General features: G+C 28.6%; 55 protein-coding genes (2 of these 55 only partly in view). 26 read left to right on the forward strand and 29 right to left on the reverse strand.

Translation table 11 applies throughout. From position 1 onward, the window contains the following. From thrS to ACSIGC_RS06325, 5 genes are all read left to right on the forward strand, one after another. Window positions 1-1,712, forward strand: partial view of a threonine--tRNA ligase gene (gene thrS, locus ACSIGC_RS06305; RefSeq protein ID WP_442267292.1) — the 3' portion only. 241 nt of this gene lie to the left of the window's left edge; 1,712 of the gene's 1,953 nt are visible here — the last part of the coding sequence; its start codon lies beyond the left edge, outside the window; the stop codon is at window positions 1,710-1,712. Window positions 1,713-1,780: 68 nt separating this feature from the next. Further along, window positions 1,781-2,299, forward strand: a complete 519-nt coding sequence (gene infC / locus ACSIGC_RS06310) for a translation initiation factor IF-3 (RefSeq protein ID WP_442267747.1) — start codon at window positions 1,781-1,783, stop codon at window positions 2,297-2,299. A 61-nt stretch (window positions 2,300-2,360) separates the two neighbouring features. Beyond that, window positions 2,361-2,558, forward strand: coding sequence for a 50S ribosomal protein L35 (gene rpmI / locus ACSIGC_RS06315; protein WP_075341031.1), 198 nt, complete (start codon window positions 2,361-2,363; stop codon window positions 2,556-2,558). Window positions 2,559-2,652: 94 nt separating this feature from the next. Beyond that, a complete protein-coding gene (gene rplT, locus ACSIGC_RS06320) occupies window positions 2,653-2,997 on the forward strand; it encodes a 50S ribosomal protein L20 (RefSeq protein WP_095070111.1) in 345 nt (114 codons plus the stop codon). An 82-nt stretch (window positions 2,998-3,079) separates the two neighbouring features. After that, on the forward strand, window positions 3,080-3,676 hold the full coding sequence (locus tag ACSIGC_RS06325; RefSeq protein WP_442267293.1) for a hypothetical protein: 597 nt from the start codon (window positions 3,080-3,082) through the stop codon (window positions 3,674-3,676). Between the two features lie 16 nt (window positions 3,677-3,692). Here ACSIGC_RS06325 and ACSIGC_RS06330 read toward each other — a convergent pair whose 3' ends face one another. Beyond that, complete coding sequence (locus ACSIGC_RS06330; RefSeq protein ID WP_442267294.1) at window positions 3,693-4,319, reverse strand: hypothetical protein; 627 nt, start codon at window positions 4,317-4,319, stop codon at window positions 3,693-3,695. Window positions 4,320-4,561: 242 nt separating this feature from the next. On the opposite strand from ACSIGC_RS06330, the gene secDF reads away from it, so the two are divergent. From secDF to obgE, 3 genes are all read left to right on the forward strand, one after another. Further along, entirely contained in the window at window positions 4,562-7,543 is a 2,982-nt protein-coding gene (gene secDF / locus ACSIGC_RS06335; RefSeq protein WP_442267295.1) for a protein translocase subunit SecDF, read from the forward strand. Between the two features lie 93 nt (window positions 7,544-7,636). Next, a complete protein-coding gene (locus ACSIGC_RS06340; protein ID WP_442267296.1) occupies window positions 7,637-8,755 on the forward strand; it encodes an adenylate kinase in 1,119 nt (372 codons plus the stop codon). Window positions 8,756-8,794: 39 nt separating this feature from the next. Next, a complete protein-coding gene (gene obgE, locus ACSIGC_RS06345; protein ID WP_442267297.1) occupies window positions 8,795-9,784 on the forward strand; it encodes a GTPase ObgE in 990 nt (329 codons plus the stop codon). On the opposite strand, the gene ACSIGC_RS06350 is transcribed toward obgE, so the two are convergent. The 7 genes from ACSIGC_RS06350 to surE form a co-directional block, all read right to left on the reverse strand. Then, window positions 9,781-10,263 (reverse strand): C40 family peptidase, encoded by a 483-nt coding sequence (locus ACSIGC_RS06350; RefSeq protein ID WP_442267298.1) that lies wholly within the window; start codon window positions 10,261-10,263, stop codon window positions 9,781-9,783. The two genes, obgE and ACSIGC_RS06350, sit on opposite strands and share 4 nt — an antisense overlap. 58 nt (window positions 10,264-10,321) lie before the next feature. Next, the gene (locus ACSIGC_RS06355; protein WP_442267299.1) at window positions 10,322-11,986 is read right to left on the reverse strand and encodes a hypothetical protein; all 1,665 of its coding nucleotides are present in this window, start codon (window positions 11,984-11,986) and stop codon (window positions 10,322-10,324) included. Continuing rightward, entirely contained in the window at window positions 11,970-13,535 is a 1,566-nt protein-coding gene (locus ACSIGC_RS06360; RefSeq protein WP_442267300.1) for a fibronectin type III domain-containing protein, read from the reverse strand. The genes ACSIGC_RS06355 and ACSIGC_RS06360 overlap by 17 nt, the downstream gene beginning before the upstream one ends. Window positions 13,536-13,596: 61 nt before the next feature. Beyond that, window positions 13,597-14,103 (reverse strand): C40 family peptidase, encoded by a 507-nt coding sequence (locus tag ACSIGC_RS06365; RefSeq protein ID WP_442267301.1) that lies wholly within the window; start codon window positions 14,101-14,103, stop codon window positions 13,597-13,599. A gap of 37 nt (window positions 14,104-14,140) precedes the next feature. Then, window positions 14,141-15,250: a lipid-A-disaccharide synthase gene (lpxB, locus tag ACSIGC_RS06370; protein WP_442267302.1), complete on the reverse strand. Its 1,110-nt coding sequence runs from the start codon at window positions 15,248-15,250 to the stop codon at window positions 14,141-14,143. A gap of 4 nt (window positions 15,251-15,254) precedes the next feature. Beyond that, a complete protein-coding gene (locus ACSIGC_RS06375; protein ID WP_442267303.1) occupies window positions 15,255-15,542 on the reverse strand; it encodes a hypothetical protein in 288 nt (95 codons plus the stop codon). Then, window positions 15,530-16,300, reverse strand: a complete 771-nt coding sequence (gene surE, locus ACSIGC_RS06380; RefSeq protein WP_442267304.1) for a 5'/3'-nucleotidase SurE — start codon at window positions 16,298-16,300, stop codon at window positions 15,530-15,532. The genes ACSIGC_RS06375 and surE overlap by 13 nt, the downstream gene beginning before the upstream one ends. A gap of 192 nt (window positions 16,301-16,492) precedes the next feature. On the opposite strand from surE, the gene ACSIGC_RS06385 reads away from it, so the two are divergent. Further along, window positions 16,493-16,942, forward strand: coding sequence for a hypothetical protein (locus ACSIGC_RS06385; protein ID WP_442267305.1), 450 nt, complete (start codon window positions 16,493-16,495; stop codon window positions 16,940-16,942). Window positions 16,943-17,013: 71 nt separating this feature from the next. Beyond that, complete coding sequence (locus ACSIGC_RS06390; RefSeq protein ID WP_442267306.1) at window positions 17,014-19,134, forward strand: carboxy terminal-processing peptidase; 2,121 nt, start codon at window positions 17,014-17,016, stop codon at window positions 19,132-19,134. Window positions 19,135-19,199: 65 nt separating this feature from the next. Here ACSIGC_RS06390 and ACSIGC_RS06395 read toward each other — a convergent pair whose 3' ends face one another. Then, window positions 19,200-19,997, reverse strand: coding sequence for a DUF2797 domain-containing protein (locus ACSIGC_RS06395; RefSeq protein WP_442267307.1), 798 nt, complete (start codon window positions 19,995-19,997; stop codon window positions 19,200-19,202). A gap of 55 nt (window positions 19,998-20,052) precedes the next feature. Here ACSIGC_RS06395 and ACSIGC_RS06400 point away from each other — a divergent pair, with 55 nt between their 5' ends. From ACSIGC_RS06400 to ACSIGC_RS06415, 4 genes are read left to right on the forward strand one after another with little or no spacing between them, the layout of a single operon-like run. Next, window positions 20,053-21,564, forward strand: a complete 1,512-nt coding sequence (locus ACSIGC_RS06400; RefSeq protein WP_442267308.1) for a GH3 auxin-responsive promoter family protein — start codon at window positions 20,053-20,055, stop codon at window positions 21,562-21,564. 2 nt (window positions 21,565-21,566) lie between these two features. Further along, a complete protein-coding gene (locus tag ACSIGC_RS06405) occupies window positions 21,567-22,124 on the forward strand; it encodes a Crp/Fnr family transcriptional regulator (protein ID WP_442267309.1) in 558 nt (185 codons plus the stop codon). Window positions 22,125-22,150: 26 nt separating this feature from the next. Further along, window positions 22,151-22,888, forward strand: a complete 738-nt coding sequence (locus ACSIGC_RS06410; protein ID WP_442267310.1) for a DUF6882 domain-containing protein — start codon at window positions 22,151-22,153, stop codon at window positions 22,886-22,888. Window positions 22,889-22,903: 15 nt separating this feature from the next. Further along, window positions 22,904-23,797: an ATP-grasp domain-containing protein gene (locus ACSIGC_RS06415; protein ID WP_442267311.1), complete on the forward strand. Its 894-nt coding sequence runs from the start codon at window positions 22,904-22,906 to the stop codon at window positions 23,795-23,797. On the opposite strand, the gene ACSIGC_RS06420 is transcribed toward ACSIGC_RS06415, so the two are convergent. Together ACSIGC_RS06420 and ACSIGC_RS06425 are read right to left on the reverse strand one after the other, a co-directional pair. Next, window positions 23,798-24,274 (reverse strand): hypothetical protein, encoded by a 477-nt coding sequence (locus tag ACSIGC_RS06420; protein WP_442267312.1) that lies wholly within the window; start codon window positions 24,272-24,274, stop codon window positions 23,798-23,800. It lies immediately after the preceding gene. A 489-nt stretch (window positions 24,275-24,763) separates the two neighbouring features. Then, window positions 24,764-25,207, reverse strand: coding sequence for a hypothetical protein (locus tag ACSIGC_RS06425; RefSeq protein ID WP_442267313.1), 444 nt, complete (start codon window positions 25,205-25,207; stop codon window positions 24,764-24,766). Window positions 25,208-25,369: 162 nt separating this feature from the next. Between ACSIGC_RS06425 and ACSIGC_RS06430 the strand changes: the two genes are divergently transcribed. Beyond that, window positions 25,370-26,569, forward strand: a complete 1,200-nt coding sequence (locus ACSIGC_RS06430; RefSeq protein WP_442267314.1) for a hypothetical protein — start codon at window positions 25,370-25,372, stop codon at window positions 26,567-26,569. Window positions 26,570-26,660: 91 nt separating this feature from the next. Here the strand turns inward: ACSIGC_RS06430 and ACSIGC_RS06435 are convergent, their stop codons facing one another. Next, complete coding sequence (locus ACSIGC_RS06435; protein ID WP_442267315.1) at window positions 26,661-27,443, reverse strand: hypothetical protein; 783 nt, start codon at window positions 27,441-27,443, stop codon at window positions 26,661-26,663. A 159-nt stretch (window positions 27,444-27,602) separates the two neighbouring features. On the opposite strand from ACSIGC_RS06435, the gene ACSIGC_RS06440 reads away from it, so the two are divergent. Continuing rightward, a complete protein-coding gene (locus ACSIGC_RS06440) occupies window positions 27,603-28,145 on the forward strand; it encodes a hypothetical protein (protein WP_442267316.1) in 543 nt (180 codons plus the stop codon). Here ACSIGC_RS06440 and ACSIGC_RS06445 read toward each other — a convergent pair. The 7 genes from ACSIGC_RS06445 to ACSIGC_RS06475 all read right to left on the reverse strand — a co-directional run bounded on the left by ACSIGC_RS06445 (window position 28,142) and on the right by ACSIGC_RS06475 (window position 34,770). Continuing rightward, window positions 28,142-29,617, reverse strand: coding sequence for an SH3 domain-containing protein (locus ACSIGC_RS06445; protein WP_442267317.1), 1,476 nt, complete (start codon window positions 29,615-29,617; stop codon window positions 28,142-28,144). The two genes, ACSIGC_RS06440 and ACSIGC_RS06445, sit on opposite strands and share 4 nt — an antisense overlap. A gap of 110 nt (window positions 29,618-29,727) precedes the next feature. Next, window positions 29,728-30,201: a hypothetical protein gene (locus ACSIGC_RS06450; protein WP_442267318.1), complete on the reverse strand. Its 474-nt coding sequence runs from the start codon at window positions 30,199-30,201 to the stop codon at window positions 29,728-29,730. A gap of 37 nt (window positions 30,202-30,238) precedes the next feature. Beyond that, window positions 30,239-31,492, reverse strand: a complete 1,254-nt coding sequence (locus ACSIGC_RS06455) for a tetratricopeptide repeat protein (protein ID WP_442267319.1) — start codon at window positions 31,490-31,492, stop codon at window positions 30,239-30,241. Between the two features lie 34 nt (window positions 31,493-31,526). Next, window positions 31,527-32,414 carry a hypothetical protein gene (locus ACSIGC_RS06460; protein ID WP_442267320.1) on the reverse strand — a complete coding sequence of 296 codons (888 nt, stop codon included), beginning with the start codon at window positions 32,412-32,414 and terminating at the stop codon, window positions 31,527-31,529. 7 nt (window positions 32,415-32,421) lie between these two features. Beyond that, the gene (locus tag ACSIGC_RS06465; RefSeq protein ID WP_442267321.1) at window positions 32,422-33,930 is read right to left on the reverse strand and encodes a M56 family metallopeptidase; all 1,509 of its coding nucleotides are present in this window, start codon (window positions 33,928-33,930) and stop codon (window positions 32,422-32,424) included. 2 nt (window positions 33,931-33,932) lie between these two features. Then, window positions 33,933-34,301 (reverse strand): BlaI/MecI/CopY family transcriptional regulator, encoded by a 369-nt coding sequence (locus ACSIGC_RS06470; RefSeq protein ID WP_442267322.1) that lies wholly within the window; start codon window positions 34,299-34,301, stop codon window positions 33,933-33,935. Beyond that, window positions 34,294-34,770 carry a hypothetical protein gene (locus ACSIGC_RS06475; RefSeq protein WP_442267323.1) on the reverse strand — a complete coding sequence of 159 codons (477 nt, stop codon included), beginning with the start codon at window positions 34,768-34,770 and terminating at the stop codon, window positions 34,294-34,296. The genes ACSIGC_RS06470 and ACSIGC_RS06475 overlap by 8 nt, the downstream gene beginning before the upstream one ends. 104 nt (window positions 34,771-34,874) lie before the next feature. Here ACSIGC_RS06475 and ACSIGC_RS06480 point away from each other — a divergent pair, with 104 nt between their 5' ends. The 4 genes from ACSIGC_RS06480 to ACSIGC_RS06495 all read left to right on the forward strand — a co-directional run bounded on the left by ACSIGC_RS06480 (window position 34,875) and on the right by ACSIGC_RS06495 (window position 40,808). After that, on the forward strand, window positions 34,875-35,381 hold the full coding sequence (locus ACSIGC_RS06480) for a DUF456 domain-containing protein (protein ID WP_442267748.1): 507 nt from the start codon (window positions 34,875-34,877) through the stop codon (window positions 35,379-35,381). A gap of 247 nt (window positions 35,382-35,628) precedes the next feature. After that, a complete protein-coding gene (gene lysS, locus ACSIGC_RS06485) occupies window positions 35,629-37,323 on the forward strand; it encodes a lysine--tRNA ligase (RefSeq protein ID WP_442267324.1) in 1,695 nt (564 codons plus the stop codon). A 191-nt stretch (window positions 37,324-37,514) separates the two neighbouring features. Continuing rightward, the gene (locus tag ACSIGC_RS06490; RefSeq protein ID WP_442267325.1) at window positions 37,515-38,597 is read left to right on the forward strand and encodes an energy transducer TonB; all 1,083 of its coding nucleotides are present in this window, start codon (window positions 37,515-37,517) and stop codon (window positions 38,595-38,597) included. Between the two features lie 210 nt (window positions 38,598-38,807). Then, a complete protein-coding gene (locus ACSIGC_RS06495) occupies window positions 38,808-40,808 on the forward strand; it encodes a ComEC/Rec2 family competence protein (RefSeq protein ID WP_442267749.1) in 2,001 nt (666 codons plus the stop codon). Between the two features lie 9 nt (window positions 40,809-40,817). On the opposite strand, the gene ACSIGC_RS06500 is transcribed toward ACSIGC_RS06495, so the two are convergent. The 4 genes from ACSIGC_RS06500 to ACSIGC_RS06515 form a co-directional block, all read right to left on the reverse strand. Further along, the gene (locus tag ACSIGC_RS06500) at window positions 40,818-41,333 is read right to left on the reverse strand and encodes a thioredoxin family protein (protein ID WP_442267326.1); all 516 of its coding nucleotides are present in this window, start codon (window positions 41,331-41,333) and stop codon (window positions 40,818-40,820) included. A gap of 94 nt (window positions 41,334-41,427) precedes the next feature. Further along, window positions 41,428-43,005, reverse strand: coding sequence for a peptide MFS transporter (locus tag ACSIGC_RS06505; protein WP_442267327.1), 1,578 nt, complete (start codon window positions 43,003-43,005; stop codon window positions 41,428-41,430). Between the two features lie 23 nt (window positions 43,006-43,028). Then, window positions 43,029-44,549: a peptide MFS transporter gene (locus tag ACSIGC_RS06510; RefSeq protein WP_442267328.1), complete on the reverse strand. Its 1,521-nt coding sequence runs from the start codon at window positions 44,547-44,549 to the stop codon at window positions 43,029-43,031. Between the two features lie 16 nt (window positions 44,550-44,565). Then, on the reverse strand, window positions 44,566-46,740 hold the full coding sequence (locus ACSIGC_RS06515; protein ID WP_442267329.1) for a S9 family peptidase: 2,175 nt from the start codon (window positions 46,738-46,740) through the stop codon (window positions 44,566-44,568). Between the two features lie 150 nt (window positions 46,741-46,890). On the opposite strand from ACSIGC_RS06515, the gene ACSIGC_RS06520 reads away from it, so the two are divergent. From ACSIGC_RS06520 to ACSIGC_RS06530, 3 genes are all read left to right on the forward strand, one after another. Further along, window positions 46,891-48,624, forward strand: coding sequence for a hydroxymethylglutaryl-CoA reductase, degradative (locus ACSIGC_RS06520; RefSeq protein ID WP_442267330.1), 1,734 nt, complete (start codon window positions 46,891-46,893; stop codon window positions 48,622-48,624). Between the two features lie 498 nt (window positions 48,625-49,122). Further along, window positions 49,123-50,052 (forward strand): GYDIA family GHMP kinase, encoded by a 930-nt coding sequence (locus tag ACSIGC_RS06525; RefSeq protein WP_442267331.1) that lies wholly within the window; start codon window positions 49,123-49,125, stop codon window positions 50,050-50,052. After that, window positions 50,049-51,257 carry an NAD(P)/FAD-dependent oxidoreductase gene (locus ACSIGC_RS06530; RefSeq protein WP_442267332.1) on the forward strand — a complete coding sequence of 403 codons (1,209 nt, stop codon included), beginning with the start codon at window positions 50,049-50,051 and terminating at the stop codon, window positions 51,255-51,257. Before ACSIGC_RS06525 ends, ACSIGC_RS06530 begins: the two co-directional genes overlap by 4 nt. Before the next feature lie 55 nt (window positions 51,258-51,312). Here the strand turns inward: ACSIGC_RS06530 and ACSIGC_RS06535 are convergent, their stop codons facing one another. Both ACSIGC_RS06535 and ACSIGC_RS06540 read right to left on the reverse strand, forming a co-directional pair. Further along, window positions 51,313-51,603 carry a hypothetical protein gene (locus ACSIGC_RS06535; RefSeq protein ID WP_442267333.1) on the reverse strand — a complete coding sequence of 97 codons (291 nt, stop codon included), beginning with the start codon at window positions 51,601-51,603 and terminating at the stop codon, window positions 51,313-51,315. A gap of 20 nt (window positions 51,604-51,623) precedes the next feature. Further along, window positions 51,624-52,208 carry a hypothetical protein gene (locus tag ACSIGC_RS06540; protein ID WP_442267334.1) on the reverse strand — a complete coding sequence of 195 codons (585 nt, stop codon included), beginning with the start codon at window positions 52,206-52,208 and terminating at the stop codon, window positions 51,624-51,626. Window positions 52,209-52,350: 142 nt separating this feature from the next. Between ACSIGC_RS06540 and ACSIGC_RS06545 the strand changes: the two genes are divergently transcribed. After that, complete coding sequence (locus tag ACSIGC_RS06545; protein WP_442267335.1) at window positions 52,351-53,121, forward strand: sterol desaturase family protein; 771 nt, start codon at window positions 52,351-52,353, stop codon at window positions 53,119-53,121. Here ACSIGC_RS06545 and ACSIGC_RS06550 read toward each other — a convergent pair. The 4 genes from ACSIGC_RS06550 to ACSIGC_RS06565 form a co-directional block, all read right to left on the reverse strand. Next, window positions 53,118-53,351, reverse strand: a complete 234-nt coding sequence (locus ACSIGC_RS06550) for a hypothetical protein (protein ID WP_299673669.1) — start codon at window positions 53,349-53,351, stop codon at window positions 53,118-53,120. The two genes, ACSIGC_RS06545 and ACSIGC_RS06550, sit on opposite strands and share 4 nt — an antisense overlap. Window positions 53,352-53,413: 62 nt before the next feature. Continuing rightward, window positions 53,414-54,286 (reverse strand): DUF6624 domain-containing protein, encoded by an 873-nt coding sequence (locus ACSIGC_RS06555; protein WP_442267336.1) that lies wholly within the window; start codon window positions 54,284-54,286, stop codon window positions 53,414-53,416. A gap of 35 nt (window positions 54,287-54,321) precedes the next feature. Next, the gene (locus ACSIGC_RS06560) at window positions 54,322-55,653 is read right to left on the reverse strand and encodes a serine hydrolase domain-containing protein (RefSeq protein WP_442267337.1); all 1,332 of its coding nucleotides are present in this window, start codon (window positions 55,651-55,653) and stop codon (window positions 54,322-54,324) included. Between the two features lie 33 nt (window positions 55,654-55,686). After that, entirely contained in the window at window positions 55,687-56,067 is a 381-nt protein-coding gene (locus tag ACSIGC_RS06565) for a MotA/TolQ/ExbB proton channel family protein (RefSeq protein ID WP_442267338.1), read from the reverse strand. Between the two features lie 198 nt (window positions 56,068-56,265). On the opposite strand from ACSIGC_RS06565, the gene ACSIGC_RS06570 reads away from it, so the two are divergent. After that, the gene (locus ACSIGC_RS06570; RefSeq protein ID WP_442267339.1) at window positions 56,266-57,327 is read left to right on the forward strand and encodes a sensor histidine kinase; all 1,062 of its coding nucleotides are present in this window, start codon (window positions 56,266-56,268) and stop codon (window positions 57,325-57,327) included. Then, on the forward strand, window positions 57,320-57,671 hold the beginning of the coding sequence (locus tag ACSIGC_RS06575) for a LytR/AlgR family response regulator transcription factor (RefSeq protein ID WP_442267340.1). The gene runs 356 nt beyond the window's last position; the window shows 352 of its 708 coding nt (coding positions 1-352); its start codon is at window positions 57,320-57,322; its stop codon lies off the right edge, out of view. Before ACSIGC_RS06570 ends, ACSIGC_RS06575 begins: the two co-directional genes overlap by 8 nt.

Consider the following 57,671-nt stretch of genomic DNA (forward strand, 5'->3'; position numbering starts at 1 on the left):
AGACAATCTTAGATTTTCACCCAAACGCTAAACTTACTATAGGACCTGCTATTGACACTGGATTTTATTATGATGTTGATTTTGGTGACGAAACAATATCTGAAAAAGATTTTGCTTCAATAGAAAAGAAGTTTTTAGAAAGAGCTCGTGAAAAAGCAGAGTTCAAAATGCGTTCAGTTACCAAAGCAGAAGCTTTATCTTATTATAAAGAAAGAAACAATTCATACAAAGTAGAGTTAATAGAAGGTTTAGAAGACGGTGATATTACATTCTGTGATCATAGTGACTTTACTGACTTATGTCGTGGAGGACATATTCCTAATACAGGAATAATTAAAGCCATTAAAATAATGAACGTTGCCGGAGCTTACTGGCGCGGAGATGAAAAAAACAATCAATTAACTCGTATTTATGGTATTTCTTTCCCTAAGCAAAAAATGCTTACTGAATATTTAGAGTTATTAGAGGAAGCTAAAAAAAGAGATCATAGAAAACTAGGCAAAGAACTTGAATTATTTACTTTTTCAGAAAAGGTAGGACAAGGTTTACCTCTGTGGTTACCTAAAGGCGCTGCTTTAAGAGGTAGACTTGAAGATTTTTTAAAAGCTGCACAAAAGAAAGCAGGTTATGAAATGGTAATGACTCCTCACATTGGTCAAAAAGAATTATACGTTACTTCTGGACATTATGCTAAATATGGTGAAGATAGTTTTCAACCTATAAATACTCCAAAAGACAATGAAGAGTTTTTATTAAAACCCATGAACTGTCCTCACCATTGCGAAGTGTATAATTACAAACCATATTCATACAAAGATTTACCAAAGCGATTTGCTGAATTTGGAACAGTTTATAGATATGAACAAAGTGGAGAATTACATGGATTAACTAGAGTTAGAGGTTTTACTCAAGATGATGCTCATATTTTCTGTACTCCAGAGCAATTAGATTCAGAATTTAAAAACGTTATAGATCTTGTTTTATATGTTTTTGGATCTTTAGGTTTCGAAAATTTCACAGCTCAAGTTTCTGTTAGAGACTTAGACAAACCAGAAAAGTACATCGGTGATGTTGAAAATTGGGAAAAAGCAGAACAAGCAATTATAAATGCTGCAAAAGATAAAGGCTTAAATTATGTAATTGAGTCTGGAGAAGCTGCTTTCTATGGTCCTAAATTAGATTTCATGGTTAAGGATGCTTTAGGTAGAAGTTGGCAACTTGGTACCATTCAAGTTGATTACAATTTACCTGAACGTTTTGATCTAAGTTATAAAGGCAGCGATAATCAACTACATAGGCCTGTAATGATTCACAGAGCTCCTTTCGGATCAATGGAAAGATTTATCGCAGTTTTACTAGAACACACAGGAGGTAACTTCCCTCTTTGGCTAACTCCTGAGCAGGTTATTATATTGCCAATCAGTGAGAAATATGAAAAATATACCGAAAAAGTTTTACTTTTGTTAGAAAATTCCGAAATTCGCGCCCTCGTAGACGATAGAAATGAGAAGACTGGTCGTAAAATTAGAGACGCAGAAGTAAACAAGATCCCTTTCATGATTATTGTTGGAGAGAAGGAAGAACAAGATGGCACAGTATCTGTAAGGAAACATGGTGAAGGTGATATAGGAACATTTACCATAGAAGAATTCATTCAGATAATACAGAAAGAAGTTCAGAAAACGTTAGTAACGTTTAACACAAATAATTAAAATAACAATTTAAAAACGCATAAGCCATAGCAATAAGAAGAAAACGTGGTCGCAGACCCGCGAGAGTAATTAAAGAAGATCAACATAGAATTAATGATAAAATTAAATATGTTGATGAAGTTCGCTTAGTAGGCGAAAATGTTGAAGTAGGTGTGTATTCACTTGCAAAAGCTAAAGCAATAGCTCAAGAACAAGAGTTAGATTTAGTTGAAATATCTCCTAAAGCAGTCCCTCCTGTTTGTAAAGTTATAGATTATAAAAAGTTTCTTTACGAACAAAAGAAACGTGAAAAAGCCTTAAAGGCAAAAGCGACAAAAGTGGTTGTTAAGGAAATTCGTTTCGGCCCTCAGACAGATGAGCATGATTACGAATTTAAGAAGAAGCATGCAATTAAGTTCCTTCAAGATGGAGCTAAATTAAAAGCATACGTTTTCTTCAAAGGACGTTCTATTATATTTAAAGAACAAGGGCAAATTTTATTGTTAAAATTAGCTCAAGAATTAGAAGAATACGGTAAGGTGGAGCAAATGCCAAAATTAGAGGGTAAACGAATGATTATGTTTATTGCTCCTAAGAAAATAAAATAAAACATTATATTCTTTTTTGAAGAGTAAAAATATATAAGCAAGATAAAAACGATAGCAGAAGATGCCTAAAATGAAAACTAAATCTAGTGCCAAGAAACGTTTTAAGTTAACTGGTTCTGGAAAGATTAAAAGAAAGCACGCGTTTAAGAGTCATATCTTAACAAAGAAGTCTAAGAAACGTAAGCTTGCATTAACACACTCTACGTTAGTTCACAAATCTGATGAGAGTAATATTAAGCAACAATTATTATTAAAATAATAATTTGCTAGGTAGTAAAATAAATTATTAACCATGGAGTTAGGCTCAATAAAGAACTATTTAATTAGTCGCCTACTACAAAAACAAGAAAATTATGCCAAGATCAGTAAATTCTGTGGCTTCAAGAAATAGAAGAAAAAAAATCTTGAAGCAAGCTAAAGGTTACTTCGGACGTAGAAAAAACGTTTATACAGTAGCTAAAAACGCGGTTGAGAAAGGATTACAATATGCTTACCGTGACCGTAAAAACAAGAAAAGAAACTTCCGTTCATTATGGATTCAACGTATTAACGCTGGAGCTCGTCAGTACGGAATGTCTTACTCACAGTTTATGGGTAAAGTAAAAGCTAACAACATCGAATTAAACCGTAAGGTTTTAGCAGATTTAGCTATGAACAACCCAGAGGCTTTTAAGGCAATTGTAGATAAAGTAAAATAAGTTTAATAACCTTGCTTATACTAAAAACCCAAACTTTTTCGTTTGGGTTTTTTTAAATCAACTCGAAATCTAAATATATCTAATGAAAACTATTAACTTTTTATTTGTATTGTTTTTTTCAACTTCATTATTAGCACAAGTAAAATTGACTAAAAAAGAAGTTAAAGAATTACCAAATACTATAGAAAATGAATTTAAAAAAGCGTACGAGTTATCGAATACTTGGAAAGAGTATAAAATGATACCTAGAAATGAATTTTTAGTTTTCCAAAAAAATGTACTTGATAGTGTTGCTATTTTAAGAAAAGAAATAGTTGCTCGACAAAACATAGTAGATTCTCAAAAGAAAGAAATAGCTTCTTTGAATGAAAAGATTAATAAAGTTTCTAATAATCTAACTAGTTCACAAGACAAAGAAAATCAGATTAATGTTTTAGGAATTGCTACAAACAAGACTACTTATAATATGTTTACTTGGTCTCTTATTGGAGTATTATTGCTAGCTTTAATTTTCTTCTTTTCTAAATTTAAAAGCAGTAATATTTTAACTAAAAAAGCAAAAAGTAATTTAGTTGAAATAGAACATGAATTTGAATCTTTCAGAAAAAAATCTTTAGAAAAGGAACAAAAACTGAGAAGACAACTACAAGACGAAATTAACAAACAAAGAGGAGTTTAAAAACTTCTCTTTGTTTTTATAATCTATTATATAGTTCAATAGTTTCTTTTTTTCGCTTTAATAATTCTTTAATTTCTCTTTCAGTGTTTAGTTGTGATAAATGATTATAAAAACCATATTTGTAACTCATGTAGTTAATAGACAAACTTACTTCATCTATTAAAAAAATATAATTTTCATTTACATCTTTAATACAATAATCTATTAAATCATCACTAATATTAAGCTCTTTCAAATATTTTTCTGCAATCATATTCTTTAACCTTGTTTTATCTAATTCATTTCTAAACACATATTTAAAACACACTAATTTTTGTTTAAAAAAATGCATTTCAATAATAAATTTATAACCTAGCATTTTTACTTCAGTAAACAAAATAACGATAGATTTTAACTCATTAACTACTCTGTAAGAATTTCTAAGTTTAGCTTTTACCTTATGTAAATTTGCACCAAACCCTATTCCCTCTAGAAAAGAAATATTCACTTCAGTTTCTAAAGTTTTATTAAATGAATTAAGAGAAGTATATAATTTTAAATAAGCCTCAGGATACTTATACTTATTTATAGTTCTTTTATAATAAGAAGTATAATACTTTCTTGAAGAAAAAAAATTAAATAATGTTTTTCGGAATAATAACATAACATTTCTATTAGCGGTCTCTAACTTTCTCCCCGAATTGCATTATGACATAAATATACAGAAAATCGTTGAAAAATATCAAACTATTCAATTTAAAAAAGTGAAGAATTCGTTATGAATACAATAATTTTTAAAGATTATAACAAACCTAACTCGTAAAAATTAGGGTTTTCTTTTTTCTTCTACTTATGTTATACTATATTTGCACGTTTTAAAAAAGAAGTCAGTCTAAATTATTGAAAATGCAAAACAAAGGTCTAATCAGATTATTTGCAATCCTTTTCGGATTAGTAAGCTTATACCAATTATCATTTACGTTTTTTGGAAACAAGGTTGAAAACGAAGCAAAAACATATGCTGAAGCCAATCTTGGAGAAAATAAAACAGGTAAAGAATTAGCTAGACTTGAGAGAAAATATCTTGATAGTGTTGCAAATAAAGAAGTAGTATTAGGAAACACCTACAATGACATTAAAGACAAAGAAATGAATCTTGGTCTTGATTTAAAAGGTGGTATTAATGCTATTTTACAAGTATCAGTAAAGGATATCTTAATAGGATTATCTAACGAATCTAAAAATGAAACTTTCTTAACAGCTTTAGCTAATGCTGATGAAGCTCAAAAAGATTCTCAAGATGATTATATCGATTTATTCTATACAGAATTTGAAAAAGCTAGTAAGGGAGCAATAAAATTAAGCGACCCAAAAATCTTTGGTAATAAGTTATTACGAGAGAAAATTGACTTCAATAAAACCAACAGCGAAGTAAAAACTGTTTTATTACAAGAAATAAACAGCTCTATAGGAACTGCTTTTCAAGTATTAAGAAGCCGTATTGACAAGTTTGGAGTTGTTCAACCTAATATTCAAAGAATTGGAACTTCTGGTAGAATTCAAGTTGAATTGCCAGGTGCTAAAGATGTTGAGCGTGTAAAGAAGTTATTAGTAAGCACTGCTAAATTACAATTCTGGGAAGTGTATGCTAACACCGAAGTTTTACCATTTTTATCTCAAGCTAATTTAAAATCAATTGATTTATTAAAGAAATCTGTTGAAAAAGAAGTTTCAGAAAAGAAAGATAGTACAGAGAAAAGTAATATTAATGATTTATTAAATGATAGCAGTGACTCTACTTCTGTAGCTGATTCAAAAATGTTATTTAACTATTTAATCCCAAATCAACAGCAATACAATTCGATTGTAGGATATTCTAAAATTCAAGATACAGCAAAAGTAATGAGCTTATTAAGAGATAAGCAAATTACTGCTTTATTACCAGCTAATTTAAGAAACACTAAGTTTTTATGGGATTACAAATCTGATAATCAAAACACTGAATCAGGGAACGACTTAGAAAGTTATATTCGTTTGTACGCTATTAAATCTAATAGAGATGGAATAGCAAATATTGAAGGAGATGTTATTGCAGATGCATCTCAACAGTTTGATCAGTTAGGTAAACCTGAAGTAAGCATGACTATGAATACTAAAGGAACTAAATTATGGAGTAGCTTAACAGAAAAAAACATTAATAAATATGTTGCTATTGTGTTAGACGATTACGTGTACTCTGCTCCTATTATCAAACAAAAATTAGGAAGTACATCTTCAATTTCTGGAGGTGCTATGACTGTAGAGGAAGCTCAAGACATTGCAACTGTATTAAAAGCAGGTAAATTACCTGCTCCTGCAAGAATTATTGAATCTGAAGTAGTTGGGCCATCATTAGGTAAAGAAGCAATTAATGCAAGTATTTGGTCTTTTGCTTTAGCTATCTTACTAGTATTAGTTTGGATGGTATTATATTACGGAAAAGCTGGTTTATATGCTAACATTGCATTATTAGTGAACATCTTATTCATTTTTGGAGTATTAGCATCTTTTAATTCTGTATTAACATTACCAGGTATTGCAGGTATCATATTAACTATCGGTATGTCCGTAGATGCCAATGTAATTATTTTCGAAAGAATTAAAGAAGCCTTAAATTCAGGAAAGAGTTTATTCGAATCAGTTAATGAAGGATTTAGTTTTAAAGGAGCTTTATCTGCTATCTTTGATGCTAATATTACTACATTCTTAACTGGTGTTATCTTATACGTTTTCGGTACAGGTCCAATTAAAGGGTTTGCATTAACGTTAATGATTGGTATTGCTACATCTTTATTTACAGCAATTTTCATAACTCGTTTATTTGTTGATGGAGCTGTAACTAAAGGAAGTAATTTAACATTCAATACAAATATTTCTAAAAACTGGTTTAAAAACATCAGTATTGAATTCTTAAGAAAGCGTAAGATCGCTTATATCATTTCTGGTGGGTTAATCATTATCGGTTTAGCTTCGATTTCTACAATTGGTTTAAAACAAGGTGTAGATTTTAAAGGAGGTAGGTCTTTTGTCGTTCGTTTTGATAAAGACATGAAAGCTAATGAAGTTGCTAATTCTTTAAAAGAAGTTTTTGGAACGGCTCCTGAAGTTAAAACTTACGGTGCTTCTAATCAATTAAAGATTACAACTGTTTTCAAAATAGAAGAAAAGAGTAAAGAAGTAGACGAATTAGTTCAAAATACTTTATACAATGGTTTAAAAACATATTTAACAGATTTAAGTTACGAAAACTTTAAACCTGGTTTTGATAAAGGTGAAAATGCACAAGGTATTATGAGTGCAAGAAAAGTTGATCCAACTATTGCAGATGATATCAAGCAAGCAGCTATTTGGGCCGTATTCGGATCTTTACTTGTTGTTTTCTTATACATCTTGTTACGATTCAGAAAAGTTTCTTATTCTATTGGTGCAGTTGCAGCTGTATTCCACGATGTTTTAATCGTATTAGGAATCTTCTCTATCTTATATAAATTCATGCCATTTGATATGGAAATCGGACAATCATTTATAGCAGCAATTTTAACTGTAGTTGGTTACTCACTGAATGATACCGTAGTAATATTCGATAGAATTAGAGAATATGCAGAAAATAGTAGTTCTTTTACTGCTAATTTAGTTGACAAAGCTTTAAGTAGTACTTTAGGAAGAACAATAAATACATCTTTAACAACATTATTAGTAATGTTAGCTATCTTCTTCTTTGGAGGAGATAGTATTAAAGGATTCATGTTTGCATTAATCGTAGGTGTCGTTGTTGGTACATACTCATCTTTATTCGTAGCTACACCGATTATGTTTGATGTTACCAAGAATAAAGAAACTCAAAAATAAATTCATTAGAATACTATAAAACTACCGTTTTGTTCCTGCTGATACATCAGTTAAACAAGACGGTTTTTTTATTTAATTAGTATATTTACCTATATGAAAATAAAACAGCTTCACGATTTATATTTTAAAGAATTAATTAAAAAAGAAGAAATTTCTAATATAGTTAAACAACTCGCTAAAAAAGTAAAAGATGATTTACCACAAGGCGAGGTTCCTTTATTTATAGGGATATTAAATGGATGTTTTGTTTTTGCCTCTGATTTTGTCAGAGAATTTGATCAAGATTGCGAAATTTCCTTCGTGAAATTGGCTTCATATGAAGGTACTACCTCTGGTGAATCTGTAAAAAAATTAATTGGTATTAATGAAGATATTTCTGGTAGAACAGTTATTATACTAGAAGATATTATTGATACAGGTAATACATTACAAGAGATTTACGAAATCTTTAGAAATAAAAATATTAAAGAACTTAAAATAGCAACCTTATTTTTTAAACCTGATGTGTACAGAAAGGAATTACATATTAACTATATTGGAAAAAATTTAGAAGATAAATTTATTGTAGGATATGGTTTAGATTATAATGGTTTAGGTAGAAACTTACCTGCTATTTATCAATTAACAACACAACCTAAAATGAAAAACATAGTATTATTTGGACCTCCTGGTGCTGGTAAAGGAACACAAGCTGAATTGCTTAAAGAAAAGTATAACTTAGTACATATTTCTACTGGTGATGTTTTTAGATTCAATATTAAAAACGAAACTGACTTAGGAATACTAGCTAAAAAATATATCGATGAAGGTGAGTTAGTTCCAGATGAAGTTACTATTAATATGCTAAAAGCTGAAGTTAATAAAAATACAGAAGCTAATGGTTTTATTTTTGACGGATTCCCAAGAACAGAAGATCAAGCTAAAGCTTTAGATGAATTCTTAGCTGAAAAGAACGAAAGAATTAATGGAATGGTAGCTTTAGAAGTTCCAGAAGATTTGTTAGTTGAGCGTATTTTAGAAAGAGGAAAAACTAGTGGGCGTTCTGATGATACTGATGAAGAAAAAATCAGAAATCGATTTAACGAATACAATACCAAAACAGCCATTTTAAAAGATTATTACAATGCACAAGGTAATTTCTATGGTGTTGATGGTGTTGGATCTATTGAAGATATTACAAAACGTTTAGCAGACGTTTTTGATACATTATAAAATCATTCCCGCTTAGGCGGGAATATTAATTTTTAAGAAATGACTGAAGGAAATTTTGTTGACTATATAAAAATATATGCTTCTTCTGGTAAAGGAGGACGTGGATCTGCACATTTGCATCGTGAAAAATATATTGCTAAAGGTGGACCAGATGGTGGTGATGGAGGTCGTGGCGGACACGTGATCTTCAAAGGAGATAAAAATATGTGGACATTATTTCACTTAAAGTTTAAACGTCATTTTAGAGCAGAAGGTGGTGGTGATGGAGGTTCTAGTAGAAGTACCGGTAAAGACGGTACGGATATTATAGTTCCTGTTCCTTTAGGTACCATAATTAGAGATGCTGATACGGATGAAATTCTATATGAAATTACTGATGATCAACAAGAGGTAATTATTCTTGAAGGTGGTAAAGGAGGACGAGGAAACTGGCATTTTAAATCACCTACTAATCAAACTCCAAGATACGCTCAACCAGGAATTGATGGTAAAGAAGCTTGGTTTAGAATAGAATTAAAAATTCTTGCAGATGTCGGTTTAGTAGGGTTTCCTAATGCAGGAAAATCAACTCTTTTATCTGTTTTAACAGCTGCTAAACCAAAAATTGCCGATTATGCTTTTACAACTTTAAAACCTAACTTAGGTATTGTAGAATATCGTAATCACCAAAGTTTTGTAATGGCAGATATACCTGGTATTATTGAAGGAGCTGCTGAAGGAAAAGGATTAGGACATTATTTTTTAAGACATATAGAAAGAAACTCTTTATTATTGTTCTTAATTCCTGCAGACAGTGATAATATCAAAAAGGAATATGAAATTCTTTTAAATGAATTAAAACAACACAACCCAGAATTATTAGACAAAGATCGTTTATTAGCTATTTCTAAATCTGATATGTTAGATGATGAATTAAAAAACGAAATAAAACAAGAATTACCTGAAGGTATAGAAACTTTATTTATTTCTTCTGTTGCACAGATGGGATTAATGGAATTAAAAGATAAACTTTGGTCTAAACTTAATTAATAATCAACATTAATTCGCTTTGCAAAAGCAAAAGCATCTTTCCAATAAGATTCATTCATTGAAGTAATTACAACTCCTTTTGATGTACTTGAATGAATGAATTTTATTTCTTCTGAAGTAACTGAGGTTACTAATCCAACATGGTTTATATCTCCTTTTAATCTTGCGATATCAAAAAATAAAAGATCTCCTTTTTTTATTTCTTTGTAATTCACTTTTTTTCCAACCGAACTCATAGAGCTAGATGAACGTGGTAAAGTAATCTTTAATTCATCTTTAAAAACAGTATACACTAAGCCTGAGCAATCCATTCCTTTTGAAGTTGTTCCTCCAAATTTATATGGTGTACCCAAATATATTAATGCTTTGTCTACCGTTTTAACTTCTTCCGTTTTATACTTTTCGTTTTTATTAACCTTAAAAAAAATAAAACTTAAAAGAAATATTAAAATTACAAGGGTAAATTTATTATTCTGCACTTCTATAAATTATAAGTTATTTTAATTACTAATTTATAGATATAATATTAATTCTATCTTATTGTGAGCAGTTTCCGTTTATTAAGTTTTGTTTTGTAGGATTAAATAAATTATCAATAATTGTAAAATAACCAAATTCTTCACCTTCTTTTGCTAGTTTTGTTATTCCGCATAAATCATTTAACAATGCATTATCCTCTACCAATAACCTTCCTTTAACAAACCAAAAATTAGCTAAAGCATCTAAATTTTCAAGTTTTTTATTATTAATAATAATTAACTCATGATCGTAGCTATCCCTTATATTTCTAATATTTTCTAATCCGGAAAGATTTACAAGATTCTCGTTATCTCTAATCGTTAAATAAATATTTTTCTCTAAAGTTTCTAATCCTTTCAAACTTGTTATCTTATCGTTATTTCTAATTACTAAATTATTAATATTAGATACTGTAAGTGCTTCTAAGTCTTCTAATGATTTGTTATCTCCTATAACTAAAAGTTTTGCTTCTTTAAAATTCTCAAGACCATTAAGGTTAACTAAACTATCGTTGTCTGTTATTGTAAATTGTCCGAATCCATCAAAGACACTTTTAAGGTTTTCTAAACCATTCAAATTCTCTAACGATTCGTTATTTGTTATAGTTAAAGAGTTAAAACTTTCAAAATTACTTAAACCACTCAAAGATGTAAGTGATTCGTTTAAAACTAAATTTAATTGTGATAAATATTTTATTTTTTTAAAACCATCAATAGATTTCATTTTTGAATTTCCCGCTACATATGCGTAAGTAACATAGTCTACAGAAAAAAACTCATTAATATGCTCTAATTCTTCATTATCTGTAATTTCTATTCTTACAAACCTTCTAGAAGCTTTCGCATTTTCTAATCCTTTTAATGATTCACATATCGTATTCTGAATTCTAATATGTTCTCCTTTTATTTCTCTAACAGATTTGAATCCTGATATATCTTTAATATCAGTAGCTATTCCAGAACTATTTCCTATAAATAGGCTTCCATCAATTATATTATAGCCTCCTTTAATAAATTCATTAACATCAGATTGACTAGAAATACTTAATGTATTATCGTAAACCTTTAAATTAGTAGTAAAACTAAAAGTTCTTGTTATTGTAAATCCTTGTGAATTCTTGGCTACTACTTTACCACTATAACCTTGCAACCCTTTTAATTCAGGGAAATAAAAATAAAGTTCTGATCTATTTTCTTCCAATAATTCATTACCTAAATAAATATCATATAAAATTTCATCATTTGATGAATTATCCGAAGAAGCTGTCCATTCTATTTTAGAAAAATAAGCATCTTTTTCTACTACTGATACATTAAAATTAGAAGGTAAAGGTTTATCTCCCGTTGTAAAATCAAATTGTTTTGAAACAGTATTTCCATCTGGATCAGATGCTATGATTTCTCCTTTATAGTTTTTATTGTATTCCAAATCATTAAAAACATATTCTAAAACTTGTTTATTGTCAAAAATTTTAGATTCGTTTAAAAATAGATCATAAAAAACTGCTTGCCCATCATTATCTTTTGATTCTGTCCAAAAAACTTTAACCGAATTTAAAGTTATATTCTCTGTTTGAACAGTAAAATTTGATGGTTTTGAGTTTATTTCTTCTTCATTTGTACATCCTATACATATTAATAATACTAATGTATAGATTGAAAGTAATTTAGTTTTTGCAATCATTATTTAAAATTTCTTCCATAGTTGGGTTAAACATATTTCCTCTTATTGTATAGTAATTTTCATCATAAGATTGAAGTGCTAACTTTAAAGCACAAAAATCATTCAACTTTTCGTTATTACTAACTGAAAATCTATTCCCTATACTTTTTAAATTATTTAAGCCTTCTAAACTTTCTAAACTTTTATTTCCTCCTATAGACAAATCACTATACCTTATCTCTTCTAAAGCACTAAAACCAATTAAATTTTTAATATTTGGTAAATTTGAAATAGATAAACTTCCTTTTACAACTTTTAATTTTGTCATATTGAAAAGCTCATTAGCCTTAATATCACTTAGTGTTAAATTATTTACAGATTCAAGATTGGTAAAACCTTCAATATAACTTAGTTCTGTATTATCGTTAATTCTCAAGGATTCTTCCATTTTTTTCAACTTATGAAATCCTATCAAACTTTCTAAATACCAATTATTTCTTATATAAATATGATTAACAACTTCTAAATTTTTAAATGCTTCAATAGTTTTTACACCATTATTAGCTATAGTAAGAATTCTACCTATTTGTGTTAAATTATCAAAAGGAATAAAGGTTTTTAATCTAACATTTTCTTTGATTATTAAATCTCCGTAAATATGTTTAACCTTTTCTAGCCCTTCTATGGATTCAAAGAAGTGGTTGTTTTCTACAATTAAGCTCCCTCTAACCTCCTCTATTTCTATACCTTTTAAAGTCAACAAATCTCTAGTTAGCCTAACTATAAAATTTCCGCGAATCTTTTTTAAACTTTTTATTGCAGTAAGATCTGTAATTCGATCACTAGGACTAGTTCCATCTGTGATAGTTAAACTTCCATCAACTTCAATATATCCTTTTGATCCAAAAGCATCTAAAGAAGCTTGTGTATTAAATTCTATTGAATCTTTAAAAACCCCATCTTTTGTAGAAAAAGTTAACTCATCATAAGTTTCGTTCCCTAAACTATCGAATGCAACAACCTTAACTTCATAAGAAGTGTTTGGTGTTAAGTTTTCAATTTTACAATATGTAGTTTCTAAATTTTGAAAAACAATAGCATCGTTTATAAAAACATTATATTTAACTTGATCATTATCTGGGTCTGTTGCTCTTTGCCAATAAAGCGCTACTGATATATTTTCAGGATTTGCATTTTCAATTTTAAATGATCTTGGTGCTTGATTTGATAAAGTCGAAATTTTTTCAGTAATCTCTTTAAAATTTTCTTCTTCATCAAAAGCCACAATTTTTAACTTATACTCATTATTGGAATTTAAATCGGTTAAAATTATTCTTCTTTCCTGTGTTTTTTCTTTTAATAAATTTGAATCTAAATAAACTGAATAAAAAACATTTTCTCCTTTAGAATGAAAAGATTCGCTCCATTTCAATTCTATAGAATTAGAAGTTGTAGAAAGAATTGTAATTTCAAAATCGGATAAATTAGTTTCAACAACTGTACTCTCTGTAGAACAAGCTACTAAAAATAATGTTAATAGTAGAAAAGTTGATTTCTCTAGTAATTTCATATTAATTTTTTTGGCAAAAATAATATTTAATTCTAAAGTTCACTACAGTAAAAAAAGAATTTTACAATACTCTTTTAGCTTTAGCAAAATTCCTTTTATAATATTTTTGAGACATATTATTTACAGTTACTCCTCTTTTTGTAGAAGCGTGTATAAAATAAATTACCCCGTTTTTTATTGAAGTTACTAAACCTACATGACTAATCTTTCGAGGTTTTCTTGGGTTTGTTTTAAAGAATAACAAATCTCCTTTTCTAACATCTTTTAAAGAGATTTGTTTTCCTTGATTAGACATATCTTGTGATGTTCTAGGTAATGAGACACCATTATTTTTAAATGAAGTCATAATTAAACCTGAACAATCCATTCCTCTTCTTGTTACTCCTCCATATTTATAACGTGTTCCTTTATATGAATATGCTGTAGCAATTATTTTATCTACTACCTTAGAAACGTCTTTAACTCTTATTGATCTTTTATTAGTAACTACTCTTTTTTTAGATTTATAGTGTTTTGATGTACTAACGTTTTTAGATGAAGAACATCCATACACTAAAAATAAAATCAATATTATTTGGGGTATTTTTTTTATCACTGATGTACTTTTACATTAGACTTTCTATGATAGAAGTTGCTACTTTTTTTGATGCACCTTTTCCTCCTAACTTCTCTTCTAATTCGAAATAATCTAGAAAGAGTGTTTTCCTCTTATCTTCATTTAGTAACAATTGTAATTCTTGCTCTAAATTAGTTTCATTAAACTCATTTTGAATTAATTCTTTAACCACTTCTTTATCCATAATTAAATTCACTAAAGAAATATAATTTAAAGTTATAATTCTCTTTGCTATTTGATATGATAACCAACTTCCTTTATAACAAACAACTTGTGGAACTTTAAACAAAGCAGTTTCTAAAGTAGCTGTGCCAGAAGTAACTAAAGCTGCATAAGAAATACTTAATAAATCATATGTTTTATTATTTACAAACTTTACCTTTTTATCTTTCAAAAAAGAATCATAAAATTCCTTTGATTGACTTGGAGCCCCAGCTACAACAAATTGATAATTTGGAAACCTATCAACCATAAGTAGCATGGTATTTAACATCTTTGTAATTTCTTGTTTTCGACTACCAGGTAATAAGGCTATTATCTCTTTATCTCCTAAATCATATTTTTTTCTAAAATCATCTTCATAAACCTGTTCTCTTCCAGCTACACCATCTATTAAAGGATGCCCTACAAATTCAACATTGTAATTATATTTTTTGTAAAAATCTTTTTCAAAAGGAAGTATAACGAACATTTGATCTACATCTCTTTTTATTGATTTTACTCGTCCTGCTCTACTAGCCCAGACCTGAGGAGAGATATAGTAACTAGTTTTGTACCCATTCTCTTTGGCCCATTTAGCTACTGGCAAATTAAATCCTGAATTATCTATAAAAATGACAACATCTGGTTGAAACTCTTTAATATCTTTTTTACAAAACTTAATAAAACCAAGTGCCTTTCTTAAATTCAAAATTACTTCAATAAAGCCCATTATTGCTCTATCTTTATAATGAACAACTAACTCTCCACCAACTGCTTTCATTAAATCACCTCCCCAAAAACGTATATCTGCTTCTTTATCATTTTTAAATAGTTCTTTCATTAAATTAGAACCATGTAAATCTCCAGAAGCTTCGCCTGCAACAATATAATATTTCATAATACTATATAAACTTTAATATGAAAGTAAATATGGCTGTACAAATTGTAGCCAATAACACTCCTTTAGCTCTTAAATCTTGTTTCTTTTTTAAATAAATAAAAAAAACGAACAAGTTAGGTAAGGCTGCCAAAGCTATCACTGGTCCAAATACTCCTCCTTGTTGTAACATTTCTATAGTCTCTGAAAAACCAAAACGAGAAACATATTGTACATAAATGAAGAATCCACAAAATGTAGCGAAAATTGAGACTAAAAATCCAATTATAACATCTTTATTTATAAATCCCATGAATGTAATTTTTGAATAGCATGATGTGCTGTCATGTCAAATTGAACTGGTACAACAGATATAAACCCATTTTCCAAAGCCCAAATATCAGTATCTTGACCTTTATCGTTATTTATAAACTCACCAGACAACCAATAATATTCTTTACCTGTAGGACTTTTACGTTTATCAAAATCTTCCTTCCAATAACCATTTGCTTGTCTACAAACTTTTATACCTTTAATTTCATCCTTTTTTAACTTCGGAATATTAACATTTAACACAACCCCATCAGGTAAACCATTTAACAAAACATTTAGTGCTATTTTCTTTATAAACTCTTTTGATGAACGAAAATCAGCATGCCAGCTATAATCTAATAATGAAAAACCAATTGCGGGAATTCCTTCTATACCAGCTTCGACAGCTGCACTCATTGTACCTGAATAAATTACACTTATTGATGAATTTGAACCATGATTAATTCCTGAAACGCATAAATCTGGTTTTCGATTTAATATCTTATTCTTTGCCATTTTAACACAATCAGCAGGAGTTCCTGAACAACTATATTCTATCTGTGGACCATCATCAATTGAAGTTGGATTACAATGCAATACGTTATTTACTGTAATTGCGTGTCCCATTCCACTTTGTGGACTATCTGGTGCAACTACAATCACTTCACCAATTTCATTCATTATATCTATAAGCATTCTAAGACCAGGAGCTGTAATTCCATCATCATTAGTCACTAAAATCAAAGGTTTCTCTTGCATTGTTTTTTATTTATTAATAACAAATATACATTAAAAATTAGCTATTCTTTTTAACATTTCGTAAAGATAATTATGTCGAATTAATGCCTAAACTTGTAAAACATTAAGTGGTTATGTTTTATGTTAAGGTTTATTCTTTTATTACTTCTGTATTTTATCTCATTACTATTTTTTAGTATAAAAGCTCAAAACTTGAATACAAAACCTTGCACAGATACAGCTTACTATCAATTTGATTTTTGGATTGGTAACTGGGACGTTTTTAATTCTGAAGGAAAATTAATTGGAGAAAATCATATAAAATCTATGCCTAACGCTTGTGCTATTCAAGAAAATTGGACTTCTTCTAATGGAAACTCATTAGGAACAAGTTATAGTTATTATGATATTTCAGATAAAAAGTGGCATCAATTATGGATAGACAATAAAGGTTTTGTTCTTAAAACCAATGGAAGTTATAAGAATAATGAAATGATTTTAACGAGTGAAATTGTTCAAAATAAAAAGCAACCATACTATAACAAAATCATTTGGAAAAAAAACAATGATGGATCTGTTACTCAAATATGGCAATATTTGAGTCCTGATCACAAATTAATTAAAGAAGCCTTTAAAGGCATATACAAAAGAAAAAAGAGCTAGTAAAATTGGCATTATTTTAGTAGCTTAGCAAATACCAGTAATTTTAAAATTATTTAAACGACTGAAGATATATGAAGATGAAAGTACTTATCCCATTATTCGTTGCACTTTTAATTAGTAGCACCACATATGGAAATCCTATTTCTAAAAAGAACGATCCTGAAAAAGACAAACTCATAATTTATGTATTAAAAAACCTACTTACTAGAGGTCATTATGTCCAAAAAGATTTAAATGATAATTTTTCTGAACATGTATATAATGAGTTTATTACTAGTTTAGATCCTAGTAAACGTTATTTTACACAAGAAGATTTAAGAGAATTTTCTCAATATAAATATGAAATAGATGATCAATTAAGAAAATCTGATATTCGTTTTTATAAACTTGTTTACGGTCGATTTTTAGAAAAAATTAAAACTGCTAAAACAACTTACAAGGCTTTACTTGAGCAACCTTTCGACTACAATAAAAATGAAGATATTGATGTTGATTATGATAAGGTACCTTTTGCTAAAGATGAAGCTGGTTTATTAGATCATTGGCGCAAACAATTAAAACTTCAAGTGATTAGTAAAATTGATGATCTTGAAGACTTGCAGAAAGACAAAATCAAAAAAGATAAAAATTACAAGAAAAAATCTTTTAAAACTCTTGAGATAGAAGCTCGTAAAGAAGTTTTAAAGAATATGGATGATTTATATCTTAGAATTGAGGAATTAGAAAATTCTGACTGGTATTCAACATTTTTAAATAGCGTAGTAGGTGGTTTTGATCCACATACAACATATATGTCTCCTAGAATCAAATCTAGATTCGATCAAGATATGTCTGGAAAACTTGAAGGTATTGGTGCACGTTTACAACGCGAAGGTATGTACACTAAAATTGTAGAATTAATTTCTGGTGGACCAGCATGGAAACAAGGAGATTTAGAACCAGGTGATATTATTTTAGAAGTAGCTCAAGGAGATGGAGAGCCTCTTGATATTACAGGAATGCGTTTAGATGATGCAATCACCTTCATAAAAGGAAAAAAAGGAACAGAAGTTCGATTAACTGTAAAGAAAAAGTTAGATGGATCTACAAAAGTTATTCCTATAATTAGAGATATTGTTGAATTGGAAGAAACTTTTGTTAAATCTAGTATTGTAGAAAAGAACGGAAAAAAATATGGTATTATTAATCTTCCGAAATTCTACATTGATTTTAATGACACTAAGCAAAGAAACGCTGCTAGTGATATGAAACTTGAAATTGAACGTTTAAAGAAAGAAAATGTAGCCGGATTAATTATCGATTTAAGAAACAATGGTGGTGGTTCTTTAAAAACAGTAATCGACATTGGTGGTTTATTTATAGAAAAAGGACCTATTGTACAAGTTAAATATAGAGGTGAACCAGCTAATATTAAAAATGATACTGATAGTAGTGTTGAATGGGATGGTCCATTAGTAGTAATGGTCAATGAAATGTCGGCTTCGGCTTCTGAAATTTTTGCTGCCGCTATGCAAGATTATGGACGTGGTGTTATTATGGGAGGTAAACAAACTTATGGCAAAGGAACTGTTCAAAACTTACTACCTCTAAATTATTATGTGAAAAAATATCCAGGAGATTTAGGAGCATTAAAAATGACAATTCAAAAGTTCTATAGAATTAATGGTGGATCTACTCAAATAGAAGGAGTATATTCTGATATTGCTATGCCTGATCGTTATAGTTACATGGAGTTTGGTGAACGTGATTTAGATGGAGCTTTACCTTGGGACAGTGTAAAACCGGCTAATTACACAAAAACTGATACTTATAGTAATTTTGGCGAAGTTGTAAGTGCTAGTAAAGAAAGAATTAATAGCAATTCCAAATTCATATCAATTAATGAGTACGCTAAATGGTTAAAGAAAAACCAAGATGACAACACATTCTCTTTAAACTACAGTACATACAAAAAAGAGTCTGAAGAACGTGTAAAAGAAGCCAAGCAATTTAAAGATATTTTTAAATTTAAATCTGACCTGACTTTCTCTTCTCCTAAGTATGAAATTCCTTTATTTAAAAAAGATACTGTTTTAAAAGACAAAAGAATAGCTTGGCATAAAAATCTTAAAAAAGATATTTATTTAGATGAAGCTTTAAACGTATTGAGTCAATTAAAAATGAAAAACAACTACGAGTTAGTTAAAAAATAAAATTAAAAACCGATCTTAAAGGATCGGTTTTTTTTTATATTAAAATACTTTTTTTAAGATTTAAACTACACAGCAACAGATATACTTACTACCAACCCTTCATTTGCTCTTACATTAAAAACTGTATTGTCTTCGAAAATAAAATATTGCCCCTTAATCCCTACCAATTTTCCTGAATAACTTCCTTCTTTTATAATATTTAAACTCTTTGGCTTTTCAGGATATTTCTCTACAGGAAAATTAATTATAGTTTCTTTATTATTTTCAATAAAATATTCTTGTACTTCATCTGGAATAAAAGCTCGTAAACGTTCTTGCCATTTCATTAAATCTTCATCTTCTATATCATTCTTCAACATTTTACGCCAATTCGTTTTATCAGCTACATGTTCTTTCAGCGCTACTTCAGTAATACCTGCTAAATAACGATTTGGTACTTCAACAATTTCAATGGCTTCGTGCGCACCTTGATCTATCCAACGTGTTGGAACTTGCGTTTTTCTAGTCACTCCTACTTTTACATTACTAGAATTAGCTAAATACACAATATGAGGTTGTAATTGAACTTTCTTTTCATATTCTAAATCCCTATCTTCTTCTCCTAAATGCGCTTTACTTAATTCAGGTCGCATAATCCAATCTCCGGCATTTGGTGTTTCAAAAAAACATGATTTACAAAATCCTTGACGATAAATTTGTTTTTCTAATCTGCAAGATAAACACTCGTACGTTTCAAACTTCAATGTAACAGTTTTATTAAGTAATTGATTTACATTTATAAAATCAGAATTCATATCTAAATAATACTGTACTTTATCTAGGTTTTCTGTATCCATTTTTTTTAAAACGCCCTTGTATTGCATGTTGTAAAATTTACTATTTTTAGCCAAGAACAAACTTACAAATTCGAACTCAAAAATGCCGTTCCAGTTTATAAATTCTATTATCACTTGGTTTTTAAAAAAAAGAAAACATCAAATGGAACTCTTTATAAAGTATCCAACTGATGTTCAGCGAGAACTATTATTCGATTTAATTACTATTGCCAAATACACTGAGTTCGGAAAGACTCATAAATTTTCTAAAATAAAAAATTATACAGATTTTGTAAACTCAGTTCCTATTCAAAAATATGAAACTATAGAACCTTTAATTGAACGTTGTAGAAAAGGTGAACAAAATTTATTCTGGCCAACAAAAATTAAATGGTTTGCCAAATCGAGCGGTACAACTAATGCTAAAAGTAAGTTTATTCCTGTTAGTAATGAAGCCTTAGAAGAATGTCATTTCAATGCTGGAAAAGACATGTTGGGCCTGTATATTAATAACAATGAAGAAACACAATTATTCACAGGAAAAGGGCTTAGATTAGGTGGAAGCTCTGCTATTTATGAAGATAACGATACTTATTTTGGTGATTTATCTGCTATAATTATTGAGAATATGCCGTTTTGGGCTGATTATAGTTCTGCTCCTAAGCAAGAAGTTGCTTTAATGAGTGAATGGGAAACTAAAATGGAAGCAATTATCGATGAAACTATACAAGAGAACATTACAAGTTTAGCTGGAGTTCCTTCTTGGATGTTAGTATTGTTAAATAAAGTTTTAGAAAAAACGGGGAAAGATAATATTTTAGAAGTTTGGCCTAACCTAGAAGTTTATTTTCACGGTGGTGTAAACTTCAATCCATACCGAGAGCAATTCAAAAAATTAATTCCTAAAAAAAGTTTTCGATATTACGAAACTTACAATGCTTCTGAAGGCTTCTTTGCTATTCAAGATCGAAATAATTCTGATGAACTTTTGTTAATGTTAGATTATGGAATTTTTTATGAGTTCATTCCTATGAGTGAATATGACGATGAAAATTCAAAAGCTATTCCTCTTTCAGACGTTAAAAAAGATGTAAACTATGCTGTTGTAATTACTACAAATGGCGGACTTTGGAGGTATTTAATTGGTGATACAGTTAAATTTACCTCTACTGATCCTTATCGAATTAAAATCACAGGTAGAACCAAACATCATATTAATGTTTTTGGAGAAGAATTAATTATTGAAAACGCAGAAGAAGCATTAAAATCAGCATGTGAAAAAACAAATTCAAGCATAAAAGATTACACCGTTGCTCCTATTTACATGAATGGAAATAAAAATGGAGGACACGAATGGATTATTGAGTTTGAAAAACAACCTCAAGATTTACATTTTTTTACTGAAATTCTAGACAATGCTTTAAAAAATTGTAATTCAGATTACGAAGCAAAACGATACAATAACATGACTTTGAATATGCCTAAAGTTCACCAAGCTCGTACAGGTTTGTTTTACGATTGGCTAAAAACAAAAGGTAAGTTAGGTGGACAACATAAAGTTCCTAGATTATCTAATAAACGTGATTTTATAGAAGAATTAAATGAATTGCTATAACTATGGAAGAGTTTCTTAAAAATGCTGAATTCTTATTACAACACGGAGAAATCACTGATGCTTTACAGAAAATTGCAGTTTATAAAGAGTTTAAAAAAGGGGAGTTAATTCATCCTGCAAATAGTATTTGTAAGCACTTTTACATTCTGATATCAGGAATTGGTCGTGTATTTTATTTTAGAGACGGAAAAGACATTACTGTTCATATTGCTTCTGAACAAGAAAGTATCACTGCGATAGATAGTTTTATTCAACGTAAAAAAAGCAAATACAACATTGAAGCGATTGAAGACATTTCTTGCTTTATGGTGGCCAGAGAAGATTTAGAAGAACTTTCCGCTAAAAGTCATAAGTTAGAGCATTTAGGTCGCTTGTTTTTAGAAAAACTATACATAAATCTTGCAGAACGTTTAGATAGTTTATTATTACATACTTCTCAAGAAAGACATGACGATTTATTTGCCAAAAAACCAGAACTATTTAATAGAGTTCCGGCCAAACATTTGGCTTCTTTTTTAGGCATGACTCCAGAAACTTTTAGTAGAATTAGAGGGAAATAATTATGAAACTGTATTAACGTAACATCATGGGATTATTTAAAAAATTATTCGGTAAAAAAGAAACAACTGAAACTCCAAAACTAGAAACTGAAAATACACATAAAAAAAATGGTATAAGTTTTACTGATTTACTTCATGAGAATGCTGGTTTATCTTTCGAAAAGCAAATTATTTTTAATGAAATTACTGGTGGTTCTTCTTGGAACATCAACTTAAATGAAGGTAAATTATTTTTTGGTGAACTTAGCTTTCCTATTCAAGTAATTGGTTCACTTTCTTTTAATGATTATTCTTGGATGTGGGGCTGGGCTAATACTAAAAGTGGAATTCCAGAAAATTTATTAGTAAAAGCTAATGAATTAAAAAGCTTCGGAGAAAAGCATCAAATAGAAGAATTTACCGATGGTCATTTTTATGTTGAAGAAGGTTTTGAACACAAAATGGGAATGATTGCTGTCGGTCTTTTAAATGCTGACGCCTATTTCTGTGCGAATTACGGACAAGGAACAATGGTTATTGCTATAAACTCTGAGACAATACCTAAAATTGAATTTGATCAATTAGAAAAAATACCAACTACTTTTCCTCAACTTATTGGAGCTATAGAATTAGATCATAAAGCTAGTTTCATTAGCTATATGGAAAGTAGAAAGTTAGATATTTCATCAGAAAACAATACAATTATAGCTTCTAGAAATGGAAAAAAAATTATTGCAAGTTTTGATGATCTATCAAGATTAAAAAATCTACAAGCAGAACTATAAATTGAATTTACAGTTATGAGAATTATATTTTGTGATGCTGTTTTCGATTCTAAAACTATAGAACCAGATTATGAAGAAGAGAAAAATATAGCTGTAGATTTAGGCTTTAATTTTTCTTTAATTAGCTATGAGGCTTTAGTAGAAAATGAATTAAATACAGCGTTAAAATTCGTTCCAAACCAAGAGAAAATAGAAACAGCTTTCTACAGAGGTTGGATGATAACTCCACAACAATATGAAAATCTGTATGAAGGACTTTTAAAGAAAAATATAAAACTTATTAATGATCCAGAATCTTATAAACATTGTCATTACCTTCCGAATTCATATGACATTATAAAAACGAAAACTCCAAAATCTAATTGGACGACAGATCTCACTGATGTATCTATTTTAAAACTAGCACAAGATTTTGATAAATCACCAATTATTGTAAAAGATTATGTAAAATCTGAAAAACATCATTGGGAAGATGCTTGTTTTATTCCTAATGCTTCCGATTCAAACAACGTTAAAACTATTGTACATAATTTTATAAAACTGCGAGGAAATACTTTGAATGAAGGTATCGTATTTAGAGCTTTTAAAGAATTAGAGTTTTTAACTGAACATTCTAAAAGTGGAATGCCTTTAACAAAAGAGTTTCGAATTTTCTTCGGAAATAAAAAGATGATTCAAGTTTTTAATTATTGGGATGAAGGCGATTATGGAACTTCAGAAATTGATTTTAATGAATTTAAAAAATTAGCTCTAAAGATTAAAAGTAATTTTTTTACTATGGATATAGCACAAAAGAAAACTGGTGAATGGATTATCATGGAATTGGGTGACGGACAAGTAGCAGGTTTACCAGAGAATGCAAATAAAAAAGAGTTTTATTCTGCTTTAAAAATGAACTTTAAAACGTAATTATTCTTCAACAGGATAAATTAATTTAGCTTCCCTTAAAGTTATTTTGTTGTCTTTAATTTCTGATTTATCTATTACAAAAATTGTGCAACTTTTTGCTAACATGTCAAATACCTTGTCTAAACCAAAAGTATTAATATAGTCTCTATCAATAATAAAATTATTTCTCAAAAAACTTTTATGTATGGTAAAAACCTTGCTTTTATTAGTATTGTTAAACATATCATCAAATGAAAAAAACGCAGGACAGTTTAAAGTAAAGTCTTTTATTTTAGTATTTCTGAATGAATAATTAAACAAAGGGTTTTTAAACACTTCTTTCTTTTCATTTTTTAACAACGAATATGATTTAGTTGTTTCCACAGATTCTTCAAAAAGTACAAATAATGTATTTTTATCTGCTTCTTTGTAATCGAAAGAGGATTTACAACAACTTAATAAAATACAAACCAGTATTATGAAAATATTTTTACCCATCTAATTACATTCTTTATCGAAAATATTATTTGTTATTCTATATAATACTTCCATTTCACTTTGTATTTTTTATCAAAAAGTTTTCATTCTCTACAAGTTCAATATCAGAAAATACTTTATAAGGATATAATAGATTATTATAATCAACCTTTTCTTTAAGCTCTTAAAAATTATCAAATTTAATTTTACTAAAATCTTCTTTATTTAACATACTTAAACCTTTCTCTTCTCCTTTAAAAATAAACAGTTGCCTTTTTAATATAAAAATGTATCTCATTTTTACTTTTCACTTCTTTTCTGAATTTTAGTTCGCTTGCTGTTTTTCCATTACCTACTTCTTTTACAAAATACTCTTTGGAATTACCTTCAAATAAGATATACTTGGTTTGTGCTAAACTTATATTAACTTATTAATACAAAAAACAAAAAAACTGTCTCATACTTTAATTATATCATCCTAAATAATACCTCTAGTTAACTTAAAATTTGCTAATCTTCTACCCAAGCTCCAATCCAATAAACATCATAATATTTAACTATTTTCGTATCAGAAATTTTCTCTACAATATTTATCTTTTCAAATACATGATGTTTAAATTCTCTTCCTTTGTTGTACTTGTTTTTTATGTATTCTAAACTTTTAATATTTAGCTCATTCAAGTTTTTGATATCACATGTGTCTATTTTTGAATTTCTATTAAAAGAAAATCTCTCATCACAGATATTAAAAAGTATTCTCTTTTTTTCTTTCTTCTTTTCAAATTTGTTTGCTAAATATTTTCCTTTAGGATTTTTATAGGTAGATTCTCCTTCTATGGCACACTTTTTTTTATCATTTTTATCAAAAAAAAGAAAAACACTCTCCTTTTCCTCTTGCGAAAATATTATTATCGACTTTAAAAAAATAAATAACAAAATGGCATTCTTCTTCATAGACAGTTTTGAAATAAAAATATAATTATCAGCTTAAAATATAGTACGGGTAAACCACACTTTTGGTGTGGGGTGCCCGTACTTTTTATAAAATTTAATCTCAGTATTTGAAAAAGAGTAACAACTAAAAAAAAGCGTAGTCTTTATATCAAAGACTACCAAATGAAAAATAAATTCATTCTTACTCTACTAATTAGTGTTTTATTATATCCCAGTATTGGACATACATGTAGTATGTATAAAATAACTAAAAACGGAAAAACATTTGTTGGTAATAACGAAGATTTTCTAAGTCCGAATAATCAGTTTTGGTTTGAGAACGCTGGAGATAAAAAGTTTGGCGTAATGTACATGGGTAGAATCAATAATTTTGCTCAAGGCGCTATAAATGAAGCTGGTTTAGTATTTGATGGCTTTGCAAATTCAGAATTACCTATTACAAATACCGAAGGAAAAACTAAACTATCAATTGTTAAAGCCATTAGAAATATCATGCAAACTATGGCCAATGTTGAAGAAGTTAAAGAATACTTAGAAACTATCGATTTAAGCTTTCTTTCTAGCAGTATGTTAGTTTTTGTAGATCAATCTGGAACATATTTAATTGTTGAAGGCGAATTATTAATTATAGGAGATGATGAAGAAAAATCATTTTCAAACTTTTACTACTCTCAAATAAAGTCTGTTGAAGAAGTTGATATTCCTAGGTTTCAGAAAGGTTTAGAATTTTTAAAAACAACAGAAGCTAAAGCCAATTTAGATTATTGTAGTCAGGTTATGAATCATATGAAAACTGAAAGTTCGGAAGTTACTGCCACACAGTTTTCGACAATTTATGATTTAACTTCACTTAAAATTAGAGTTTATTTATACACTGATTTTAGTGAATATGTAGAAATAGATTTGAAAAAGGAATTAAAAAAAGGAAATCATAAAACAATGATGATTGACTTATTTAAGAAGAATAAAGAATCGATAGCTTATAAACATTATACCAAATATAATGATGCTAAAAATCCTGTTTTATTCCTTCAAGAAAAAATGAATCCTGAACAGTATTCTGAAGAAGAATTAAAAAACAAGGGATTAAATTGGGGAATAAACGTTATAGGGTATGAATGGTTAAAAGACAAAAAAGATCCAGAAACAGCTATTAAAATTTTTAACTATGGGATTTCATTAATGCCTAATGACTTTGATCTTTATGATAGCTTAGGAGAAGCTTATTTTGATAAAAAAGATTGGAATAATTCCATAAAAAATTACGCGAAATCGTTAAGCTTAAATCCGAATAATGATAATGCGATTAAAAAAATTATAGAATGCAAAACACAAAGAGATCAGCTAAATAAGAATCGCTAAAATAACTTGAACAATATTTATTGGAACATAAAAAGACCTGTGAAATTTTATAACATCACAGGTCTTTCAATATTTTGGTTTTATAGTTGTATTACTTTTCGAACTCTACCTCGACATTTAAGTAATCTGGATTTTCACTTAAATCTGCAACACTTACATTAAATTCTATTCCTTTAAAACTTGATAAAATTCTAACGTCTTCGTTACTTACACTCTTTATTTTATGAGGGAAAATATACCTAACCTTAAACTTTATTAAACTTGCAAAAGGATTATCATCACCAGAATTTTTCTTTATCTCTTTTGAAGCCTCTTCAGATAATTTAGAAACGAATTTTTTATCCGAATACTCAATATTTAGCATATCAGTAATTGCTGGAAATTTTTCATCTTCTTTTTCTTCTACCTCATCTTCCTTTTCTTTCTTCGCTTTTCCTTTGCTTCCCATTTTAACAAACTTATCAAGGTCTGCTAATCTCATTTTTTTTCCAACAGATTTTAAATCTTCTAAATCATCAAAATCATAATCGATTCTAACAATAGCTTTATTAATCGCTGTATCTGCATCAATAGTAATTTTTAAATCTTCTAATTCTTTTAATTTCTTCTGTTCATCTGCAGGAAGTTTTGCTATACTATCCTTTTTCTCTAACAAAATTTTAGAAAAGTCGATAACAGTATCTTTTAATTCATTTTCCTTCTTTTTTTTGTTACTCTGCATTCCAGCTGTCATTTCTATCATAGCAGACATATCCATAATCATACTATATTTTCCACCTCCATCTTTATTGAATTTTGTTTCCCATTCAACTTCACAACTCGTTAAAAACATTAGAGTTAAGGCAATTAATAGTAAATAAGCAATTCTTTTCATAATTTAAATTTGAGTTAATTGAGCTCAAAACTAATACATTAAATTGTTTTGACACATCATAACTTTAAATTAATTTCTTGATAATTGTCAAGATGTTCTTCATTTACGATATATAACTTTACTATAGTTTATAAACACGACATTAAAAGTTTCATAACTATGACAGTTGCTCAAAAATTAGATCGATTTTATACTGAAAATAATTTAGCAGAAAAAGGTGGTGAAAATGAAGATTTTTTCTCACTTCAATTCAAATATTTCTCTTTAAAATTACCTAATTCAGATTTTAGAAAAAAAGTTATTTATATACACGATATTCAACATGTTTTATTTGATTGTGATACGACATGGAAAGGTGAAGCTTATATTGCTGGCTGGGAAATTGCTACTGGAATGTGGAAACACTTTCCTATTGGAATTATGAGTATTTGGGCAATGGGGTTTAGTTTTTTAATCCATCCAAAAGAAGTTATTAAAGGCTATAAAAAAGGATTAAAATATCATGGCTTGATTGATCAAAATATCTCTAAAGAAAGTATTATGAATTTATCTCTTGATGAAGTAAACGAATTGCTTTTGAAAAATAATCCATCAAATTTCAGTAAAACAAAGCTGATAATTTGGTTAACTATCGCTTTGCTTTTCTTTTTTGGACCTTTTATGTTACTTATTGCTTTAAGTACAATCTATTTTCCTTATTAATATTCTCTTTTATGATCGGTTTCTGTACAGTACCATTTATCTTGTTTGAAAATTTTCATTTTATAAGAACCTGTTCCTTCTTGGAAACCTTGCGCTATATGCAAAAGAATAGTATTGTCTTCTACTTTGATTTCAGATATTCGTTCACCCATACCTTCATCATGAACAAATACTTTTGCAACCAACTTATCCCCTACTTTTTCAGGTTTATGATACAGTACTTCGTACCTATTTCCAGTTTTTAAAAAAACATTACTATAATCATCACAGCTTGTAAGTCCATCTTCGTCTGAAGCTCCAATTGTGTAATTTTCACCCAATACTAAAGCAACTTTTTTATTCTCGGAAAGTTCAATTTCTTCAGTTGAAGATATTGAGATGATATTTTCGCCAAATAAAATAAAATGTTCTCTTGCTAAAATGACCTCTACATAATTTGCCCATTCACAATACTTTTGATTCGACTGTAAAGGACGTTTATATTTTGTTTTTTTAATCACATAAACTTCACTTATACCATCTAAAGTAATATCGCTTGTATGTTTTAATTTTTGATTAAAAACCTTGTATGTTCCAGGAAGGATTAACCCTTTTTTTCGATTCTTTTCGAATACAACTGGTGCAACTTTTATCAATTTTTGTCGATCTAATTCATGTATTTCTTTTAAATAACCATCAAATACAAAAGCTTTCTTTTCAGAATATTCATCCAATGCAACTTCAACCCATTCACCTTCTACTTCTTTTCCTTGATCATAAATTGTCTTTTTCAACCCTGTTTTTCCAATCACATGAACTTCTTTTCCGTAAGGAAACTTTCCTAATACTTTTCCATCTGGTTTATCTCTATATATAAGTCCGCTTTCTGCTGAAGTATATTTATAATAACTTTCTTGCTCTACTTTATGAGAATTATTAACATCATAATGATCTGAACTTATAACTTCACCGTAAATTAATTTCTCATTAGTTAAAGAAATAATACTTTCTTGTTTTAAAGACTCATCAATTATACCTAATTCATTAGGTTTAACTTGACTTGCATATATTTTTGGGGTTGCTTCAAATTGAATATTTTTTATTGCATTTTTTTCTGGAAACACACAGTAATCTTTCTTTATTTTATCTTTTAAAATAAGTTGTTTTCCATCATTTTTATAATACATGATAATAGATCTCTTAAAAGAATTATCTGTTGCACTAAAAAAACTTAGAAACGCAACACCATCTAATAGATCATCTTCATTGAAATCGAAAATTAATACTTCCTTTTTTTTAATGACTAATTCACCTCTAGATAAAAATTTTGAATCGAATTCTTTTTCAATTTCTTTATTTACTCTCTCTTTAAGTTTAGTTGTAATATCTGTATTAAGACTTAAATTCACATTAGCATTAGCTTCTTTAGTTTTACAGCTTACAGCTAAAATCATGAAAATGATCACTAATGTAGTTTTCCAAAATAATTTCATCAGTATAATTTTAATTCAAATGTAATTGAACTGACTACAAATTCTTTTAAAAAATGTATATCTGCTTTCTTTACATCAATTTTTGTAGTTATAACTCAAAAAAAAGCATTTTATTCTTTTGTTTTAATTTCTATAGGTAATTCGTACTGAGTAGTAACAGGAATTCCTCGTTTTGTTGCTGGAAGTAAATTTGGCATTTGAGTTATTATAGAATCTAATATTTGAGGTAATTCAGGTAATTTTTCTTCGATAACTTCTGAAATATAAATATCACTGATTTCCATCTTACCTGTATTTCCAATCACCAAAACGACAGTAATCGTTTCATTTATTTCATCGTGAGTAGATATATTAAATGATTGTAATGCTTTGGTAAACTTTTGTCTGATATTAGCTCGAAAACAGTTTGTTTTATCACTATCTAAAAGTCTTTCACATTCTTTAAAAGCCGGAGAAACATCAACGGTAGAAAAATCGACAATAGTATCGTTTAAAACACCATCATTTTTTTTACCACCAGATATGTATTCACAAGAAATACAACACAACATGATCGCAAAAAAAATAATGGTTCTAAAAATCACTCGTTAAGAATTTTAGAGTGAAAATAGGAAAAAATAGCTATTCTATTTCTTCTCCTTTTAAGAAATACTCTTTTTTTATCTCTTTTAATCTACTTTTTATATAATTATCTGCGATCGTATCTTTTCCTGCAAATCTTTCTTGATATCTTTTGTAGAGTTTATAGCCTATCTTTTTGTCTTTATAATACAAATCAGATTGTTTGGCTAACCCAAAAAGTGCTTTATAATTTTTGTGATTTTCATTCACAGCATTTTTATAAGCGTCTAATACTTTTTTCGGCATTTTCATTTCTGTAAAAACATTAGCTAACCCCATATAAGCTCTATCTCTCTTTCTTTTTCCTCTACTAGTACCACTTATATAATGAAACATTGCTTGTCTTGTATCTTTTTTAATCATGGCAATATCTCCAAGGTAAATTGAACTTTTAAAATCTTCATCATCTAAATTACTTGCTAATTTGAAATGCTTTTCTGCTTCATCGTAATTTTCAAGATTAAAATAACATCTTCCCAACATAATATGAGTATATCGTTCTTTAGGTTGAACACTATCGATATGATTTAATAAAGCTATACTTTTATCATACTTTTTCTTAGCAAATAATCGATTAATTTTAAGTCGATTTAAATCGATATGATTGGGTCTTAATTTCAATCCTTTGTTCACAAAAAGCATTGCTGAGTCTCTATCTTTTATTGTTGTAAAACCTTTAGCTAATTTTTCTATTGATTTAAAATGCGAATTATCTAATTTATATGCCATTAAATAATTATCTATTCGTTTAAAAATTTTCTTATACTCGGGCGTAGTTAATGCCAATTGGTAGTAATAATTAGGATTTTCACCATCTTTTTCAATTAAATCTTCGAAAATAGTTTTGGCTTTTTCATACTTTCTTAATTGTATGTATCTTTTTCCTAAAGTATATTTTGCTATCAAATTCTCAGGATCTTTTTCACAAATTTCCTCATAAAGAGTTACGACTTCTTTTATTCTTTTTTCCTTTAAAAGCGATTTTCCTAACTTAACTTTAATCTTATAATCTTCTTTTATTGCTAAGGCTTTTTTGTAATGTAATATCGCCTTATTGTAATCATCTAAAACATCAAATAGTTTAGCCATTCTAGTTTCTTTTTCAAATGACGATGGTAAACTTTTTAGTTTTTGTAATGCAATTTTATATCTACCTAATTCTATTAAATTATCTATTGTTTCAAAAGCTGAAGTCTGTGCTTCAGCTTTTGTAAATAGCATAACAATTAAAACAATTAAAACTCTCTTTTTCATGTACTTTAATAAATTTATAATGTGAAACACCTTATTATTCTTTTGCTAACCAACTGATTAAATTCAACAATAATTTATAATTTTCTGATGCCTCTAGTGAATTCATTCCTACTTTAAAACGATTTCTTCCTGCAAGTTGAGCGGTGAACATTGCGGCTTCTCCAAAAACAGCAATTCTACCCTTTCCTACGTTCATAACAGCTCCTTGTGATAGTTCTTTTGCCGGAAAACGTTTGGTATTTTTATTGAATCTCCACATTGTATCTGGTAAAAAAACAGTTTGCTTTTCAGTAGTTTTTAAAATTGAAATTGCTTTATTTGGAATTTTAAATGCTTGACCAGTAAAAGTTCTTATAGACTTTACTTTTTTAAATTTCCCTGTTCCATTAGTTAAATCGTGATCTGCTAACATCTTATTTTCTTTATTAAAATCGAAAATACCTCTCATATCTTCATCCAATAAGAAACTATCATAAAAATGAAACCCGAATGTTTTACCTAATTCTTCACTTGCTCCAGCAAAAGGCATGTGATCTGCAATTAAAAACAAAGCTCCTCCTTTTTTAACCCAATCTTTAATCGTATTTATTTCCTCTTTGCTAAAAGCGCTTGGTGTTGGAATTACAAACGGACCTCTTGCATTTTCATGCAATGCATTTGAAATAACTAACAATTTGATATTTGCCAATGACTTTTTAGAAAACTTCTCTGTAAAGGATTCTACTTTATATCCTGATTTTCTTAAAACATTAGCAAAAGGATAAAATCGATTACTTATTGTATGAAAATTATTATGAGCTGCATCTACATACACAATTGTATTTTTCTTTTCTTTAGTTATGTTTGGCACATATAAGCTATCTGGAATTTGTTGTGAATTAATATAAAAACTACATAAAAAACACAGTAAAAATTTCCCCAATTTCATCTTATTGAATATTAAATGTAATTGGTAAAACATAACCTACATTTACAGTTTCATTATCTTTCATTCCTGGTTTCATTTGTGGAAGATTTTTTGCTAACTGTTCTGCATGAGATTTTAAATCTGGATGTGGAGCTCTTACTTTAATATCTTCTATAATACCAGTTTTTGAAATTTTAAATTTCACAAAAATTCTTTGTCTTCCTTTTTTTAAATTTAAATTATCGGCTAGTGAAACATCAAAATTTTCTTTCACATATGAGATCATACTTTTTGTAAAACAATCTTTATCCCCATTTGAACAACCAGGAAAAGTAGGATAAACATCTAACTCAGCCATAGGAACTAAATCTCCTTGTTTTCTTTCATACTTTCCTAATTCTGATTTTTTAATAAAAAGTGAAAGTGCTACTACTTTTCTATGGTTTAATCCTTCGAAAATTTTTAGTTTTATAGTGCTATTATCTTTAAATTTTTCTGTCATTGCTAAAAACTCTTCTTTTTCTTCCTCTATCAATTCTTCTATTGAATATTCTTTTGTATTAGGTAATTTATCACCCATATAAAAATCCATATAACTTAGTCGATCTGTTTCTACAGGTTCTTTATCTAAACTTGTAAATATTTTCTGAGTCTCTAAAACTGGTGTAATAGATATACTTTCTTTTTCTGAACAAGCAGTATAAAACAACATACTTATTAAAACAGGTATTAAAACTAAATACTTTAATTGCTTACTTTGTTTTGATCTACTTTTTGTCATCATAACTATTCTCTTTTTTATTAATGAATTTTTATAAAATTGATTGACAAACGACATCTCTTGTACCTGAAAAACTTCAGATAATAAATTATTGATATAGTTGCCTTGATTTGCAGTTTTACTTACAATTTCATCTGACAGAAACTCATGAACTAATGTGATTCTTTTTTGATAAATTCTTACTATAGGATTAAACCACATTACGATTTTTAAAATTTCGAAAAAGAGTAAATCCAAAGAATGCTTTTGATTGATATGCACCAACTCATGTGCTATGATTTTTTCTCTTTTTTCATCAGAAATTTTTTCTCCTAAGAATATAAAATTGAAAAACGAAAATGCTTTTGTAGTCTTAGGTATTAAAACCAAACTGTAACCTTCTTTTTTTATAACATTATTTTTATAAACTAAGTTGATCAGCTGTACTATTTTGATTAAAAAAATAGTGAGAAACAACAGTAATCCTCCCCAAAAAACAAAATCTAAATAATCGATAGATTGATACCATTCTTGTTTTTCTATTACACTCTCTGGCGATAGAATTATTTCTGGTAACAAGATTAAATATTCTTTTGTAATAGTTTCTTTAACTGTTGTTATTTTGATTAATGGTAACAAAAAAGATAAAATCATCGTACCAATTAAATACCATCGATTTTTAGTAAAAAATGTTTCTTTACTAAAAGCAAAATCATATATAACTAAAAATAAAGCTTGAAATAAAACTACTTGAATGATGTATGTAAGCATGATTACTGTTTTTTATTCTTATCTACCTCTTTTAAAATACTCTCTAATTCTTTAAGATCCATTTTATTTTCTTTCATAAAAAATGAAACTAAACTCTTAAATGACCCTCCAAAATACCCATTCATTAATTTATGTATACTCTGGTTACTATAGTCTTCTTTTTTAACAAGCGGATAATAAACATAACCTCTTCCTTTAGCTTTGTGGCCTACAAATTCTTTTGTTTCTAAAATTCTTATAATTGTAGAAACCGTATTATAAGCTGGTTTTGGTTCTGTTAATTGTTCAATAACTTCTTTAACAGAAGCAACTTCTAATTCCCACAAAACTTGCATTATTTGTTCTTCTGCTTTAGTTAATTGTTTACTCATAATTCTTATATTTTATCTTGCCACATTGTGCAAAGTGATTTGCTCTTTTTATGTTTATTGATAACTCATTTATATGGTTACTAAGTAATGTTATATAGGCCGATTTTGTTTCATCACTTATTTTTTCATTTTTTACATTAACTAAAATGTGATTTACTTTACCTTTTTTATTAAAATAAATTTTGTTGAATATCGTAATCAACGAATCTTTTATTCCCCACGAAAAATTATTCTCTTGTAAAATTGAACTCACTTTTGTGTGATACTCTTTCCATGAATTTATTACAGCTATATATTCTTCTTCAGTTGTGTTATTAGGATTCAATAAATTCTTATAGGATTTATCTAATTCTTGATTTTTAAATTTTTCAAAGTTTATTTTATCATGTACTCCTACCACTCTGTTTAAATCGTTACCACAAGCAATAAAAAGAACTATTCCACTTAATAAAAACACAACTCGCTTCATATCAATTTTTTATTTGACCCCTACAAATATAACTAAAAAATTAGTTTAAACTAATTTTTTAGTTATATAGTAACATTTCATTAATAATGTCGTCATATACAATGATGGATATTTTATTAACTTTTTTAGGATTCATTTTTATTTGTTTAGGAATAATTGGTTCCTTTTTACCAGTACTACCAGGTCCTGTAACAGGTTGGGTCGGATTATTACTTTTACATTTAACTAAAGCGATTCCTCAAAACTGGACATTTCTTGGTATCACATTATTTGTAGCATTAGCTATCTTTATTTTAGATTATTTTATACCTGCATTAGGTACTAAAAAATTTGGTGGATCTAAATACGGTGCCTACGGAACAACAATAGGATTAATTGTAGGCTTACTATCTCCTATTCCTTTCGGAATTTTAATCGGAGCTTTTAGTGGAGCATTTCTAGGTGAAGTAGTTTTTGATGGAAAAGACACTAATAAAGCTCTAAAAGCATCATTCGGTGCATTTTTAGGTTTCTTAGCTTCAACAGGAATTAAATTTATAGCTGCATCAATTTTCTTTGTCTTGTTTTTTGTGAAACTTTGGGAATATAAAGCTGCTATTTTTACATTTTAGTACAAATAAAAAAAGCAACCCGTTTCAGGGAAGCTTTCCATTGGTTAACAAAACCTTGGCAATTTCTTGCCGAACAACACAACTAAACGCTGCTTTAAAATAAAACAGCCTGCAAATATAAATACTTTCAAACTATATATCAAAACTTTTTTTAAAAAAATTTCAAATCACAAAAAACTAAATTGTTTAATACTACAATTGATTGTATCTTTGCGCCTTTAATTTCAATTATATAAAACGAATATCAATGCAATTATCAGAACAAGAAATTGTACGTAGAGAAAAGCTAACTAAATTACGTGAGTTAGGTATTAATCCATATCCAGCAGATCTATTTCCATTAGATTCTAATTCAAAGGAAATTAAAGAGAAATTTGAAGAAGGAAAAAAGGTTGTTATCGCTGGACGTTTAATGTCTCGTCGTATTCAAGGAAAAGCTTCTTTTGCTGAATTGCAAGATAGTAACGGAAGAATTCAAGTATATTTTAACCGTGACGAAATTTGTACTGGAGAAGACAAAACTTTATATAATGAAGTTTATAAAAAGTTATTAGATATTGGTGACTTTGTAGGAATTGAAGGAGAGTTATTTAAAACTCAAGTAGGTGAAACTACTGTAATGGTTAAAGATTTTAAATTATTAAGTAAAGCTTTAAAACCTTTGCCGTTACCTAAAGTTGATGCTGAAGGAAATACTTACGACGGATTTACAGATCCAGAAATGCGTTATCGTCAACGTTATGCTGATTTAGCTGTTAATCCACATGTAAAAGAAGTATTTGTAAAAAGAACTAAACTTTTTAATGCTATGCGTCAGTTTTTTAATGATGCTGGTTATTTTGAAGTAGAAACTCCAATTTTACAACCAATTCCAGGTGGAGCAGCTGCAAGACCATTTATTACACACCATAATTCTTTAGACATTCCTCTATACATGAGAATTGCTAACGAATTATATTTAAAGAGATTAATTGTTGGTGGTTTTGATGGTGTTTACGAATTTTCAAAGAACTTCCGTAACGAAGGAATGGATAGAACTCACAATCCTGAATTTACTGCAATGGAAATTTATGTAGCGTATAAAGACTACAACTGGATGATGGAGTTTACTGAAAAATTATTAGAGCATTGTGCTATTGCTGTAAACGGAACTACGAAAGCTACTTTTGGAGAACATGAAGTAGATTTTAAAGCTCCTTATGCACGTGTTACTATGGCAGATTCTATCAAACACTTTACTGGTTTTGATATTAACGGCAAGTCTGAAAAAGAATTATTCGAAGCTGCTAAAGGAATGGGTATTGAGGTTGATAAAACCATGGGGAAAGGAAAATTAATTGATGAAATTTTTGGTGAAAAATGTGAAGGAAATTACATTCAACCTACTTTCATTACAGATTATCCTAAAGAAATGTCACCTCTTTGTAAAGAACACAGAGATAATCCTGAATTAACTGAGCGTTTCGAATTAATGGTTTGTGGTAAAGAAATTGCAAATGCATATTCTGAATTAAATGACCCTATCGATCAACGTGAACGTTTTGAAGATCAATTAAAACTATCTGAAAAAGGAGATGATGAAGCTATGTTTATTGATCAAGATTTTATCCGTGCATTAGAGTATGGTATGCCTCCTACTTCTGGGCTAGGTATTGGAATGGATCGTTTAATCATGTATTTAACAAACAATCCTTCTATTCAAGAAGTATTATTTTTCCCACAAATGAAACCGGAGAAAAAAGCTCCAACAGTTCAGTTAAATGATGATGAAAAAGCCGTTCTTGCTATTCTACAAAAAGCAGAAAAAATAGCTTTAAACGATCTTAAATCTGAATCTGGTTTAAGCAATAAGAAATGGGATAAAACAATAAAAGGATTAACTAAAAATAATCTGGCAAAAGTTGAAAAAACTGAAGAAGGTTTATTTGTAAATTTAGCCTAATTTTTAAATCACAAATATTCAAAAAAGGAATAGTTCTCACAAAGGGCTATTCCTTTTTATTTAAACATAAATGTTAATTTTATGTAATTTTTACCTTTGGTATTTTAAAAAAACATTAAGATATTGAAAATTAAAATCTAACAAAAAAAAACTTATATATTTGCCGCCCCAACCCCTAAATTTAGATTATTTTGAAAACAAAATTTTCGGCTCTTTTATTATTTTTTTCATCATTTTTTTATGCTCAACAATCACAAACTTGTGATACCCCAGAAAACGAACCTGCTTTAGATTTAAATAGTATCACTAAATGTACTATTGAAAAGAGTAATGATAAAAAGAAAAACAAAAAAGTATCTTTTCAAGTAACATCAAGAAGAAGAATTAGAAGAAAAAAAGATTTGGTAAAAGGTGTTAATAATAATTTTTCTAAAAAAATTTCAGAAGTAAAAAAGAAAACGCAAATTGTTAATAGTCTAACTCTTGAAGGAACTAACGTTTCAAATGCTATTTCTTTTTTTAATGTTGATGAAATCCCTTTATTTGAATCATGTGAAGATGTAGCAATAATGAAACAAAATAAATGTTTTAAAAGCAAAATCACAGAACATATTAAAAACAACTTTCAGTACCCAAATAGCTCTTACAACAAAGGAATTCAAGGAAGAGTTTTAGTTAATTTTGTTATTGACAAAGAAGGAAACTCAAAAATTACCAATACTTTATTCCCTTATAAAGGCGAAGAACTAAGAGACGAAGCTAACAGAATCGTTAATAAACTACCTAAATTTATCCCCGGAAAACAAAGTGGAGTAAAAGTAAACGTACAATATACTTTAAAAATAATGTTTGATATACCTGGAGTAAAAAAAACAAACATTAGAAAGAAAGTTAATACAATAGACCTTGATGAAGTTTACACTTTTGATGAACTAGAAAGAACTCCAACTTTTAAAGAGTGTTTTTCAAACTTCGATGATTCTTTTGATTGTTTTGCCAATGAATTAAAAAAACATGTTATAAAAAACTTTGCATATCCTGTAGATGCTTTAGATAATAATATTGAAGGAATAGTATACGTTTCTTTTATTATAAATTCTGAAGGAGATGTTGTTAATATAAAAGCAAAAGGACCAAAAGACGGTGAAGTTTTAGAGATTGCAGCAAAAAAACTTGTTGAAAAATTACCTAAATTAAAAGCAGGTTACAGAGACTATAAAAGAGTAAATACAAAATATCAATTCCCTATAGAATTTTCTTTAGAAGATGAATAAATAAAATTGTAAAAAATATAAAAAGGGCAATCAAAGTAATTTGGTTGCTCTTTTTTTAAAAAATATATTAATAGTATTCATTTAATAAGTAAACATTTTTTCATCATCAGGTCATAATAGTTCGAAAAGAAGTTTTATTAACAAAGAAATCTTTTCATTTTAAATTATTAACTTTACCCCGCTATGAAAAAATTACTTAGGTACATACCTATGCACATTTTGCTATGTGTTGTTTTAGGTATATACATACAACATACTTATACTATTTTATCTTCTAATTATTTATCTCTTAGTTTGGGAATAACAATTCTCATCATCATTTTTATTATTGTTTTTAACACCTTAAAAAAAGTTATTTTTTTTAAGTCTTGCTTAATAATTCTTTTTATAATATTAGGAATCACTTGTGAATTTGTTTCAAATAACATGAATTCAAAAAAATTCTACATGAATTTTTATTCTCTTAAAAGCACTATTATAATAGATATTAATGAGGAGTTAAAACAAAATAAATATCATAAGAGGTTTATTGCTGAAGTAAATCAAATAGATCAAAATAATTCTTGTGGAAAACTGATTTTTAATGTAGACAATTCGATAAGAACTGATTCTATTTTTTTTAATAGACTAATCATTCCTAACCCAAAATTAAACTTAATATCTAAAGCTAAAAACCCACATGATTTTGATTATGCCGAATTCATGAAAAAAAAAGGAATAATTCACCAGTTATATTTAAACGATAAAAACTTCATAATAGACAAGAATTATAGTATTTCATTTTCAAAGTTCGCCTTAACTATAAGAAACACTTTACAAAAAAAACTAAAACAATATTCTTTTACAAAAGATCAGCTTAGCGTTATAAACGCCTTACTATTAGGACAAAGACAAGAAATTTCTTCTGAATTAAAAGAAAGTTACACAAAAGCTGGTGCGATTCATATTTTGGCGATTTCAGGTTTACATATTGGAATTATATATTATTTACTAAATTTTTTATTTAAACCATTATTATATTTTAAAAATGGAAATAAAACAAGAGCTCTAATTATAATAACATTCTTATGGTTTTTTGCTTTTGTTACAGGCTTATCACCATCCGTAGTTCGAGCTACAACAATGTTTACCTTTATTATAATTGGAAAGCTAATCAATAGGAATCAGCCAATTGAATTTTCTTTAATTAGCTCCATGCTACTAATTCTTTTAGTAAAACCAATGTTTTTGTTTGATCTAGGGTTTCAATTAAGTTATTTAGCTGTGTTTGGAATTGTTTGGATACAACCCATTCTTTTTAAATTTTGGACTCCTAAATCATTTCTCTTTAATAAATTCTGGGAATTATCGACAGTTTCTATCGCAGCACAGTTAAGCACATTACCAATTAGCTTATACTATTTTCATCAATTTCCTGGATTATTTTTATTAGCTAACTTATTAATTATCCCCTTTATAAGTTTTATTCTAATACTTGGATTCATTGTATTAGCTTTAGCTTTTCTTAATATTCTTCCTGAATTCTTAGTTACATTTTATGGTAAAACAATAGATACTATAAATTTTGTTATTCATAAAATCGCTTCTCAGGAAGAGTTTATTATAACGAAAATCAACATGCCTTTTTCTAATATGATTATTTGCTACATATTAATTCTCTTTACAATTTTACTATTTGAAAAATTTAAACTGAAAACATTATTTAAAGCACTATTTACCATCTTAATACTTCAATCTTTTTACATATATCAGAAACAGGATATTAAATCAAAAAAAGAATTTATTGTATTTCATAAAAATAAAAACTCAGTAATAGGAATTAGAAATCAAAATACCCTGAAATTAACAAATTACAAAGGTTCTGAATTTAGTAATACTACGTTTTTAAAAAATTATATTACTAAAGAAAATATTAATAAAATTGACTCTCTAGCAAAAGATGATGTTCTAAAATTCTCTGATCATTTTATTATATCTATTGATAGTATGGCTGTATATCCTAACAAAAAACTAAAAAACTCTATTATTATATTAAAACATTCTCCTAAGTTAAACATGGCAAGATTATTAAAAATAGTACAACCAAAATTGGTTATTGCAGACGGTTCTAATTACAAAAGCTACATAAAACAATGGAAAAATATTTGTAAAAAAGAAAAAACGCCATTTCATTGTACATATGAAAATGGCGCTTATATTTTAAAAGAGTAATTTTTCTAATTATAATGAACTTTTAAAGTTCTTTTCAAAATCTTTCCAAGGCGTACTTTTATAGGCTTCTCCGCTAAAGTAAGCTAATATTTTTTCAAATCTTTCTTTTTGTAAATACCCAGGAACTGTTTGGATTAATTGTTCTTCTGGATTAAAAAAAGCTGTAGAAGGATAACTCATTTTACCATTCATGATAGCAGCAGCTAACTCATGATATTTACTTTTACCCTGTTGTATAAATTTAAATGTTCTTCCTTTAAAAGTAATATCTTTTTTCCCTTCACCGTCCATTTTTACGGCGTAGTAATTGTTATTTATAAACTTCACTATTACTTCATTTTTATAGGTAGTAGCATCCATTCTCTTACACCATCCACACCAATCTGTATATAGATCAACTAAAATAGGCTTTGGGGTAGTCTTATTTAATTCTAATGCCTCTTCAAAAGAGATCCAGTTTACGTCTTGTGCTTTTGCTGTTACTGCTGATAAAACAAAAACAGCTACTAAAAAAATATTTTTCATACTCTATATGTCTCAATAAGTATTCCAAATTTACAAAAAAACCTACCAAGTTGTGTTTGGTAGGTTTATTTTATTATTTCTAAGTAAAATCTGTTTACTTAACTCCGTGCATTAATTTTTTCATTACAGGACTTAATCCTGCTATAATTAAACCAGCTGCGATAGGTATTATTGTAAAAATTAAAAAGAAACCTGAAATTGAATATGCCTTTTCTATCTCTTCAATATAACTTCCTACTGTTCCAGCTAATTTATTACCCATTGCTATAAATAAATAATAAACTCCAAACATAAATCCTATCCATTTAGCAGGCACTAACTTACTAATATAAGAAAGACTTACAGGCGAGATACATAACTCTCCCATGGTATGGAACAAATAAGCGGCAATTAACCAAAACATACTTACTTTAACCACTGGTTCACCTGCAACAATTCCTTGTGATCCCATTGCTAAAAAGCCAAAACCAAGCCCCAATAGTAAAAGACCTAAAGCATATTTCATTGTTCCTGATAAATTATATTTACTTTCCCACCATTTAGAAAAGAACGGAGCCAAAGTAATTATAAATAAAGAGTTTAAAATTCCAAACCAAGTAGCATTTACTTCTATGCTATCATTTGAAAAATCTCTATATATTTTCCATCCTACAATTCCCCAAATAATAACAAAACTTATAGATAATATGATATTACCTATAGCAAATTTTGTAAACGTTTTCTTAAACAAAAGATATAATACATAAGTTATAATCCCTAAAGGTAGTATTGTTAATAAAGCATCTACATACTTAAATATCGTACTATTAATACCTGTTAAATTTCTCTGTGTATATTCTTCAGCAAAAATTGTCATTGAACCTCCTGCTTGCTCAAAAGCTGCCCAAAAGAATACAGTGAAAACACAGAATACACCTACAGCTATTAATCTATCAAAAACAACTTTAGATGAAACTTCTTCTTCAGAGGCTTCTTCTACAAAATCTTGATCACCATCTTTTCCTATAGTACTCAAGTTTAATTCCTTCATTTTTTTTGGAGACAAGCCTATGTTTCCAAATATATTTTGAGTAAAATAAAACTGCAACATACCTATAAACATGAAAATTCCAGCTAATCCGAATCCCCAAGACCAAGAATAATTCTCTCCAATGTAACCACATAACATGATACCTAAAAACGCCCCTGCATTTACTCCCATGTAAAAGATAGAATATGCACCATCTTTTTTCTCTTCATGATTTTTATACATATAAGACACTATAGATGTCATATTTGGTTTAAATAAACCATTACCGACCATTAAACATCCAATACCAATATAAAAGAACAAAGGAGTTTCAACAGCCATTGCAGCATGACCTAAGGTCATTATTAAAGCTCCTAAAATTACTGCCCATCTATACCCTAACAATTTGTCTGCGATTAAACCTCCAAACACAGGCGTTAAATACACTCCCATAGTGTAGGTACCATATAATGATAAAGCATCTGCTTTAGCCCATCCGAAACCTCCATCAGTAATTGAACTAATTAAAAATAAAACAAATAAGGCACGCATTCCATAATAAGAAAAACGTTCCCACATTTCAGTAAAGAAAAGCACAAACAACCCTGCTGGATGTCCTAACACTGTATCTTTAAATAGATTTTCGATATCTGTATTCTTCATATAAAAACTTAGTTTATTTAATTTTAGTGAACATTACCCATTAACTTTTTCATTAGAGGAGAAGTTAATAAAACTAACACTCCTGCTCCTATTGCATATTTAGCGATTAATCCAAATCCATCTGTATAAAGAGCTAATGTTTGCAAGCCTCCAATGTTAGTTTCAGTACTTTCTACAGCTAATTCCTTTGAAATAAATCCAACAATTTGAAAAGCATAAGTAGAAGACAAGAACCAAATCCCCATCATAAAAGCAATAATTCTTTTAGGTGAAAGATCTGTTATCTTTGATAACCCAACTGGAGACATGAAAAGCTCTCCTATAGATAACACAAAATACATTGCTAATAAATAAAAGAACGGTACCATTCCCTCCTCATTAGCGGCTCCTTTACTCAACGACAAAATATAAAAACTAATACCTGCTAATAATAATCCCATACCAAATTTATATGGTGTTCTTGGGTTTAATTTTTTCTTAGACAAATATGTCCATAATAAAGAAACCGGAATAGACAATAATATTATTACAAGTGAATTAAGTGAGTTTGTCTGACCTGCGTTCATCACACCATCAAGAGCAACATTTCTATCTGCGAAAAGTGTAATTACACTTCCAGATAACTCATGAAAACCCCAGAAAATCGTCATAAAGAAAGTAATTAAAACTGCCATAAACAATTTTTTTCTTTCTTCTACAGTAGCTCCCATCATTATTTTACCTAAATATAATAAAACAATAACTCCAACTACTTTAAAAAGTATATTAACTATATTTTGATCTCCTAAAAAAGTCTCTCCATTACCTATCGCTTTATATTCTGCTAACAAATAAGCTATTAAAGGTGCAGAAAGAAAAGCTAAAACAGGAACTAATGTTTTTTGAGGCAATCCTAAAACTTTTTTATTATAAACTTCTTCATTAGGTGGTAAGCCTTTATCTCCAAAAACGTTCTTTTTAATTCCGCTCCAAAAGAAAATTAAACCTAATAACATTCCGAATCCTGCTAAACCAAATCCATAATGCCAACCATAAGCTTCTCCTAACCATCCACAAAGTAATGGAGCTATAAAACCTCCAATATTTATTCCCATATAAAAAATGGTAAAACCAGAATCTTTTCTTTTATCACCATCTTCATATAAAGAACCCACAAATGTTGATATATTAGGTTTAAAAAACCCATTACCAACTACAATAAAAGCTAAAGCTAAGAAAAATGCAATATCATTTTCTATTGCCAATACAAAATGACCTAAAGCCATTAAAACCCCACCTAAGAATATAGATTGACGCATTCCTAATATTTTATCAGAAACTCTTCCTCCTATTACAGTTGAAGCATAAACTAACGAACCGTAAGATGCATAAACAGCAGCAGCAGCCACATCTCTTTCTGATAATGCCTTAAAAATTTCATTAACCATATATAAGGTTAATAGAGCTCTCATTCCATAGAAAGAAAAACGCTCCCACAATTCAGCAAAAAACAGGTAAAAAAGTCCTGAAGGATGCCCCAATATATCCTTTTGTGAAGTATTCATAATGTTTAGTAATTATTTAGTTTTTTAAACTCTTTAATACAAAGTTGGTCATCTTTGTAAATAAATTAAGTCTAGTATTTTTTCCTCTGTAAATTCCGTGTGCTCTATCTGGGTAGATAAACAAATCAAATTGTTTATTTGCTGCTACTAAAGCATTTACCATTCTCATTGTATTTTGAACATGAACATTATCATCTCCTGATCCATGAATTAATAAATAATCTCCTTTTAACTTATCTGCATGAGTTATTGGCGAATTCTCATCATATCCTGATGCATTTTCTTGCGGAGTTGTCATATAACGTTCTGTATAAACAGTATCATAAAAACGCCAAGAGGTTACAGGTGCTACAGCAATCGCCATAGAGAAAACATCATTACCTTTAAGAATACAGTTTGTACTCATAAAACCTCCGTAAGACCAACCCCAAATTCCAATATTTTTTGCATCAATATAATTTTCTCCTGCAAAAAATTTAGCAACAGCTATTTGATCTTCTACTTCATATTTACCTAATTCTTTCTGAGTAACTTTCTTAAAATCTCTTCCTTTATATCCAGTTCCACGTCCGTCTACACATGCAACAATTATACCTTTTTGAGCTAACATTTGGTGCCAATAGTCGTTACTAGAATTCCATCTATTAGCCACTTGCTGAGAACCAGGACCTGAGTATTGAAATAATAATAATGGATATTTTTTTGTAGGATCAAAATCAGCAGGTTTAATCATCCACATGTTTAAATCATTTCCATTGATATTATAAGTAAAGAATTCTTTTTTACTCATTTTATATCCTTTCATTTTTACATGAAGATCGATATTATCCTTTAAAGTTTTAATTTTTTGTCCCTCTCCATTGTATAAAGTGTACGTTGGTACTTCAGTGGCAGAAGAATGTGTATTGATAAAGTACTTCATGTTCTTACTGAAAGAAGCACTACTTTGTCCACTTTTGTCTGTAAGTAATTTTTTACCAGCTCCATCTAAACCGATAGCATAAACTCCTCTATTAATTGATCCGTTTTCAACAGATTGATAATAAATCTTATTGTTACTTTTACTTAATCCATAGTAATTTGTAACATCCCAATCTCCTTTAGTTATTTGATTTTTTAACGTACCATCTTCATTGTAATGATAAATGTGATTAAAACCATCTTTTTCACTAGTCCAAATAAAACTATTATCATCTAAAAACGTTAAATTATCTTGTACATCTACATAAGCTTCATCTTTTTCGTTTAATATTACTTTTAAGTTACCTGTATTAGCATTGAAGAAAAATAATTTTAAATCATTTTGATGTCTATTTAAAGTTGTGATAGATAAAACCTCTGGTTTGTTTGTCCATTGAATTCTTGGAATATATTCGTAGCTTCCTAGGTCTACTCCACTTACAGACCTTTTTTCAACATTAAATAATTCTAAAGTTACGACCGCATTTTTTTCTCCTGCTTTAGGATATTTGAATGTATGCGATGATGGGTATAACTCATTACCTGTAACATTCATTGAAAATTGAGCAACTTCTTTTTCATCGAATCTTAAAAAAGCAACATGCTTACTATCTTTACTCCATTCAAAAGCTTTTACAAATGCAAATTCTTCTTCATACACCCAGTCAGTTGTACCATTAATGATAGCATTTATTTTTCCATCATTTGTTACTCTTATTTCTCTATTTGCCTCAAGATCTCTAACATATAAGTTATTATCTTTTGCATACGCCACTTTTTTACTATCTGGAGAAAAAGTTGGCTCTTGAATATCTTCTCCTAAAGAAATTAAATCTTTCGTTGCTATATCGTAAATAAAATATGTTCCTTTATATGAATGACGATAAACTTGTTTGAAGTTAGTTCCTAACAACAATTTTGTTTCATTATCATTAAAAGAATAAGAACTAAAATAATCTAAGTTCGGTAAGTTTCTTCCATCAACAATTGTTTCTACTTTTTGTTGTGTTTCGTAACTATACTTATCTACTGTAGTAGTTCTTGTTTCTCTATTAAAACCTAATACCGTATAAAAATCTCCGTTCATAGATTTTAAGGCATTCATTCTGTCAGCAGAGAACGATCCATTCCAAATCTCCTCTAATGTAATTTCTTTTAAATTATTTGTAGTCGATTGACTTTTAGCAGAAAAAAAAGTCACCAAAATTGCTAAAAAGCATATTTTTTTCATGAAGTATCTTATTTATTTGATGATTTAATAAAACGACTGCCAAGTTTACGAAAAAATAATAAATTTTACCTCAATTTAACAGAAAACTACAATTATAAATTTTGATTTAAAGGAAAGAATTATCTTTGTTCCGTTTTAAAAATAAGATGAATGTCGAAGATTATTTCTGGCTTTTCTAAGCTAACTAAAGAAGGAAAAATAGATTGGTTAGCTCAAAACTACTTCAATAATCAACCTGAAATTATTCAAACAATAAAACAATATTGGAATGTTGACGAGAAATTACAACAGCTCCACGATGATTTTATTGAGAATACTATCTCTAACTTTTACATGCCTTATGGTGTTGCTCCTAACTTTATAATTAATAACAAAGAGTATGTTATTCCTATGGTTGTGGAAGAAAGCTCTGTTGTAGCTGCTGCTGCAAAGGTTGCAAAATATTGGAGTACAAGAGGAGGATTTAAAACAGAAGTAATTTCTACTACTAAAATCGGACAAGTACATTTTATTTATGCCGGAAATAAAAAAGATTTAGAGACTTATTTCAACCTAAACAAAACAGAATTATATGCCGCTACTGCTTCTATCACTAGAAATATGGAAAAGCGTGGTGGTGGTATTTTAGATATTGAACTTAAAGATAAAACGGCTGATTTAGAAAATTACTATCAACTTCATGTCACTTTTGAGACAAAAGATAGTATGGGTGCAAACTTTATCAACTCTTGTTTAGAAGCTATTGCTAAAAAATTTCAGAAAGAAGATATCGAAATTATCATGAGTATTCTTTCTAATTATGTACCTGAGTGCATAGTAAAAGCAGAAGTGAGTTGCCCTATTGAAGATTTAGGAGGAGAAAATCCAGAAAAGTTTGCTCATAAATTTGAACAAGCTGTTAAAATCGCAGAAATAGAACCTTACAGAGCAGTTACTCATAATAAAGGAATTATGAATGGAATTGATGCTGTTGTTTTAGCTACTGGAAATGATTTTAGAGCTATAGAATCTGGTGCACATGCTTATGCTGCTAGAAATGGAAAATACTCTAGTTTAACACACTGTGAAGTTAAAGATGGTATTTTTAAATTTTGGATTGAAATTCCATTAGCTCTAGGAACTGTTGGTGGTTTAACCGCTTTGCATCCAATGGCAAGATTATCTTTAGACATGATGCAAAAACCAAATGCTAGAGATTTAATGCAAATTATAGCTGCTGCTGGTTTAGCACAAAACTTTGCTGCATTAAGAGCCTTAACAACAAAAGGGATTCAGCATGGGCATATGAAAATGCATTTGATGAATATTCTTAACCAACACAATGCAACTGCTCAAGAAAAAGAAAGTATTAGTTCTTTTTTCGAAAACAAAACAGTTTCGCATAGTGCTGTTATAGAAAAATTAGAAGAATTGCGTAAGCCAAAAATAAATTGGGTAGATATTACTAACGAAACAGAAATAAAGGAAACTCTTGGAAAATTATCTAAAGAAAGTAAACCTGTCTTTGGAACGATGAATGCTCAACAAATGGTTGAACATTTAAGTACTGTAACTCAAATCCCTAATGGAAATTGGAAGATAGATATTTTTGTTGATGATGATAAAGCAGCTCGTAGAAGACCATTTTTAGATACCAATAACGAAATACAACCTGGTTTTAGAGCCTCATTTTTATCTGACACTCCAACACCAACTAAATTTAACTCTATTGATGAAGCTATAGATGATTTAATCATACAACTTCGATTATTTTTCGATGTCTTTGAAAAAGATACTACTAGAACTGTAGTACATCCTTTTTTCGGTGAACTTGATTTTGAATATTGGAAAAAGTTTCAAGTAAAGCATTTTACACATCATTATAAACAGTTTGGATTGGTATAAAATGAATAGTTTTTTAATAAATATAGGAAGAAAACAATTCTTTATAGTATCTAGTTTTATCATTCTAGCTTCACTATACACTATTGGTATTTATATTTATTACAGCACTTTACACAGCTATTATTTAAATTATATCAAATCTGAAATAGTTTTGGAGATTTTCTATTTAGCTATAGTTTTATATTCTTTAATTACAGTATACAAAGGACATAAATGGACTATGTATTTTTTAATTAGCTTTTTCTCTTATAAAATATATTATGCTTTAGGTAATATTTCATGGTTTTATTCTATTAAAAATAACTTATCAGGTAGAATTACTTACAACTATAGCCCAAACTTTAATATTGTTATTTATTGCATAGCAATATTGTTTTTTTGTTTCTCTAAAAGTTTTAACGAATTTATAAAATATCAAAAGACAAAATTTACTTGAGTGCAGTCGAGTAACAATTAAATTATAAAAAGGTTTAGGCTGCATACGACCTAATATTGATTTTGGATAAATATTATAGTAACGGAAAATTATTATTAACAGGAGAATATCTTGTTTTAGACGGAGCAACTTCTTTAGCTGTCCCAACAAAATATGGACAAGATTTAACGGTAACACCAATCGATCAACCTGAATTAATTTGGGGAAGTTTTACTAATACTGGTGAATGTTGGTTTGAAGCTTCGTTTGATTTACCTAAACTTCGTTTAACCTCTGCTACTTTCAACTCAGATCAAGAAGGAAGTTCTGATCAAATAGCTGAAACTTTACAAAATATTTTACAAGAAGCCAGAAAGTTAAATCCAGATTTTCTAAATTCTAATCAAGGTTATGTTGTAAAAACTCGTTTAACTTTTCCACAGAATTGGGGATTAGGAAGCTCATCAACATTAATCAATAACATAGCTTCTTGGGCAAAAGTAAACCCTTTCACTTTACTTTGGAATGCTTTTTCTGGCAGTGGTTATGATATTGCTTGTGCAAAACACGATTCGCCTATTTTTTATCAATTAGAGGATAAAAAGCCAACTATTACAGAAGTAAACTTCTCTCCTACTTTTTCAAACGATTTGTATTTTGTTTTTTTAAACCAAAAACAAAACAGTAGAGAGGGTATAAAAAGATACAAGGAAAAAAGACATAAGTTAGAAAACGAAATTCAACTTATTTCTCAAATCTCTAAAGATTTAATTACATCGAAAAACTTATCTGATTTTGAAGATTTACTAAAAACTCACGAAAATTTAGTTTCTTCTATTATCGAATTACCCAAAGTAAAAGATAGACTATTTTCAGATTATTTTGGCACTGTAAAAAGTTTAGGTGCTTGGGGTGGAGATTTTGTTTTAGCTACAGGAAATAATGAAACTCCTGAATATTTTAAGAACAAAGGTTTTGAAATTATCATTCCTTACAACGAAATGGTTTTATGAATAAAATCGTAATTATAGGCGGTGGAGCTGCTGGTTTTTTCACAGCAATTAATGCAAAAGAATTAAATCCTGACTTAGATATTACCATCCTTGAAAAAGGTAAAGATGTATTACAAAAAGTAAAAATATCTGGTGGAGGACGTTGTAATGTTACTCATGCTTGTTTTGAGCCAAAAGAACTTATAAAATTTTACCCAAGAGGAAGTAAAGAACTTTTAGGTCCTTTCCATCAATTTATGACTGGTGATACTTTTGAATGGTTTGAAAACAGAGGTGTTCCATTAAAAATTGAAAATGATAATCGTGTTTTTCCTGAAGCTAATACTTCTCAGGCTGTTATCGACTGTTTTCAAAAAGCTGTTGAAAAACTAAATATCAAAGTGTTAACAAGTCAAAATGTAACTTCATTTTATCAACAAGAAAGTAATTGGGTTATTAACACAAAAAATGATTCTTTTACTGCTGATAAATTAGTTATAGCTGCTGGTAGTAGCAAGAAGATTTGGGAGCTTTCTAAAGAACTGGGGCATTCTGTCATTAACACTGTTCCTTCTCTATTCACTTTCAATATTAAAGATGAAAGAATTAAAGATTTAGGTGGAATTTCTGTTCCCAATGCTAGTGTAAAAATTCTAGACAGTAAACTTGAAAACTTCGGACCACTTTTAATTACGCACTGGGGATTAAGTGGACCTGCGGTTTTAAAACTATCTGCATTTGGAGCGCGAATTTTAGCAGAAAAAAAATACAGTTATAAAGTTGCTGTAAATTGGTTATCTAAATCAACCAATCAAATTACAGAAGAATTAAATCGTTTAAAGAAAGTAAACGCAAAAAAACAAATTGGATTAAAATCTCCTTTTAGTGAAATTCCTAGACGCTTATGGGAACGATTTTTAAATGCTTCTCATATTGAATTACAACAAAATTGGGCTAATATTACAAAAACACAAACTTCTCAGTTGGCAGACCAGTTAACAAATGCTGTATTTTTTGCGGAAGGAAAATCTACATTTAAAGATGAGTTTGTAACAGCTGGAGGAATTGATTTAAAAGAAATTAACTTCAAACGTTTTGAAAGTAAATTACATCAAAATTTATTTTTTGTTGGTGAAATTCTAAATATCGATGCGGTTACTGGTGGTTTTAATTTCCAAAATGCTTGGACAGGAGGTTTTATCTGTGCCAATGCAATTAGTAGCTAGTAAAACACTTTACTAACTACCAATTTAAACTTTAAGATTCCGGTTTAAAGAAAAACTATTCTTCAACAGATTCATAACAATTAAAAACCATAGTATAACCATACTCTTTAGCTTCATCGTAATAATCTCTATAGTCTTTTTCTAATTCTTCAGGGTCCTCAATCTCAAAAAAATCATCTTCCACATTTTGAACTAGCCAACCTTCTTGTTCTGTATAGTACTTTGCTAACTGAATAGCTCCTTCTCCATCTATATAATCTATGTAAACGCTCACATAAGCTCCTACTACTTTTTCAAAATATTCTGTTCCCTTTTTAGGTACTGCATGTAAATTAATTAAATACATAACTTATTCTTTTTTTTTAGTTAATAACTCATTACTGTTCCGTAATACAATAACTGAAATGTTTGTACATCTAAGGTAAGATAATACATTGACATCATAATACCATAATTCGTTTTATCGTAAAATAAATGCTCGAAAAAAGTCAGCTTATTCTCTTCGAAATCATAATATTCATTATCGGTTTTAAAATGTTCTTTTGAAAAATTCTCAAGTTGAGATAATCTATGCACATTAACTTTTAGTGAAAAATTATACAAACTATCAATTTTAACTTTTAATAGTTTTGCCCTTTTAGTTAGCTTTCCTTGGTGTGTAAACAATAATTTTTTATAGAAATTTTTCTCTAACAAATCGTAAACAACTCGCTCTGTATTTACTTCTCTTTGAATAGTATCAATATAACTTTTCACATTATTAGACAACCTATTTAATTCACCAATTAAAACTCTAGTTTTTTGAAACATTAATGGTTTTTCTTCTGCTTGTCTTTCAAAATAAGCTGTTCTTCCTTCTATCATCTCATGGCTTACATATATTGCTTTTTCTAATGATTCATGACCTTTAGTAGTAATATATTGATGCTGAGCTTTTATTATTAAACTCAAAAAAAGAAATACTATTAAAGTTATTTTTTGCCCCATAATCAATTTCTACTCTATTTAAATATACAATATTAATATAAACTCATTTAAGTTTAGTACAACGTAAACGTTTTGAATGCATTTTAAATTATACTACATTTAAAGTATGACAAATAGCAATAGTTTTTTAGAGTTTTGGGCTAATGGTGCTTTTAAGATTTTGATTCGTTATTTAATTACAGCCAGTATAGCTTTCTTTCTATTTTATAAGATTTTTAAAAACAGTTTATGGTTTAGGAAAATTCAGAAAAAACTACCTAAACTAAAAGATTACAAAAGAGATATTCGTTATTCTTTAATCTCTATACTAATATTTTCGACGATTTCTTTAATTATCTTTTATTATTTAATTTCCTACACCAATATTTATTTTAACTTTAATGAATATAGTATTGGATACTATATTTTTAGTTGGGCTTGGATGCTTTTTCTTCATGATACATATTTTTATTGGGCACATCGATTAATGCATCACCCCAAGTTATACAGAAAAGTGCACCTAATACATCATAAATCTACAAATCCTTCTCCTTGGACAGCTTATGCTTTTCATCCTTTAGAGGGATTTATTGAATCTTTAATTGCTCCATTAATTGCATTCACATTACCTGTTCATATTTCTGCGTTCGGTTTATTTTTCTTATTCCAAATTATATATAATGTTTACGGTCATTTAGGTTTTGAGTTATACCCTAAAAATTTTCATAAAACATTTATTGGAAAATGGATTAATACCTCCACCGCTCATAACTTACATCACAAACGATTTAATGGTAATTATGGTTTATACTTCCTATTCTGGGATAGAATAATGGGAACAATTAGAGAAGATTACAATATTACTTTTGAAGAAACAACTCAAAAAGAAGTAAATTAAGCCAATTCTCCTCGATGTGGTTTTAATGCATCTCGAAATATTTTCATTATAGATTCGTCTACAGTTACAAAAGCTAACGTATACATTTCATTGATTTCTTTATGATCAATTTCATAAACATCTAAGCTTTCTATTTGAGCAAATTCTTTTAAATGTATACAATGATGTTTTGCTGTTTCTAAAGCATCAGGACCTTTAAAATCCCAAATCAATTTTATTTTTCTACTCATAATGCAAAAATACCCAATTCTAATTTGAAAAGGGTATTTAATATACCAATACAATTATTCAACTATTTTCTTTTCTGTTTTACATTAAAATCATAGTTAATTTTTCTTTTGAGATAATCTTTAAGTGGCGGCAAACCTATTTCTGCTCTTCTTTGATCTACATATTCAGGTTCAAAAATTGGCAAAGGCTCTAACTTATGATTTAAATCGTAAGCAAACTGCATTCCATACAACTGATTTTTACCTGTATTTACCAATATTCTATCTTGAATTTTTGCAAACTCTACACAACTTCCTTGTTGTTTTTCACAAGCTTCTTTTATTCTTGGTAAATACTTTATTCTAATTGCTTCTTTTTCATGATGATTGATAACCAACAAAGGACCATCTGCAGCTAGTTTCCCAACATCTTCATATGTAGGCCAGCCATATTTTTTTATCAACTTTTCTAATTTGATAAAATTTTCTTTAGCTGTTTGCTTCTTGATAAATGTTAACGGATAATACCAATGTGGCGCTTTCCCATTTTTCACAAAAAACTGTTTCGCCATATCCATATGATAATCAAACATCTGATCTCTAACAATTAGCCTAAGAAGTTTTCTTGCGTACTCTGGCTTTTTTAATTTTCCGTTTTCTTTTTGATATTTATCCAATTGATTTGCTTCAATAGTTTTCCATCGAATATCATCATGCAATGATAACAAATCATTATCAGCCAAAACCCATAATGAACTATCATCTTTTAAAGCTTTGAGTAAATAACGATACGCATTATCTATTTGATGAGACAAGGCATAAGCACAGGCCAAATTGTAGGTGTTTTTTGAATTAGTTGAATCTTTATCAAATGCAATTTTATAAGCTTGAATTGATTTTTCCAACTCTCCTTCTCTTCTATATTTATCTCCTTCTTGTTGAGAAAACAAACTCACGAAAAAGAGAGTAAACACAACTATACACAAACTTCTCATACTTTTTCTTTTTTCAATAAATGCTCTTTCCCCTGAAACTTCACTAGTACTGTATTATCTTTCTTATTAAAATTGAAGAGAATTCCCATAGCATCGTATTTAAATACATTTTTCTTTAACGCTATTAAGTTGAATACTGGCTGCCCCGTAGCTTGAGCCATCAAAATATTTTTCTCTTTAGTGAATGTAATTTTGAAAGGAAAAGTTGAACCTCCATAAACTCCTAAAAAAGGATCTAAATCTTTAGCTTTTAATTTCACTAAAGAATTACTCTGCATAGATGGATCATTTTTAAAGTAAAGATCTAAAACTTTAAAAATAAGATTTGATAAACTTACGTTATTAACTCCGTTACAAGTTATGGTAAAACCAAGTTTTTTACTCGGAATATATCCTGCTATCGATCGAAACCCATCAATAGAACCATTATGTCCGTACAAATTCATTCCTCGGTATTGAAAAATAGAAAGTCCCATTCCTAAACCTTCTTTTGCTGTTATCATTTGTTTTAAAAAATTATCAAACAATAATTTTCCAGAAAATAAACGATCAAAGAAAATATTCACTTCCGTAGCCGTTGAAACTATTCCTCCAGCTCCAATTGGTCCATTAATATTTGTAATTAATTCAACTGGATTCCATTTTTCATTCTCAAAATAATACGATTTAGCTCCATTATCTTTTACTGCAATATCTTTTCCTAAATAAGTATGATCTAAATCTAAAGCATCAGCTATTCTTTCCTGAAAAATCTCAGCGTACGGTTTCTTTTCAATCTCCTCAGCAACATAAGACAGCAAAATGAAATTCGTATTTGAATATGAAGCTTTTGAATCTGGACTAAAAACAGATGTAGTTCCTTGAATCTTTTTTAACATTTCTTCACGAGTTCTGAAATCTGCTATCCAAGTTGAAAAACCTTCAATTTCAGTAACATTAAACAATCCGCTTCTATGATACAACATATCTTGAATCTTGATATTCTCTGAATTTGGCACTTTAGGAAAGAAAGCACTCAACTTTGTATTAAGAGTTAATTTCTTCTCGCTTATTAATTGCAATATGATGGTTGCTGTGTAAGTTTTAGTAATTGAAGCGATTCTGTAATTGGAAAAAGCATTCGCTTCTAATTTATCTTCAACAGAAATAAAACCTGTAGATTTATTGAACACTTCATTTCCATTTTTAAAAATAGATATCGTTCCCATGGCTTTATTTTCTAAAGCCAAATCGGTAAATAATTTATCGATTTCTGCTAAATTTTCACTCTGACTCCAGGTAAAAAATACGCATAGAAATCCCGCTAAAAAAAAGATACTTTTTTTCATTTTATTGAATTTTTATAAATTAAATGGATTAGACTAAGCGTTTTTGCTCTTTCTTAAATGTAGTACTATAATACCAAAACGTGCAACTAGAAAAGTAAAAATACCGAAAGTTGGAGATAGCAATCCTATTTTTAAGCCCCCAGCTAAAACTTGAGTAGCAACATCATATTCAATTGAAGAAATTGCATCAAAGGCAGTAATTAAACCAATCATCATTCCCAAAAACCCCCATACTAAGGCAAATAAACTAACATGGCTTATCAGCTCTTTTAATTTATTCTCCAAGTCTTGTTTTAAAAAAGAAAAAACGATTAAACCTATACAAATTAGCAGCATCAAAAAAATAGGGTACATAAAAAAAGGTCCTCCTTCGTTCATTCTTTTAAATAATTCTCCTAAGATTAAAAAGTTCATAAGTATTTTGTTTTAAAGTTAATACACTCACAAATGTATTTGGAAGACAAACTAGTTTTTACTCTTTTCGACGAATAACAAATCTAGTAATAAAGACTACAGAATATTAATGACTTTTAACAAATCTGTTAAAACCCTTACTTTTTTTGAATTTCATCGCTAGATATTATTTTTTCACTTAAAAAAGTTGATATTGCAATGATGGAAAACTTAAAAGTGTTTTTAGGGATATTTATTAAAGGAATTATACATTTACTTTTTTGGGTAGGAGTTTATTTTTTTTACACTTATTATCTAGGTTACGGAAGTACAAACATTGAGTATATCAATAAATTCACCTATTATCTAATGCCAATAACTATTAGCATAGGATATTTCTTTTTATATTTTCTGATACCAAAATACTTGTTAGTAAAAAAACACTTCTTTTTTATTTTATACTCAATTTATACATTTATTATTTCCTTCTTCTTTATTGCTTTTTCAATTTTTTACGGAATGATTTCTTCTAGTCATTTAAGCTCTGGAAAGACTCCTCCATTAACCAAAACAATTCCGTACATCATTTTTGGTGTATATTTTATCATATTAATAATAATTTTTATTGGTCTTGTTATTCAAAATTATAAATCAACCTTAAGAGACGAAGATTTAAAAAACAAATTTTTACAAACACAACTACAATTAAAAGAACAAGAATTAAAGTATTTGAAAATGCAAATTCATCCTCATTTCTTGTTTAATACACTAAACACACTATATGGTTTTGCTCTTAAAAAAGCAGACGAAGCTCCGGATATGATCTTAAAACTTTCGAGTCTTTTAGATTATATCTTATACCAAGTTGAAAAACCTGAAGTACTTCTTGTAAACGAAATACAACATATTGAAGATTATATCTCTTTAGAAAAAATGAGATTTCAAGATAGTTTAGATATTAAATTTTCAAAAGAAATACACAAAGATTCTCTTTTAATTTCTCCTATGATTTTCCTTCCATTTGTAGAAAATGCTTTTAAACATGGAATGCAGATTAATGGAACTTTAACTATTGATATTAATATTAAAACTTCAGAAAATTCAATCGACTTTTCAATTTCAAATTCTCATAAGAATTTTATGAAATCAAAAAAAGGAATTGGATTAACCAATATTAAAAAAAGACTCACGATGTTATTTCAAAATAATTTTACTCTTGAAACTAAATCGTCAGACAATATTTACGAAGTACAACTAAAAATACCAGCTAGAAATGAATAATATATTTACCTGTGTTGTTGTTGATGACGAACCTGTTGCTAGAGAAATCATAGAATCTTTTATACAAAAAACACCCAATTTATCTTTAGCTGCTAGTTTTTCAAATGCATTAGAAACCATTCAGTTTGCTCAAGAAAACGAAGCAGATGTGTATTTTTTAGACATTAATATGCCTGAGATTAACGGTTTAAGCTTAGCTAAAATTGTAAATTCAGATGCACATATAATTTTCACTACAGCATATCGCGATTATGCTATTGATGGTTTTAACCTTAACGTAATCGATTATTTACTAAAACCAATTGCATTCGATCGTTTTTTACAAGCCATAAAAAAAATACCTC

This window comes from Tenacibaculum aquaeponti, from assembly GCF_052084715.1.
Taxonomy (GTDB): domain Bacteria; phylum Bacteroidota; class Bacteroidia; order Flavobacteriales; family Flavobacteriaceae; genus Polaribacter.

Excerpts from the sequence above, each read along its gene's own strand:
- ACSIGC_RS06355 (WP_442267299.1), bottom strand. The coding sequence starts at position 11,986 with ATGATTGCAAAAACTAAATTACTTTCAATCTATACATTAGTATTATTA.
- ACSIGC_RS06515 (WP_442267329.1), bottom strand. The coding sequence starts at position 46,740 with ATGAAAAAAATATGCTTTTTAGCAATTTTGGTGACTTTTTTTTCTGCT.
- lysS (WP_442267324.1), top strand. The coding sequence starts at position 35,629 with ATGCAATTATCAGAACAAGAAATTGTACGTAGAGAAAAGCTAACTAAA.
- ACSIGC_RS06510 (WP_442267328.1), bottom strand. The coding sequence starts at position 44,549 with ATGAATACTTCACAAAAGGATATATTGGGGCATCCTTCAGGACTTTTT.
- rplT (WP_095070111.1), top strand. The coding sequence starts at position 2,653 with ATGCCAAGATCAGTAAATTCTGTGGCTTCAAGAAATAGAAGAAAAAAA.
- surE (WP_442267304.1), bottom strand. The coding sequence starts at position 16,300 with ATGCAAGAGAAACCTTTGATTTTAGTGACTAATGATGATGGAATTACA.
- ACSIGC_RS06390 (WP_442267306.1), top strand. The coding sequence starts at position 17,014 with ATGAAGATGAAAGTACTTATCCCATTATTCGTTGCACTTTTAATTAGT.
- ACSIGC_RS06475 (WP_442267323.1), bottom strand. The coding sequence starts at position 34,770 with ATGAAGCGAGTTGTGTTTTTATTAAGTGGAATAGTTCTTTTTATTGCT.
- secDF (WP_442267295.1), top strand. The coding sequence starts at position 4,562 with ATGCAAAACAAAGGTCTAATCAGATTATTTGCAATCCTTTTCGGATTA.
- ACSIGC_RS06420 (WP_442267312.1), bottom strand. The coding sequence starts at position 24,274 with ATGGGTAAAAATATTTTCATAATACTGGTTTGTATTTTATTAAGTTGT.
- ACSIGC_RS06480 (WP_442267748.1), top strand. The coding sequence starts at position 34,875 with ATGGATATTTTATTAACTTTTTTAGGATTCATTTTTATTTGTTTAGGA.
- rpmI (WP_075341031.1), top strand. The coding sequence starts at position 2,361 with ATGCCTAAAATGAAAACTAAATCTAGTGCCAAGAAACGTTTTAAGTTA.
- ACSIGC_RS06445 (WP_442267317.1), bottom strand. The coding sequence starts at position 29,617 with ATGAAATTATTTTGGAAAACTACATTAGTGATCATTTTCATGATTTTA.
- ACSIGC_RS06435 (WP_442267315.1), bottom strand. The coding sequence starts at position 27,443 with ATGAAAAGAATTGCTTATTTACTATTAATTGCCTTAACTCTAATGTTT.
- ACSIGC_RS06560 (WP_442267337.1), bottom strand. The coding sequence starts at position 55,653 with ATGAAAAAAAGTATCTTTTTTTTAGCGGGATTTCTATGCGTATTTTTT.
- ACSIGC_RS06500 (WP_442267326.1), bottom strand. The coding sequence starts at position 41,333 with ATGAAAAATATTTTTTTAGTAGCTGTTTTTGTTTTATCAGCAGTAACA.
- ACSIGC_RS06395 (WP_442267307.1), bottom strand. The coding sequence starts at position 19,997 with ATGCAATACAAGGGCGTTTTAAAAAAAATGGATACAGAAAACCTAGAT.
- ACSIGC_RS06330 (WP_442267294.1), bottom strand. The coding sequence starts at position 4,319 with ATGTTATTATTCCGAAAAACATTATTTAATTTTTTTTCTTCAAGAAAG.
- ACSIGC_RS06375 (WP_442267303.1), bottom strand. The coding sequence starts at position 15,542 with ATGGGATTTATAAATAAAGATGTTATAATTGGATTTTTAGTCTCAATT.
- ACSIGC_RS06470 (WP_442267322.1), bottom strand. The coding sequence starts at position 34,301 with ATGAGTAAACAATTAACTAAAGCAGAAGAACAAATAATGCAAGTTTTG.
- ACSIGC_RS06440 (WP_442267316.1), top strand. The coding sequence starts at position 27,603 with ATGACAGTTGCTCAAAAATTAGATCGATTTTATACTGAAAATAATTTA.
- ACSIGC_RS06410 (WP_442267310.1), top strand. The coding sequence starts at position 22,151 with ATGGGATTATTTAAAAAATTATTCGGTAAAAAAGAAACAACTGAAACT.
- ACSIGC_RS06465 (WP_442267321.1), bottom strand. The coding sequence starts at position 33,930 with ATGCTTACATACATCATTCAAGTAGTTTTATTTCAAGCTTTATTTTTA.
- ACSIGC_RS06550 (WP_299673669.1), bottom strand. The coding sequence starts at position 53,351 with ATGAGTAGAAAAATAAAATTGATTTGGGATTTTAAAGGTCCTGATGCT.
- ACSIGC_RS06505 (WP_442267327.1), bottom strand. The coding sequence starts at position 43,005 with ATGAAGAATACAGATATCGAAAATCTATTTAAAGATACAGTGTTAGGA.
- ACSIGC_RS06405 (WP_442267309.1), top strand. The coding sequence starts at position 21,567 with ATGGAAGAGTTTCTTAAAAATGCTGAATTCTTATTACAACACGGAGAA.
- ACSIGC_RS06400 (WP_442267308.1), top strand. The coding sequence starts at position 20,053 with ATGCCGTTCCAGTTTATAAATTCTATTATCACTTGGTTTTTAAAAAAA.
- ACSIGC_RS06325 (WP_442267293.1), top strand. The coding sequence starts at position 3,080 with ATGAAAACTATTAACTTTTTATTTGTATTGTTTTTTTCAACTTCATTA.
- ACSIGC_RS06415 (WP_442267311.1), top strand. The coding sequence starts at position 22,904 with ATGAGAATTATATTTTGTGATGCTGTTTTCGATTCTAAAACTATAGAA.
- ACSIGC_RS06430 (WP_442267314.1), top strand. The coding sequence starts at position 25,370 with ATGAAAAATAAATTCATTCTTACTCTACTAATTAGTGTTTTATTATAT.
- ACSIGC_RS06425 (WP_442267313.1), bottom strand. The coding sequence starts at position 25,207 with ATGAAGAAGAATGCCATTTTGTTATTTATTTTTTTAAAGTCGATAATA.
- ACSIGC_RS06530 (WP_442267332.1), top strand. The coding sequence starts at position 50,049 with ATGAATAAAATCGTAATTATAGGCGGTGGAGCTGCTGGTTTTTTCACA.
- ACSIGC_RS06535 (WP_442267333.1), bottom strand. The coding sequence starts at position 51,603 with ATGTATTTAATTAATTTACATGCAGTACCTAAAAAGGGAACAGAATAT.
- ACSIGC_RS06340 (WP_442267296.1), top strand. The coding sequence starts at position 7,637 with ATGAAAATAAAACAGCTTCACGATTTATATTTTAAAGAATTAATTAAA.
- obgE (WP_442267297.1), top strand. The coding sequence starts at position 8,795 with ATGACTGAAGGAAATTTTGTTGACTATATAAAAATATATGCTTCTTCT.
- lpxB (WP_442267302.1), bottom strand. The coding sequence starts at position 15,250 with ATGAAATATTATATTGTTGCAGGCGAAGCTTCTGGAGATTTACATGGT.
- ACSIGC_RS06455 (WP_442267319.1), bottom strand. The coding sequence starts at position 31,492 with ATGAAAAAGAGAGTTTTAATTGTTTTAATTGTTATGCTATTTACAAAA.
- ACSIGC_RS06570 (WP_442267339.1), top strand. The coding sequence starts at position 56,266 with ATGATGGAAAACTTAAAAGTGTTTTTAGGGATATTTATTAAAGGAATT.
- ACSIGC_RS06495 (WP_442267749.1), top strand. The coding sequence starts at position 38,808 with ATGCACATTTTGCTATGTGTTGTTTTAGGTATATACATACAACATACT.
- ACSIGC_RS06360 (WP_442267300.1), bottom strand. The coding sequence starts at position 13,535 with ATGAAATTACTAGAGAAATCAACTTTTCTACTATTAACATTATTTTTA.
- ACSIGC_RS06520 (WP_442267330.1), top strand. The coding sequence starts at position 46,891 with ATGTCGAAGATTATTTCTGGCTTTTCTAAGCTAACTAAAGAAGGAAAA.
- ACSIGC_RS06565 (WP_442267338.1), bottom strand. The coding sequence starts at position 56,067 with ATGAACTTTTTAATCTTAGGAGAATTATTTAAAAGAATGAACGAAGGA.
- ACSIGC_RS06545 (WP_442267335.1), top strand. The coding sequence starts at position 52,351 with ATGACAAATAGCAATAGTTTTTTAGAGTTTTGGGCTAATGGTGCTTTT.